The organism is Bacillus sp. 1NLA3E, assembly GCF_000242895.2.
Taxonomy (GTDB): domain Bacteria; phylum Bacillota; class Bacilli; order Bacillales; family Cytobacillaceae; genus Bacillus_BU.
This window is the reverse complement of record NC_021171.1, coordinates 461,371-519,041: the sequence shown is the minus strand read 5'-3', so window position 1 is coordinate 519,041 and position 57,671 is coordinate 461,371. Positions and strand designations below refer to the sequence as shown.

At 37.3% G+C, this 57,671-nt stretch carries 57 protein-coding genes and 1 riboswitch (2 of these 58 only partly in view); of the genes, 21 read left to right on the top strand and 36 right to left on the bottom strand.

From position 1 onward, the window contains the following. On the bottom strand, positions 1-416 hold the 5' end (the start) of the coding sequence (locus B1NLA3E_RS02665; RefSeq protein ID WP_015592324.1) for a DNA-3-methyladenine glycosylase family protein. It extends 451 nt beyond the left edge of the window; 416 of the gene's 867 nt are visible here — the first part of the coding sequence; the start codon lies at positions 414-416; the stop codon falls past the left edge of the window. A 115-nt stretch (positions 417-531) separates the two neighbouring features. Further along, positions 532-1,332 (bottom strand): delta-lactam-biosynthetic de-N-acetylase, encoded by an 801-nt coding sequence (gene pdaA / locus B1NLA3E_RS02660; protein WP_015592323.1) that lies wholly within the window; start codon positions 1,330-1,332, stop codon positions 532-534. 139 nt (positions 1,333-1,471) lie between these two features. Here pdaA and B1NLA3E_RS02655 point away from each other — a divergent pair, with 139 nt between their 5' ends. Then, on the top strand, positions 1,472-1,780 hold the full coding sequence (locus tag B1NLA3E_RS02655; RefSeq protein WP_041580241.1) for a hypothetical protein: 309 nt from the start codon (positions 1,472-1,474) through the stop codon (positions 1,778-1,780). 44 nt (positions 1,781-1,824) lie between these two features. Here B1NLA3E_RS02655 and B1NLA3E_RS02650 read toward each other — a convergent pair whose 3' ends face one another. The 5 genes from B1NLA3E_RS02650 to cax all read right to left on the bottom strand — a co-directional run bounded on the left by B1NLA3E_RS02650 (position 1,825) and on the right by cax (position 7,045). Beyond that, positions 1,825-3,378, bottom strand: coding sequence for a fumarate hydratase (locus tag B1NLA3E_RS02650; RefSeq protein WP_015592321.1), 1,554 nt, complete (start codon positions 3,376-3,378; stop codon positions 1,825-1,827). A 303-nt stretch (positions 3,379-3,681) separates the two neighbouring features. Then, on the bottom strand, positions 3,682-3,867 hold the full coding sequence (locus tag B1NLA3E_RS02645) for an SE1561 family protein (protein ID WP_015592320.1): 186 nt from the start codon (positions 3,865-3,867) through the stop codon (positions 3,682-3,684). Between the two features lie 124 nt (positions 3,868-3,991). After that, entirely contained in the window at positions 3,992-4,621 is a 630-nt protein-coding gene (locus B1NLA3E_RS02640) for a nucleotidyltransferase family protein (protein ID WP_015592319.1), read from the bottom strand. A 166-nt stretch (positions 4,622-4,787) separates the two neighbouring features. Further along, positions 4,788-5,609: a YfkD famly protein gene (locus B1NLA3E_RS02635; RefSeq protein WP_041580240.1), complete on the bottom strand. Its 822-nt coding sequence runs from the start codon at positions 5,607-5,609 to the stop codon at positions 4,788-4,790. Between the two features lie 377 nt (positions 5,610-5,986). Beyond that, complete coding sequence (gene cax, locus B1NLA3E_RS02630; protein WP_015592317.1) at positions 5,987-7,045, bottom strand: calcium/proton exchanger; 1,059 nt, start codon at positions 7,043-7,045, stop codon at positions 5,987-5,989. Between the two features lie 153 nt (positions 7,046-7,198). Between cax and B1NLA3E_RS02625 the strand changes: the two genes are divergently transcribed. The 3 genes from B1NLA3E_RS02625 to B1NLA3E_RS25150 all read left to right on the top strand — a co-directional run bounded on the left by B1NLA3E_RS02625 (position 7,199) and on the right by B1NLA3E_RS25150 (position 11,327). Beyond that, positions 7,199-8,374: an MFS transporter gene (locus tag B1NLA3E_RS02625; protein ID WP_015592316.1), complete on the top strand. Its 1,176-nt coding sequence runs from the start codon at positions 7,199-7,201 to the stop codon at positions 8,372-8,374. Positions 8,375-8,618: 244 nt separating this feature from the next. Then, the gene (locus B1NLA3E_RS02620) at positions 8,619-10,517 is read left to right on the top strand and encodes a heavy metal translocating P-type ATPase (protein WP_442852654.1); all 1,899 of its coding nucleotides are present in this window, start codon (positions 8,619-8,621) and stop codon (positions 10,515-10,517) included. 222 nt (positions 10,518-10,739) lie between these two features. Then, positions 10,740-11,327, top strand: a complete 588-nt coding sequence (locus B1NLA3E_RS25150) for a hypothetical protein (protein ID WP_187292146.1) — start codon at positions 10,740-10,742, stop codon at positions 11,325-11,327. A 330-nt stretch (positions 11,328-11,657) separates the two neighbouring features. Here the strand turns inward: B1NLA3E_RS25150 and B1NLA3E_RS02605 are convergent, their stop codons facing one another. Together B1NLA3E_RS02605 and B1NLA3E_RS02600 are read right to left on the bottom strand one after the other, a co-directional pair. Then, positions 11,658-12,479, bottom strand: coding sequence for a YihY/virulence factor BrkB family protein (locus B1NLA3E_RS02605; RefSeq protein WP_041580859.1), 822 nt, complete (start codon positions 12,477-12,479; stop codon positions 11,658-11,660). A 39-nt stretch (positions 12,480-12,518) separates the two neighbouring features. Then, positions 12,519-12,884 (bottom strand): YtxH domain-containing protein, encoded by a 366-nt coding sequence (locus tag B1NLA3E_RS02600; protein WP_015592311.1) that lies wholly within the window; start codon positions 12,882-12,884, stop codon positions 12,519-12,521. A gap of 163 nt (positions 12,885-13,047) precedes the next feature. Between B1NLA3E_RS02600 and B1NLA3E_RS02595 the strand changes: the two genes are divergently transcribed. Continuing rightward, positions 13,048-13,272: a DUF1128 domain-containing protein gene (locus B1NLA3E_RS02595; protein ID WP_015592310.1), complete on the top strand. Its 225-nt coding sequence runs from the start codon at positions 13,048-13,050 to the stop codon at positions 13,270-13,272. A 131-nt stretch (positions 13,273-13,403) separates the two neighbouring features. On the opposite strand, the gene map is transcribed toward B1NLA3E_RS02595, so the two are convergent. Then, the gene (map, locus tag B1NLA3E_RS02590) at positions 13,404-14,159 is read right to left on the bottom strand and encodes a type I methionyl aminopeptidase (protein WP_015592309.1); all 756 of its coding nucleotides are present in this window, start codon (positions 14,157-14,159) and stop codon (positions 13,404-13,406) included. Positions 14,160-14,387: 228 nt separating this feature from the next. Here map and B1NLA3E_RS02585 point away from each other — a divergent pair, with 228 nt between their 5' ends. Beyond that, on the top strand, positions 14,388-14,711 hold the full coding sequence (locus B1NLA3E_RS02585; protein ID WP_015592308.1) for a helix-turn-helix domain-containing protein: 324 nt from the start codon (positions 14,388-14,390) through the stop codon (positions 14,709-14,711). A gap of 123 nt (positions 14,712-14,834) precedes the next feature. Here B1NLA3E_RS02585 and B1NLA3E_RS23500 read toward each other — a convergent pair whose 3' ends face one another. Further along, positions 14,835-14,963: an anti-repressor SinI family protein gene (locus B1NLA3E_RS23500; RefSeq protein WP_015592307.1), complete on the bottom strand. Its 129-nt coding sequence runs from the start codon at positions 14,961-14,963 to the stop codon at positions 14,835-14,837. A gap of 20 nt (positions 14,964-14,983) precedes the next feature. Continuing rightward, positions 14,984-15,079, bottom strand: a riboswitch (cyclic di-GMP riboswitch). Positions 15,080-15,726: 647 nt separating this feature from the next. Here B1NLA3E_RS23500 and B1NLA3E_RS25145 point away from each other — a divergent pair. The 3 genes from B1NLA3E_RS25145 to B1NLA3E_RS02575 all read left to right on the top strand — a co-directional run bounded on the left by B1NLA3E_RS25145 (position 15,727) and on the right by B1NLA3E_RS02575 (position 19,520). Next, positions 15,727-15,891: a hypothetical protein gene (locus B1NLA3E_RS25145; RefSeq protein ID WP_187292145.1), complete on the top strand. Its 165-nt coding sequence runs from the start codon at positions 15,727-15,729 to the stop codon at positions 15,889-15,891. A gap of 209 nt (positions 15,892-16,100) precedes the next feature. Continuing rightward, the gene (locus B1NLA3E_RS02580) at positions 16,101-18,194 is read left to right on the top strand and encodes a DNA topoisomerase III (protein ID WP_015592305.1); all 2,094 of its coding nucleotides are present in this window, start codon (positions 16,101-16,103) and stop codon (positions 18,192-18,194) included. Between the two features lie 42 nt (positions 18,195-18,236). Continuing rightward, positions 18,237-19,520, top strand: a complete 1,284-nt coding sequence (locus B1NLA3E_RS02575) for an MDR family MFS transporter (RefSeq protein WP_015592304.1) — start codon at positions 18,237-18,239, stop codon at positions 19,518-19,520. 53 nt (positions 19,521-19,573) lie between these two features. Here the strand turns inward: B1NLA3E_RS02575 and B1NLA3E_RS02570 are convergent, their stop codons facing one another. After that, positions 19,574-20,728 (bottom strand): cation:proton antiporter, encoded by a 1,155-nt coding sequence (locus B1NLA3E_RS02570; RefSeq protein WP_015592303.1) that lies wholly within the window; start codon positions 20,726-20,728, stop codon positions 19,574-19,576. Positions 20,729-21,023: 295 nt separating this feature from the next. Here B1NLA3E_RS02570 and B1NLA3E_RS02565 point away from each other — a divergent pair, with 295 nt between their 5' ends. Together B1NLA3E_RS02565 and B1NLA3E_RS02560 are read left to right on the top strand one after the other, a co-directional pair. Beyond that, positions 21,024-22,256: an aminopeptidase gene (locus tag B1NLA3E_RS02565; RefSeq protein ID WP_015592302.1), complete on the top strand. Its 1,233-nt coding sequence runs from the start codon at positions 21,024-21,026 to the stop codon at positions 22,254-22,256. 177 nt (positions 22,257-22,433) lie between these two features. Continuing rightward, positions 22,434-22,706 carry an acylphosphatase gene (locus tag B1NLA3E_RS02560; RefSeq protein ID WP_015592301.1) on the top strand — a complete coding sequence of 91 codons (273 nt, stop codon included), beginning with the start codon at positions 22,434-22,436 and terminating at the stop codon, positions 22,704-22,706. Between the two features lie 35 nt (positions 22,707-22,741). Here the strand turns inward: B1NLA3E_RS02560 and queF are convergent, their stop codons facing one another. Continuing rightward, positions 22,742-23,239 (bottom strand): preQ(1) synthase, encoded by a 498-nt coding sequence (queF, locus tag B1NLA3E_RS02555; RefSeq protein WP_015592300.1) that lies wholly within the window; start codon positions 23,237-23,239, stop codon positions 22,742-22,744. A 161-nt stretch (positions 23,240-23,400) separates the two neighbouring features. On the opposite strand from queF, the gene mscL reads away from it, so the two are divergent. Together mscL and B1NLA3E_RS02545 are read left to right on the top strand one after the other, a co-directional pair. Next, a complete protein-coding gene (gene mscL / locus B1NLA3E_RS02550) occupies positions 23,401-23,790 on the top strand; it encodes a large conductance mechanosensitive channel protein MscL (RefSeq protein WP_015592299.1) in 390 nt (129 codons plus the stop codon). A gap of 89 nt (positions 23,791-23,879) precedes the next feature. Next, positions 23,880-24,515, top strand: coding sequence for a Bax inhibitor-1/YccA family protein (locus B1NLA3E_RS02545; protein WP_015592298.1), 636 nt, complete (start codon positions 23,880-23,882; stop codon positions 24,513-24,515). A 66-nt stretch (positions 24,516-24,581) separates the two neighbouring features. Here the strand turns inward: B1NLA3E_RS02545 and B1NLA3E_RS02540 are convergent, their stop codons facing one another. The 6 genes from B1NLA3E_RS02540 to B1NLA3E_RS02515 all read right to left on the bottom strand — a co-directional run bounded on the left by B1NLA3E_RS02540 (position 24,582) and on the right by B1NLA3E_RS02515 (position 29,769). Continuing rightward, positions 24,582-25,931: a polysaccharide biosynthesis protein gene (locus B1NLA3E_RS02540; protein ID WP_015592297.1), complete on the bottom strand. Its 1,350-nt coding sequence runs from the start codon at positions 25,929-25,931 to the stop codon at positions 24,582-24,584. A 170-nt stretch (positions 25,932-26,101) separates the two neighbouring features. After that, positions 26,102-26,734, bottom strand: a complete 633-nt coding sequence (locus tag B1NLA3E_RS02535) for a response regulator (RefSeq protein ID WP_015592296.1) — start codon at positions 26,732-26,734, stop codon at positions 26,102-26,104. Beyond that, the gene (locus B1NLA3E_RS02530) at positions 26,727-27,773 is read right to left on the bottom strand and encodes a sensor histidine kinase (protein WP_015592295.1); all 1,047 of its coding nucleotides are present in this window, start codon (positions 27,771-27,773) and stop codon (positions 26,727-26,729) included. The genes B1NLA3E_RS02535 and B1NLA3E_RS02530 overlap by 8 nt, the downstream gene beginning before the upstream one ends. After that, entirely contained in the window at positions 27,770-28,516 is a 747-nt protein-coding gene (gene liaF, locus B1NLA3E_RS02525; protein WP_041580237.1) for a cell wall-active antibiotics response protein LiaF, read from the bottom strand. The genes B1NLA3E_RS02530 and liaF overlap by 4 nt, the downstream gene beginning before the upstream one ends. A gap of 231 nt (positions 28,517-28,747) precedes the next feature. Continuing rightward, on the bottom strand, positions 28,748-29,392 hold the full coding sequence (locus B1NLA3E_RS02520; protein ID WP_015592293.1) for a PspA/IM30 family protein: 645 nt from the start codon (positions 29,390-29,392) through the stop codon (positions 28,748-28,750). Positions 29,393-29,409: 17 nt separating this feature from the next. After that, entirely contained in the window at positions 29,410-29,769 is a 360-nt protein-coding gene (locus B1NLA3E_RS02515) for a lmo0954 family membrane protein (RefSeq protein ID WP_015592292.1), read from the bottom strand. Between the two features lie 183 nt (positions 29,770-29,952). On the opposite strand from B1NLA3E_RS02515, the gene B1NLA3E_RS02510 reads away from it, so the two are divergent. Then, positions 29,953-30,321 carry a DUF1360 domain-containing protein gene (locus B1NLA3E_RS02510; protein ID WP_041580235.1) on the top strand — a complete coding sequence of 123 codons (369 nt, stop codon included), beginning with the start codon at positions 29,953-29,955 and terminating at the stop codon, positions 30,319-30,321. A gap of 97 nt (positions 30,322-30,418) precedes the next feature. On the opposite strand, the gene B1NLA3E_RS25140 is transcribed toward B1NLA3E_RS02510, so the two are convergent. From B1NLA3E_RS25140 to B1NLA3E_RS02465, 9 genes are all read right to left on the bottom strand, one after another. Beyond that, a complete protein-coding gene (locus B1NLA3E_RS25140; RefSeq protein WP_015592290.1) occupies positions 30,419-30,577 on the bottom strand; it encodes a hypothetical protein in 159 nt (52 codons plus the stop codon). Positions 30,578-30,912: 335 nt separating this feature from the next. Further along, positions 30,913-32,049, bottom strand: coding sequence for a trans-sulfuration enzyme family protein (locus B1NLA3E_RS02500; RefSeq protein ID WP_015592289.1), 1,137 nt, complete (start codon positions 32,047-32,049; stop codon positions 30,913-30,915). A 152-nt stretch (positions 32,050-32,201) separates the two neighbouring features. Then, positions 32,202-33,341: a DEAD/DEAH box helicase gene (locus B1NLA3E_RS02495; RefSeq protein WP_041580233.1), complete on the bottom strand. Its 1,140-nt coding sequence runs from the start codon at positions 33,339-33,341 to the stop codon at positions 32,202-32,204. 197 nt (positions 33,342-33,538) lie between these two features. After that, the gene (locus tag B1NLA3E_RS02490) at positions 33,539-34,723 is read right to left on the bottom strand and encodes a hypothetical protein (protein WP_041580232.1); all 1,185 of its coding nucleotides are present in this window, start codon (positions 34,721-34,723) and stop codon (positions 33,539-33,541) included. Between the two features lie 161 nt (positions 34,724-34,884). After that, positions 34,885-36,045, bottom strand: a complete 1,161-nt coding sequence (locus tag B1NLA3E_RS02485; RefSeq protein WP_015592286.1) for an HD-GYP domain-containing protein — start codon at positions 36,043-36,045, stop codon at positions 34,885-34,887. A gap of 233 nt (positions 36,046-36,278) precedes the next feature. Next, on the bottom strand, positions 36,279-37,298 hold the full coding sequence (locus B1NLA3E_RS02480) for a 4Fe-4S binding protein (RefSeq protein ID WP_015592285.1): 1,020 nt from the start codon (positions 37,296-37,298) through the stop codon (positions 36,279-36,281). A 133-nt stretch (positions 37,299-37,431) separates the two neighbouring features. Beyond that, positions 37,432-38,682, bottom strand: a complete 1,251-nt coding sequence (locus tag B1NLA3E_RS02475) for an ATP-binding protein (RefSeq protein WP_041580857.1) — start codon at positions 38,680-38,682, stop codon at positions 37,432-37,434. 189 nt (positions 38,683-38,871) lie between these two features. After that, positions 38,872-39,546, bottom strand: a complete 675-nt coding sequence (locus tag B1NLA3E_RS02470) for a response regulator (protein ID WP_015592283.1) — start codon at positions 39,544-39,546, stop codon at positions 38,872-38,874. Further along, positions 39,539-41,146, bottom strand: a complete 1,608-nt coding sequence (locus tag B1NLA3E_RS02465) for an ATP-binding protein (protein ID WP_015592282.1) — start codon at positions 41,144-41,146, stop codon at positions 39,539-39,541. Before B1NLA3E_RS02465 ends, B1NLA3E_RS02470 begins: the two co-directional genes overlap by 8 nt. Positions 41,147-41,250: 104 nt before the next feature. On the opposite strand from B1NLA3E_RS02465, the gene B1NLA3E_RS02460 reads away from it, so the two are divergent. From B1NLA3E_RS02460 to B1NLA3E_RS02450, 3 genes are all read left to right on the top strand, one after another. Continuing rightward, entirely contained in the window at positions 41,251-42,291 is a 1,041-nt protein-coding gene (locus tag B1NLA3E_RS02460; protein ID WP_015592281.1) for a TRAP transporter substrate-binding protein, read from the top strand. Positions 42,292-42,469: 178 nt separating this feature from the next. Further along, positions 42,470-43,738 carry a dicarboxylate/amino acid:cation symporter gene (locus tag B1NLA3E_RS02455; protein ID WP_015592280.1) on the top strand — a complete coding sequence of 423 codons (1,269 nt, stop codon included), beginning with the start codon at positions 42,470-42,472 and terminating at the stop codon, positions 43,736-43,738. 332 nt (positions 43,739-44,070) lie between these two features. Further along, the gene (locus B1NLA3E_RS02450) at positions 44,071-45,057 is read left to right on the top strand and encodes an AtpZ/AtpI family protein (protein WP_015592279.1); all 987 of its coding nucleotides are present in this window, start codon (positions 44,071-44,073) and stop codon (positions 45,055-45,057) included. A gap of 73 nt (positions 45,058-45,130) precedes the next feature. Here the strand turns inward: B1NLA3E_RS02450 and B1NLA3E_RS02445 are convergent, their stop codons facing one another. Beyond that, entirely contained in the window at positions 45,131-46,492 is a 1,362-nt protein-coding gene (locus B1NLA3E_RS02445; protein ID WP_015592278.1) for an IS4 family transposase, read from the bottom strand. Between the two features lie 408 nt (positions 46,493-46,900). Here B1NLA3E_RS02445 and B1NLA3E_RS02440 point away from each other — a divergent pair, with 408 nt between their 5' ends. The 4 genes from B1NLA3E_RS02440 to B1NLA3E_RS02425 all read left to right on the top strand — a co-directional run bounded on the left by B1NLA3E_RS02440 (position 46,901) and on the right by B1NLA3E_RS02425 (position 50,471). Further along, the gene (locus tag B1NLA3E_RS02440) at positions 46,901-48,166 is read left to right on the top strand and encodes an ammonium transporter (protein WP_015592277.1); all 1,266 of its coding nucleotides are present in this window, start codon (positions 46,901-46,903) and stop codon (positions 48,164-48,166) included. A 58-nt stretch (positions 48,167-48,224) separates the two neighbouring features. Continuing rightward, a complete protein-coding gene (locus B1NLA3E_RS02435; RefSeq protein WP_015592276.1) occupies positions 48,225-49,202 on the top strand; it encodes a DUF294 nucleotidyltransferase-like domain-containing protein in 978 nt (325 codons plus the stop codon). Between the two features lie 3 nt (positions 49,203-49,205). Further along, positions 49,206-49,922: an exonuclease domain-containing protein gene (locus B1NLA3E_RS02430; protein ID WP_015592275.1), complete on the top strand. Its 717-nt coding sequence runs from the start codon at positions 49,206-49,208 to the stop codon at positions 49,920-49,922. 291 nt (positions 49,923-50,213) lie between these two features. After that, positions 50,214-50,471, top strand: coding sequence for an alpha/beta-type small acid-soluble spore protein (locus B1NLA3E_RS02425; RefSeq protein ID WP_015592274.1), 258 nt, complete (start codon positions 50,214-50,216; stop codon positions 50,469-50,471). A 78-nt stretch (positions 50,472-50,549) separates the two neighbouring features. On the opposite strand, the gene B1NLA3E_RS02420 is transcribed toward B1NLA3E_RS02425, so the two are convergent. The 7 genes from B1NLA3E_RS02420 to B1NLA3E_RS02390 all read right to left on the bottom strand — a co-directional run. Beyond that, positions 50,550-52,382, bottom strand: a complete 1,833-nt coding sequence (locus B1NLA3E_RS02420) for an ABC transporter ATP-binding protein (RefSeq protein ID WP_015592273.1) — start codon at positions 52,380-52,382, stop codon at positions 50,550-50,552. After that, entirely contained in the window at positions 52,372-54,108 is a 1,737-nt protein-coding gene (locus tag B1NLA3E_RS02415) for an ABC transporter ATP-binding protein (RefSeq protein WP_015592272.1), read from the bottom strand. The genes B1NLA3E_RS02420 and B1NLA3E_RS02415 overlap by 11 nt, the downstream gene beginning before the upstream one ends. A gap of 249 nt (positions 54,109-54,357) precedes the next feature. After that, positions 54,358-54,570 carry a hypothetical protein gene (locus B1NLA3E_RS02410; protein WP_144061416.1) on the bottom strand — a complete coding sequence of 71 codons (213 nt, stop codon included), beginning with the start codon at positions 54,568-54,570 and terminating at the stop codon, positions 54,358-54,360. A gap of 269 nt (positions 54,571-54,839) precedes the next feature. Continuing rightward, positions 54,840-55,190 (bottom strand): YisL family protein, encoded by a 351-nt coding sequence (locus B1NLA3E_RS02405; RefSeq protein ID WP_015592271.1) that lies wholly within the window; start codon positions 55,188-55,190, stop codon positions 54,840-54,842. Positions 55,191-55,204: 14 nt separating this feature from the next. Then, positions 55,205-55,897, bottom strand: a complete 693-nt coding sequence (locus B1NLA3E_RS02400) for a response regulator transcription factor (protein WP_015592270.1) — start codon at positions 55,895-55,897, stop codon at positions 55,205-55,207. After that, positions 55,894-57,357: a sensor histidine kinase gene (locus tag B1NLA3E_RS02395; RefSeq protein ID WP_041580229.1), complete on the bottom strand. Its 1,464-nt coding sequence runs from the start codon at positions 57,355-57,357 to the stop codon at positions 55,894-55,896. Before B1NLA3E_RS02395 ends, B1NLA3E_RS02400 begins: the two co-directional genes overlap by 4 nt. A gap of 18 nt (positions 57,358-57,375) precedes the next feature. Then, positions 57,376-57,671 carry the 3' portion of an ABC transporter permease gene (locus B1NLA3E_RS02390; protein WP_083935039.1) on the bottom strand. 469 nt of this gene lie beyond the right edge of the window, so 296 of the gene's 765 nt are visible here — the last part of the coding sequence; the start codon falls outside the window, past its right edge — the gene reads right to left on this strand; its stop codon occupies positions 57,376-57,378.

The window sequence follows — 57,671 nt, the reverse complement described above, 5'->3', positions numbered from 1 at the left end:
GTATGAGCAAAAGCCATATTTAATTGCTGATGAATAATGCATTTAAGTAGGCAGCCGTAGGGGTCAAAATCTAGGACAAGTGGCGTTCCATAATGCTCGGAAAACAAGTCTTTTAATTGTGTTTTTTGAAAATGGCGATGGACATCCTCAAGTGGAGTGTCCCATTGGAAGATTTCATTAACCTTTTTAACAGCTTGCTCTTTATTGATTATTTCTTTTCCACTCATGATAAAAGAAGGAGCGTCGGTGGTTCCTGTTGCTTTAACTACCACAACCCCTTGCTGTTCTTCAATAAATATTGGAACCTTTACAGACCGATCGTTAAGCGAAACCACATTGAGCGGGTCAATTGAAAGTCGTTCCAATACTCGGTCAAAATTATAGGGGCCACTTATTGCTATTTTTTCGTGCCACAAAATTTATTCCGCCCTTTTCATTTTTTCCGTATTATATCATCTTTTCCAAAAGAAAACCCGGAACCATTTCCGGGGCAAAATTAGCTTTATTTTTATAAAAAGGAAAACACTACACTTAGTATAGCATAGGTGACTCCATTGCATTGTCCATCATCAAATCATCCAAGCTTTTAAACGTGTAGCCCTGTTTTTTCAAATCCTTAATCACTTTTTCTAATGCATCTGCATTATCTTTTGAGACAGTGTGTAACAAAATAATCCCGCCCGGGTGAACTTGGCGCATAATGTTATTGTAAGAATACCGCCAACCTTTTTGGTCGTTTGTATACCAATCAATAAAGGCAATTGACCAGAACACATGAGTGTAACCCTGTTTTTTAGCTAAAGCCAAAGTTCGTTCACTAAACGTCCCTCGAGGTGGTCGTAAATACACCATATTTTTTTGACCTGTTAACGTTTTAGTTTTTACACGGACCTTTTCCAATTCTTCTGTAAATCTCTCCTCGCTGACTTTCGATAAATCTGGATGATGCCATGAATGGTTTCCAACTATATGTCCTTCTTTTACCATCCGTTTGACAAGATCCGGGGCACTATTCAAGTAGTGTCCAGTGACAAAGAAGGTCGCTGGTGCCTTTTCTTTTTTTAATACATTCAAGATTTTTTCTGTATAGCCATTTTCGTATCCATTATCAAAGGTTAAATACAAAACCTTTTTTTGGGGGTCGCCTTTATAGGCTGCTCCATACCTGTCGAGAAGTCCTTCTAATTTTTCCCCTGCATCTACAGGCTGTCCGTTTGATGACTTTTTAAATCCCCAGTGAAGTGAGGATGTGTTGATTTTTGCATGTGCAGTTGCAGAAATTGAGATAACGAGGAAAAGCAAGATACTCAAACTTCGAACGATCCATTTCATTATTTATCCTCCAACATATTTTTCATTATTGTTTGTTAAAAGGATAAAAGAATTCAATGTTTAAATAGACATTCACAACCAATCGAAAGGTAAAATATGTAATAATTAGTTGAGGTCGAAAATCTTGGGGGCGCTTATAGTGAATGATTCATATTTAAGGGAGTTACGTAACATTAGGATTACACTGATTATATTAACGATAATTATCACTTTGAACTCTGGGAATCATACTGTGACTGTTGATCAAAACGATGGTTCCAATGTTCTGCCACAATTCAATTCTTCAACCATGGTTCCTTTAGAAAATGGGCACTTTGGAATTTTAACTGGTGACACCCAAATCGGTGATAGTGAAGTGTTAAAAATCTTTTATTATGATCAAGAGAAAAATGATGTAATTTTTAAAAAGGAAATACCTTTGAGCCAAATTACAGAACAAGGGTTTTAAATATGTAAAAGACCAGAATGCATGTGCATTCTGGTCTTAAGAAATTATTTAAAAACTTTTTCTTTGAATTGCGATAATTTTTCTAAAGAGGACCGGTCAATATCACGGTGAAGGCTGTTTCCATGAGAATCCATGGTCACGACAGCGGTAAATCCTTCAACTTTTAAATGCCACATTGCCTCTGGGAGACCAAATTGCATTAGATCTACACCCTCAACAGATTTGATGCAATCTGCATAATATTGTGCTGCTCCACCAATAGCGTTCAAATAAACCCCGCCATGTTCATTTAGAGCTGCAAGAGTTTTTGGACCCATTCCACCTTTTCCAATTACAGCCCGGATACCAAAGCGTTTCATGACATCACCTTGGTAAGGCTCTTCACGAATACTTGTTGTTGGTCCTGCTGCCTTTACGTGCCAAGTTCCTTCTTCATCTTTTAGCATAACTGGTCCACAGTGGTAAATGATTTGTCCATTTAAATCCACTGGAGCATCATCACGTTCAGATAGGTATTTATGGATTGCGTCACGGCCAGTGTACATTAAACCGTTTATTTTAACGACGTCGCCAACCTTTAAGGAACGAATTTGTTCTTCTGAGACTGGTGCTTGAAGCGTTACTATTTTGCTGTCTGATGCTGAAGCCGCTGCAGTTTCTTTTTCTGCTTCCGTTTCAGCAAACTCAATTTTTTCGCCTTCTTGATACAACCATTCGTTAATGACGCCCGTTTCAGAGTTTACTTTCACACCTAGACGACGGTATGCCCAACAGTTATAAGCGACTGATACAAAGAAACTTGCTGGAAGACGGTTATATGCTCCAATTTTACAACCCAATAGCGTTGTTTCTCCACCGAAGCCCATGGTACCAATTCCTAATTCATTGGCTTTATCCATCACATATTCTTCTAGCTTACGTAAATCTTCATTTGGATTCACATCTTCAACACTACGGAAAAGCTGTAATTTGGCAAGCTCGTAACCTGAAGTGCGGTCGCCGCCGATTCCAACTCCGATAAATCCAGCGCTACAGCCCTGTCCTTGTGCTTGGTATACTGAGTGAAGGATGCATTTACGAATTCCGTCTAAGTCACGGCCAGCACGTCCAAGACCTTCAATTTCAGCTGGAAGGCTGTACTGGATGTTTTTATTTTCACAACCGCCACCTTTTAAAATAAGGCGCGCATCTATGTAATCCTTTTCCCATTGTTCAAACTTAATGACTGGAGTTCCTTCGCCTAAATTATCTCCAGTATTATCCCCTGTTAATGAGTCAACAGAGTTTGAACGAAGCTTTCCGTCTTTTGTCGCTTGGGCAATTGCTGCTTTGATAGCTTTTGACATTTCGATTTGATTTGCACCAACTGGAGTTTTAATTTTAAAAGTTGGCATCCCTGTGTCTTGGCAAATTGGCGATACATTTGTATCAGCCATTTTGATGTTCTTTGTAATTGTTGCCAAACTCATTGCAGAAGTCGTTCCCGCATTTTCCCGTTCTTTTGCAGCTAAAACAGCGCGACGAACGTCCTTTGGCAGGTTTGTTGAAGTTTCAACGATTAGCTGGTACATACTTTCTTGAAATTTTTCGATATTCATTTGGCATCCCCTTCCCCATTGTTACCTATATTTTTGCTCAAGTTTGAATATTTTCATTATTTCTCACAACTTCTATTATACTCTGAGAGCGTTAGGTTGAAAAGTCATAGACAATATTGTTGAGAACAGTTAATTTTTTTCAATAAAAGGCTGTGGCACAATGTTGATTGGAGTGGAAGGCTCGAGACTCCTGCGGGAGCAGTGGGACAGGTGAGACCCCGCGGAAAGCGAAGCGCCTGGAACGGAAATAACATTCTAGTTTAACAAAGCCCAATAAAAAAAAGCCAGATGGGTATCTGGCTTTTAATCTTCTCGATTATTAAATTCGCGGCATTTTGATTCTAGATCATCAATAAAAGAAATGAGACGATCAATATCCTCTAAATCTGCATCCTCTGGATCAATGGCATCTAATACATCTAGGAACATATTTAAGCGGTGCTTTAAAAAGTCTACTTGAGTGTTTTTTTCATTGATTTTGCTACCCAAAGTATTCACTCCTTTCAGTTTCGATACCATCCTATCGAAAATTCAGGAATTTGGCAATGCATTTCTCTAATATCCTGAATCAATGGTCTCAGTATTCCCTTGAATGGGGGAAAATAAAATGAAATCAAAAAGGTCCCCTATATCTTTTCGCTATCAGGTACTCTTCAGGAGTATCGATATCAAATCCATATATTTGTTTGTCAAAATTAATGATCTTCAAATATTTGCGGTATTTTTTAATAATAGATTTCCCTCCTTTATCCCCTTCAAGAAAATTAAATTCAGGAAATAACGAAACATCAAACAAAATAGGATGCCCCTCCATGTTCTTATATTTTGGACGTATTATTGTGTATTGCGGTCTAACTCCTAATTCATGATATTTATTGACCATCTTCATGACCACCTCTTTTGTGACGAAAGGTTGATCTGCAAGAAAAATCATTATTGCTTCAACTTGATCGTTAACAAACTGAACACCCAATCGGAGTGAGGTTCCCATCCCTTCTCGAAAACATTCATTTTTCAAAATGATAACATTTGGGTAATTCACGAGGTATTTTTCGTACTCTCCCTCGTTTTCCCCGATGACTAAAATGATTGGTTCTAGCCCGCATTCTGAGGCTAAAGAGACCGCATGAATGAACAGTGGAACACCATTAAGCAGTAGAAATTGTTTTGATGTGTTCATTCGTTTTGAAAGTCCTGCAGCCAGTATTACAGCACCAATTTTCCGGGTATTTTTTCCATCCATAATAGCCACCCAATCCAAATAAAGTTTTTCTGTAATTTTGAATCATATCGTCATTTCTTCATCAAATACTTTAATTTCATTGTAGCCTACTGAATCCAATAAGGGACCTAGATGTTTTTCTTTTCCAGATAACAAAAAAAACGCCAAAGATTGGCGTTTTTCCGCATTAGCGTGGTCGTTCAGAAACAGCAAAGCCAAAAGATACATGATCTTGGATTGGAATCCATGCTCCAACACCTTGTGAAGTTACGTTTTTAATGATGATTACTTTCTTATTACCTTTTAAAGTTAGATAAACCTCACCATATGTAACTTTTCCCTTTTCATTTACTGCTGGTGCATAGGAATACAAATATCCTAGACGATTTGCTGGAATGTTATAAATTTGATCATTTTTTGTACCAAGTCCAATCACAGTTTCAAATGCCAATGGTAGGTTTGTTTTTTGCATCGCTTTTAACAGCATCATTTTTTTCACATCTTCTGAATTTGGGATTTTCGCTGTCAGTCCACCGCGAACAAGCTTTTGTGCCTCTTGAACGTAATGGATTTGATATAACGTATTTGTGCCACGATTATCAAAATAATTTGTGTTAATCCTTTGATATTCCCAATTGGGTGCAGTTTCAGTTGATTCATAATTTAATGGCCACTGCCCTAAGTAAATAATCGCTCGGTATCCTAGAGCAAACGGTGTGCTGTTAATCGATGATTCATTCAACATTCTTATTAGATCTGGGTTTTCAACTTTTACCCTTGAAGATTCGAGTAGTTTCTTGGTTAGTTCACTTGGTTGTAATTGAGGCATATCCTGGGTTGGATTTGGATATGTATTCTCCTTGGCAATGTTCTTCACTGAATTTGGAACATGATATTTTTCTACTTTTGGTTGTACCGTCTTCTTTTGCCCCTGCTCTGCAAAAGTAGAAGGTAAGAAAGAAAGCATAAAAAGAAAACAAAGCACACAAATAGATAATAATTTTCTCATAATGTCAAACTCACTCACTTCCTATCATTATTAATGATAGTTTTTTCGGAGTCCGCAAATATTATCCATCGATTCCGCCAATAACAAAAAAATAACATTTAATCATTTCAATTATATCTTATCTATTGGCTCTGTTAACCTAGGTTGTTGATTTCCGTTCCAGGTGCTTGCTTTCCGCGGGGCGGGTGGTGAGCCTCCTCGTCGTTACGCCTGCGGGGTCTCACCTGTCCCGCTGCTCCCGCAGGAGTCGAGCACCTTCAACTCCAATCAACACTGTGAAAAAATCAACATTGAGCTTTAACACAGCCCCTATCTATTAAGAACAAAAAGGGTTTGAAACAGCATCAATTTTGCCATTTCAAACCACTAAGCTTTCTTTATAACAAATAAAAACCTATCCCCATAATAACGTATGCTGCAAGTAACGTTGCTCCTTCAAACCAGTTTGTTTCCCCGTCATTGGAAATTATCACCATTAACATAACTGCTGAGACCATAGCAACTAACTCTGGTAACGTGAAAACTAGTGGCATAGCCGTTGGGAAAAAGAGGGAAGCCAGCACAAGCACGGGTGCAACAAACATGGCTACCTGTAAAGTGGAACCAACGGCAATTTCAACCGCAATATCCATTTTATTTTTAAACGCCATTAGCACCGCTGATGCATGTTCAGCTGCATTTCCAACAATAGCAACGATAATGATCCCGATAAATAATTCTGTCCAACCAAACGAATGGGCAACAGTCTCAAAAGTATGGACAAGGTTTTCCGATACATAGGCAACTGCAACAGTTGCCAGCGCCAAGATAGTCATGGCTTTCTTTTTGCTCCACTCTGGTTCTTCTTCTTCATGGCGTAATTCAGATTCACCAGGCTGATAAACCCCACGGTGAGTAACGAGCTTAAAAAATAAAGCGGACAAATATAGCAAGATTAAAATGACTGAGATACCAACACTCAGGGTTACAATTTTACTTTCACTCATTTCCATGGAAAACACTTCTGGAATAACGAACGCAACAAAGACGGCAAACATTAATAATCCTGAATTGTGTCTAGCATCAAAAACATTAAATTGTTGACGTTTAAACTTTATTCCGCCAATAAAAAAGGACAGACCTGCAACCAATAGTAAGTTTCCTAGTACCGAACCAGTTAATGAAGCAAGTACAACTCCTACTAGTCCAGCTTTTAAAGCAAAGATTGAGATGATCAATTCCACTGCATTCCCAAATGTAGCATTTAATAATCCGCCAATACGCGGTCCAGTTACTATCGCCAAGCTTTCTGTTGCTCTTCCCATAAAACTTGCTAAAGCGATAATCGTTAAACAATAAATAACAAACAACATAATACTTGACCAATGCATCAAAGTCCCAATAATTGAAAGGGGGACACCAATGAGAACGCCTAAAAAGAATATTTTGTTTACCATTTCTAATTCTCCTTTTTAAAACCACTAATTTCCTCTTGTTATTTTGAGATTACACTATTTCTTTTCATTGTGGAATAAAAAAGCGATTTTCCTTGCAAAGCTTTGACAATGCCGTTACCATCATAGGAAAAAATATGTTATGGAGAAATAATAATGGATGAAAAACAGCGATTGCGTTTTTGGGTACTGATAGGGATTGTCGCCATTTCGGGATATTCACAAGGAATGCTTCTTCCGCTTATTGCAATTATATTTGAAAAAGACGGATTATCATCAACTTTAAATGGATTCCACGCAACTGGGTTGTACATAGGAGTCCTTTTTATCTCTCCTTTTATGGAAAGCTCTTTAAGGAGATTCGGGTATAAACCAGTTATTTTAATTGGTGGTATATCTGTTGTGATTTCAATCGCGTTATTCCCTATTTGGAAGTCATTTTGGTTTTGGTTTATTCTTCGTTTAATCATTGGAATCGGAGACCATATGCTTCATTTTGGAACACAGACTTGGATTACATCGTTTTCACCAGCCCACAGACGAGGTCGGAATATATCATTATATGGATTGTTTTTTGGACTTGGATTTGCAGCTGGACCTCTGATGACCAGACTGGTTGAAGTCAATGAATCTTTGCCTTTTTTTCTCTCCTCCCTTTTCAGTCTTGTGGCTTGGAGCACTTTATTACTGTTAAAAAACGATTTTCCTGAAAAGACAGTTGAAACCAATTCCTTCTTCAGTTCCTTTAAAAGATTTGGTCAAGTATGTAAATATGCATGGGTGGCTTTTCTCCCCCCATTTGGATATGGGTTTATGGAAACTTCGCTTAATGGAAATTTCCCTGTATACGCCCTAAGGAATGGAATTGATATTAGTGCGGTTTCGATTATTTTACCCTCTTTTGCTTTTGGCAGTATTATTTTTCAATTACCGCTGGGAATATTGAGTGATAAATATGGTCGAAAAAATATATTATTAGCAGTCATGATTTCAGGGTTTGGTTGTTTTACCGTTGCAGGTCTACTCCATCATTCTGTTATTGGACTAACCATCAGCTTTTTTATTGCCGGAATGCTGGTTGGATCTACATTCTCACTTGGAATTAGTTTTATGGCAGATATTCTGCCAAAGGAGCTTTTGCCTGCTGGAAATTTAATGTGTGGCATTTTTTATAGCATTGGCAGTATCAGCGGTCCTTTTATCGGTGGAATGGCGATTCAATTTTTGCCACCAAGCAGTTTTTTCTATGTTATCAGCTTTATGTTATTACTCATTTTTATAGCAATCGCAGGATTCCAACCACAAAGATCCTGGCAAACAAACCGTTCTTAATTTATGGAACCAGCGTTTAGGCAAAATTCTTTTCAGCCCCTCCTGTTCGTGATACACTAATTATGAACATTATGTGAACGAATAAATTTGTGTGTTTGTCTGCTGTCATCTCTGGATGGCAGCTTTCGTCATTTTATAAGGATATTGATTGTGATTATTCTTCTCAATTATCAGAAAAGTGCAAACACTGAGTTAGGAAGTTATTAAACAGGAGGGGATTCCCATAAATACAGAAGTAAAAACGATTAGTAAAGTTGAACCTTCACAGAATATTACGTTTGTCGCTAAAATACTACCACATGCAGAATTAACTGCCGCAGTTATTTGCGGAGTGTTAATTGCCACAGGCTGGGTTTTAAAGCACTTTGATACATCTTCCGCTTCAATAGCAGCTTATCTTTTAGCGTTTATCATTGGTGGATTTGCCAAAGCAAAACAGGGAATTGAATCGACGATTGAAAATAAAGAATTAAATGTGGAAATGTTGATGGTTTTTGCAGCAATTGGTTCTGCCATTATTGGCTATTGGACCGAAGGCGCAATGCTTATCTTTATTTTCGCTTTAAGCGGTGCCTTAGAAACTTACACCATGAATAAAAGCCGTAAGGAAATTTCTTCGTTAATGAAGCTTCAACCTGAAGAAGCTTTACGGATAAAAAATGGTATCGAAGATAGAGTTCATGTCTCTGAGCTAGTAATCGGGGACTTAATATTAATAAAACCTGGTGAGCGCGTTCCTTCAGATGGAAAAATCGCCAAAGGTCAAACAACAATTGACGAGGCTACGATTACTGGAGAAGCAATGCCAGTAACTAAAGGTTTAAACAACGACGTGTTTGCTGGAACGGTCAATTTAACCGGATCGATAAATGTTACCGTCACAAAGTCTAATGAAGAAACCTTGTTTCATAAAATTATTGAATTGGTTCAATCAGCTCAAAGCGAAAAGTCCCCGTCACAACTCTTTATTGAACAGTTTGAAGGAAGGTACGTCAAGGTCGTTCTTGCCATTGTGGTCCTAATGATGTTCGTTCCCCATTTCTTATTGAACTGGACCTGGACGGAAACCTTTTATCGAGCCATGATTTTACTTGTTGTTGCATCCCCATGTGCCCTTGTTGCCTCAATTATGCCCGCTTCACTATCGGCAATATCCAATGGCGCAAAACATGGAATTTTATTTAAGGGGGGCGTCCATCTAGAAAACCTCGGACATTTAAAAGCCATCGCCTTAGATAAGACAGGGACTTTAACAAAGGGGAAGCCAGAAGTAACAAATTTTATTGTAAAAGGTGGACTACCAAGGGAAGATCTTCTCCACAAGGTAGGGTCAATCGAAAACCACTCTAACCATCCTTTAGCGCAAGCAATCGTAAAATACGTTAAAGACACGTTAAAGCTGGATTTATTGCATCCCGATTATGTAGAAGACGTTGCAGGATGGGGAATTAAAGCATCCGTTGAAAATGAAATATGGAGAATTGGGAAAGCAGACTTTGTCGGAAAAACCGAAGCAGAGTCGTTTGCCTCAGGTGCAGCCAAAACTTTAGCCAGTGAAGGAAAAACAATTGTTTTTATTCAGATTGATGATGAATTATCAGCGATGATTGCCCTTAAAGATGTTGTTAGAGATGAAACAAAGTTTGCGATTGACACCCTTAAATCAAAAGGGATTCACACGATCATGTTAACCGGGGACAGCGAAAAAACAGCTCAGGCAATTGCTACTGAGAGCCATGTTGATGATTATTTTGCAGAGTGCTTACCTGAAATAAAGGTTAACCATTTAAAGAAGTTGAAAAATCAATATGGCTCCGTTGCAATGGTTGGGGATGGTATTAACGATGCCCCTGCACTTGCAACAGCGACAGTCGGAATTGCAATGGGGGAAGGAACAGACGTTGCTTTAGAAACAGCCGATATCGTCCTAATGAAAAATGATTTACCTAAAATTGCTGAAGCCATTAACCTTTCGCAACGAATGAACAAAATTGTCAAACAGAATGTGGTGTTTTCAATCTCGATTATTATGCTTCTTATCGTTTCTAATTTCTTTCAGATACTTGATTTACCATTAGGGGTTATTGGCCATGAGGGGAGTACGATTTTAGTCATTTTGAATAGCTTGAGATTATTAAAATAAGATCTATCCAGCGAGTTTAATTAATAGACGGGAAGCATATGCAATGCTTCCCGTTCAGATTGTCGAGAAGGGTATTTTTCTCGGCAATTTATCATTTTATCAGAACATTAAATGCTGATTTTTAATATGAGATTGTCTATGCTAACGGACCTGTTGATTTCCGCTCCAGGGGGCAGATCAAATAAAGAATCACAACACTTCATCTCCACCCTAGCATAAATTTTGGGCATCATTGTGGCTCTTTCGTTCCCATTTTTCCACAACTCTTGGATTTTGGGCATCATTGTGGCTCTTTCGTTCCCATTTTTCCACGACTCTTGGATTTTGGGCATTATTGCGGCTCTTTCGTTCCCATATTTCCGCGACTCTTGGATTTTGGGCATCATTGTGGCTTTCTCGTTCCCATTTTTCTGCGGCTCTTGGATTTTGGGTATTATTGCGGCTCTTTCGTTCCCATTTTTCTGCGGTTCTTGGATTTTAGGCATTATTGCGGCTCTTTCGTTCCCATTTTTCTGCGACTTTTTGATTTTGGGTATTATTGCGGCTCTTTCGTTCCCATTTTTCTGCGACTTTTGGATGTTGGGTATTATTGAGGCTCTTGGATTCCCATTTTTTATTTATATTTATTATTTATTGGTTGTTTGGAAGGTCTGTATTGTTACCGCCCAGTTGATTGGAGTGGAAGACGCGAAGACTCCTGCGGGAGCAGCGGGACAGGTGAGACCCCACAGGCGCTTAAGCGCCGAGGAGGCTCAGCGCCCGCCCCGCGGAAAGCGAAGCGCCTGGAACGGAAATCAACAGACCAATTGAACGCTATAAATTAATATATAACAAATTAACGCGGTGAATTACTAAAGATCTTAGGCGGAATATTAGACTGTCGAGAGTTTCTCAACAGCCTGAGCGGGAAGCATATTAAATGCTTCCCGTTTTGTTTATTTCAAATTAGTGATATCCGTTTTGTCCATTGGCAGATCCTGAGGTTTTTTGCTTTGGACTACCTTTACCTTTTTGTTTTGTTCCACCGTCTTTTTTTGTATGCTTCGCCATGTAAAAAGCCTCCATTCCATAAATACTTTAAATTTCCCCTTCCTTATCATTTATCGGAATGAGAATTTCTATAAAGGAAACTTAAGGTATTTAACAGGTGCTCTTTCTTTCTGTAAAATAAGCATTGATTTCGCCTCCCAAAATAATAACGAAACCTGATAAATAAAACCAAATCATTAGAACAATGATGGCCCCAATACTTCCATAAGTTGCGGTATAATTACCAAAATTCCCAACGTAAAAGGAAAAGGAAAGAGACGTAATCGCCCACCCAAATGTGGAGAAAATGGCACCAGGTACAGCACTTAAGCAGGTAAGTTTATAATTAGGTGCAATCCAATACAACCCTGTAAAAATAATAAATAAAAAGAGCGGACTTATTAGCCAACGTATCGCATTCCAGCCTGCTAAAAACTGCTTTGAAAATCCAAATTTCGCAAATAAATATATTCCTAATTGCTTTCCAAAGACAGGGAGGAGTAAAGCCACAACAATAACCAAAATCATTCCTAACGTCAAAAGAATGGCAATTCCTCTAGCCACAATAAAAGAACGGCTTTCTTTTACATCATAGGCTTTATTAAATGCACTGACGATGGCATTAATCCCATTAGAAGCAGACCAAAGAGTGGCTATTATCCCAAAGGAGAGTAATTTTCCGTTTTTGTTCATCACTTCATTTATACTTGTTTCAATTAAGTCCATAGAATCACCTGGGGCAAAATCACGAATAAAACTCAACAGGTAATCCTGTGTAATGGATAAATACGGAAGTAAAGTCACTAAAAAGATCAATAAAGGGAATAACGATAGCAAGAAAAAGTAAGCTAATTGAGCCGCCATTCCAGGGATATCGTCCCTGCCAATCCGAACCCACAAAAACTTAATAAAGGATAAATTGATTCGTACCATGTCTCCACCTTTTTTTCTTCGGAAAATGGTCAATTTTCCTTATTCCTTATTTATGTCGATTGAATCCACTTCTGTATATGTATCTCCATTATCTAAAAATGCATCCCTTTTTTCCTCTACTCTGTCTACAAAGTTTGGAGTCACTTTGGACAATTCTTCTACCTTGTCTTTTATAAAAAAAATATCTTCACTTACTTGTTCAAAAGTTTGGCGCATTTGCTTAGAGGTGGTCTTAACCTTATCAACGATAACAGAAGGATTTTTCACCAAGTAGGTCACATTTTTTGAGGCTTTATGGTAATTGGTCATAACTGCATTGCGAGTTTGCTTGTCCAACATGCTTAGAGCACCTCCGGCCACAGCCCCAATCAAAACCCCTTTCCAAAAATTATTAGCTTCACTCATTTACTTTTCTCCACCTTTCTAAAATATATCTCATTCCTTTATTTTCTCGATATTTTCTTGAACTTGCAAGTCCGTTAATCATTACGGTTTGTTTTCGTTGACATTCATTTATGAACATGAAAAGATGGGTAGCATACCACCACCCGTGAAAGGATGACTATGTTTGAATTTATCACAGAAATCAGTTGAAAATGTGGAATATATGATTGAAAAGATGAAGGAAAAATTGAAAGTATTAAACTTCGGGGCAATCAAACCTTCCCATTTTGACGAAGAAATGTATGAAGAACTCAAAGAGATTTACGATCTCGTCATGAGGAAGGACTCCTTCAGCATTAGTGAAATGCAGGCGATTGTCGAAGAACTTGGTGCCCTTAGAAAACAGTAATACTTAAAAAACCGGGTAAATCGCCCTACTTAATTTCCTAATTATTCACTTATATTACATTTAGAGCCGGCAGATAGCCGGCTCATTTTCTTATCAAATTTCCACAATAATTAACTACTAACGACATCAAATTATAAATTGTCTTGATCCGTTAATATAACTGGGCCATCTTTTGTAATCGCAATCGTATGCTCATATTGGGCTGAATTTTTCCCGTCGATTGTTCTTGCTGTCCAACCATTATCATCCATTTTGGAATGATAACTGCCTACATTGATCATCGGTTCTATTGTGAAAACCATTCCTTCCTTAATTCGAGCACCCTTACCTGGAAGTCCAAAATGAGGAACATCCGGTTTCTCATGGATTACTGCCCCAATTCCATGGCCAATAAAGTTCCGAACCACAGAAAAGCCCTCTCCCTCAGCGTAAGTTTGAATGGCATGCCCAATATCACCAATCCTATTTCCTACTTGTGCCTGTTCAATTCCTTTATAGAGTGCTTCTTTCGTTACTAATAGCAGCTTATTGGTCTCCCCTGAAACCTTACCAACCCCATAAGACCAAGCCGAATCAGCTAATGAACCATTATAATTTACTACCATGTCTATTGTCACGAGATCCCCTTCTGATAAAGGGTTCTTGTTGGGAAATCCATGGCAAATTTCATCATTAACACTTGCACAAGTAGCAAATTGATACCCTTGATAACCCTTTTGTTCTGGAGTCGCACCCCGCTCCTTTAAAAATTTTTCCACAAACTCTTCAATTTCCCATGTAGAAATCCCAGGTTGAATCAGTTTCGCTATTTCTTTATGGCACGCTGCAAGAATTTCACCTGCTTTTTTCATACCGTCAATTTCACGCTGGGATTTTAAAATAATCATTTTTTAGTCCGCCTTTCTAAAACTTTCTTGTTTAATTTTTACATAATGGACACTTGTTTTATACACTATTGTAGTATACCATGCAGAAAAACGAATTCAATTTATCAGTCTTAAGCTGTTGTAAGTGCTTATTAATCTGACAAATAAAAAGATTTTGTTCTTGATATGGAACCTCCTCTTTTCCTTTGATATAATGGTATTACATTATAATAAGGTGTGTGAAGGTGCATGATCGGTGAACGCGTAAAAAAGCTTCGTCAGGAAAAAAAAATGTCCTTAACTGAGCTTGCTGACCAAGCTGGAGTTGCAAAATCTTATATAAGTTCTTTAGAGCGTAATTTACAATCCAATCCTTCTATACAATTCCTAGAAAAAATTGGGACTGTTTTAGGGGTTCCAATTGATTATTTTATATTAAACAATCCCGACTCTGAAAAGCTTGACCCAGGTTGGATCAGTTTAGTCAAAGACGCGATGGAGTCTGGTATAACAAAAGATCAATTTCGTGAGTACCTTGAATTTAATAAATGGAAGATTAATCAAGATAAGTAAAAAACCTGTTCATCTGAACAGGTTTTTTGTTTATCTGAAGAAAAAAATGAAAAACAGCAACTTTTCATCCAACTTTGACATCCTCTATTTCCGAATGACACTATGTAAGTGAAAAATGTGGTGTTACTTCGCCTTTTTTTCTTTTAAAAATTTCCTAATATCTTCCTTATCAATTCCCATTTCTAATGCTTCTAAAATTAATTGAATCCATTCAACATCCAATTCGCCATTTACTTTCAACTCTGTAGTCAATTTCTCCCCCCACTAACTTAATAGGAAGTCCAGCCATCCTAGTGCATTTATATCCTTTAGACCTTAGATCTGTGACTTTGCGTCCCTATTTTTCAATAGGTTTGCCTTTATCTGAATCCTTTTCTTATATTTTAACTGGTTTTAAACAATATTTGTGTATTATTTTGTAAATTTCGAATATTATTTTTATACAAATTATGACAAATTCATGATTATTAACGTCTTCAAATAAACTGTATAAAATAAAAATCAAGATATGTCGATATTTTTTTCTCGATTTTGTGAATTTTATGTGTCTTATTTCTGAAAATTCAGATAAAATATGCATATACAGATTTTATTAGGGGGTATTTCTTTGACGGTTTGGACTGTAATTAATTTTGCTATTCCAATTGCCTTTATGGTTGGCTTAGGATTTTACCTTGATCATGTTACAAAACCAGAAGTACCTACGGAAGAAAGTCAAGAGTAATTAGGGGAAACCATTAATAGATGAGTGGGCATGGATCAACAGGTTCATGCTTTATTTTTTCCAAAAAAATAATGCTCCTGGGGGGAGAGCATTATTTTTGAAACTTATATTTTATTCAAAAAATGGGGGTATGTGAACCATTGAACAATTTGATTATATAACATTATTGCTGTATTTTGTGTGAAGAATTCGTGAATAATTTCACAACTTTTTTTAGCTCCCTTCCCTTTTTTTCACATCTTTTTCCGGTCATTTGGGGAAACTACAAACGGAATGAAAGGAGTGGTAAAAATGGGACGTGGTAAAGACTTTGAACATAAGAAAAAGAGTCATCCAGGTAACTTTCCAGAAAATAGTGTAACCGAAAAACACTCTAAGGAAAGAATTGGCGATGAAGAATTAATCGTAGTTCAAGAAGCGTTTAAAAACCGTGTCGATGGAGAAGAAAATACATGATTATTGTTCAAGACTCCAAGCTGTCGTGTAAATGCGATAGCTTTTTTATTTTGGCTCTCTTCTAAAAGATTGCTGTTTTTTTCCTTAATTCCCTTAACGATTTTCTGTTGCAAGTCCCCTCCCTTTTACTATCATTACAAAATAAATGATTTTTCCGTTATAATATTTAGGGGAAATAAAGATCGTGTTCCTCTTTGAAAGGAGAAGTTATGAAAACACTCGTTTTAGCAGAAAAACCCAGCGTTGCTCGCGAACTTGCTCGAGTACTTGGCTGTAAACAAATTCATAAAAGTTACATAGAAGGAAATCAATATATTGTTACTTGGGCTCTAGGCCATTTAATTGAACTTAAAATGCCGGAGCATTATGATGCTAGCTACAAAACATGGCGCTTAGAGGATTTACCGATTATTCCAGATAAAATGGGAATTAAGGTAATGAAACAAACAAGCCATCAATTTAAAGCGATTGAAACACTAGCGAAGCGAAGCGATATTAAAGAATTTATCATCGCCACTGATGCAGGGCGTGAAGGAGAACTTGTCGCCAGGTGGATTCTTGCTAAAATCGGTTGGCGAAAACCGCTAAAGCGGCTATGGATCTCCTCACAAACAGATCGCGCCATTCGCGAAGGCTTCCAAAATTTAAAGCCTGGCAGCCAATTTGAAGATCTCTACCAATCAGCTGTTTGTCGTGCCGAGGCTGATTGGCTTATTGGTCTCAATGTTACAAGGGCTTTAACGACAAAATTTAACGATCCATTGTCAGCTGGTCGTGTTCAAACCCCTACATTGGCCATGGTCATTGAACAGGAAAACACGATTCAAAAATTTGTTCCTAAGCCTTATTGGACGATTGATTCTCAGGTCGGTCCTCTTAAAGCAGATTGGGAAAGCAACGGTGAAAAGCGCATCTTTGCTCTCGAGACAGCAGAGAAAATACAGACAAAGATTAATAATCAAAAGGCACTTATTAGTGCCATCGAACGAAAACAAAAATCAGAACAACAGCCGTTACCGTATGATTTAACCGAATTGCAGCAGGATGCAAACAAACGATTTGGCTTTTCGGCTAAGAAAACATTAACTGTTTTACAACGATTATACGAACAATATAAGCTCGTTACTTACCCTCGGACTGATTCCCGATACTTAACAAAGGATATGGAAGCGACGATGTTAGATAGACTTGAGGGTATTTCCTCAGGATACCGTGATGAGGTTCGACCTTTGCTTGCTACAAAAGGAAGAGTCCTTGCAAAAAAAGTCTTTAATAACGAAAAGGTAACCGATCACCACGCCATCATTCCAACTGAACAACGACTAAATTTATCTGACCTACCAACAGACGAACGAAAATTATATGATATCATCGTTCGCCGGTTCTTGGCTTTATTTTACCCGCCCTATCAGTATGAAACCATTCATGCTGTGTTCACAGTTAACGGAGAAACATTAAAGGCAAAGGAAACCATTGTGATTGAACCTGGTTTTAAAAAGATCACTGGTAAACACGATGATAGTCCAAAACTAAATCTTTCCCAACTGGTAAAAGGCCAAAGCCTATCTGTTAAAGCTTCAGTATCTGAACAAAAGTTAACAGAGCCACCTTTGCGTTTATCAGAAGCAGATATTTTAGCTAAAATGGAGAAATTTGGGTTAGGGACACCCGCAACTCGTGCTGAAATTATCGAGCGGATTATTGAAACAGAAGTTGTTGAACGTCAAAATGGTCGCTTATATCCAAGCCGTAAGGGAAAACAATTGTATGAGTTAGTCAATGAAGAGCTGAAATCGCCGGAATTAACTGCCCGTTGGGAAAAGGACCTTGAGCTTATTGCCCGCGGAAAAGGTGATGCTAAGCAATTTTTACAAAAAATTCGTCAACAAACTAAGGACCTTGTTTCAGAAATTAAAACAACGGATAGAACTTACCGTGCCCATAACTTAACTGGTTCAAAATGTCCAGAATGCGGATCATTTTTAAAAGAGAGAAGCACCAAGGAAGGAAAAATTCTTGTATGTTCCAATATGGAATGCTGCTATCGTAAACATAAGGACGCAAAGTTATCAAATCGACGTTGCCCTCAATGCCACAAAAAAATGGAGTTGCATGAAGGAAAAGCTGGTGTCTATTTTCAATGTCGACCTTGTAATGTTGTTGAAAAAGCAGAAGGACGTAAAAAAGCTGTTAACAAGCGAGAAGAAAGGCAACTTGTTCAAAAATACACAAAAACTGAATCATTTGGAAACAGCTTAGGTGATTTATTAAAAGCTGCCCTTGAAACAAACAAAGACAAATAGAAACCCATCATCTTTCCCTGTGATGGGAAAAGAGGAAATAACATGAAATTGAGAGATTGGGATCGGAATTTAAAAATTCGATTGTATGGTGAGGCATTGATGAACATCTCCTTTTGGATGTTCTTTCCTTTCCTAACCATCTACTTTTCAGAGGAATTTGGTAAAGATACAGCTGGACTTTTGCTGATCTTTTCGCAACTTTTCTCGGTTTTTGCAAATTTAATGGGAGGATATTGTGCTGATCTTTATGGTCGTAAGCGGATGATGGTATTTTCCGCCTTTGGACAAGGATTTTGTTTTATTCTGTTTGGAATAGCGAATTCACCTTGGCTTGACTCACCTGTTTTAAGTTTCATCTGCTATGCATTTGTAGGAATTTTTGGAGCCTTCTATTGGCCAGCAAGTCAGGCGATGGTGGCTGATGTAGTAGACGAGGAAAATCGTAGTAGCGTATTTGCCATTTTTTATACCTCAATCAATATTGCTGTTGTCATTGGTCCATTAATAGGCGCCATGTTCTATACCCATTACCGTTTCCAACTTATGCTGATCGCTGGAAGTGCTTGTATCCTGTTAGCCTTCATTTTAGCAAAATGGACTCGAGAGACAGCACCGTCCTTTTCACGTTTTGAGACAAACGAAAAGCAATACTGGTACTCTTTTTTAATCAACCAATTGAAAGATTATCGGATTATCGCGAAGGACAAAATCTTTTTATTATACATAATCGGGGGAATTCTCCTTGCCCAAACGTTTATGCAACTTGATTTGCTGATTCCTGTCTACACGAAGGAAAAAGTTGGCCTACAAACTGTTTTTTCACTTGGTGATTGGTCCTTATCGATTAAAGGAGCGCAGGCATTTGGAATTCTTTTATCGGAAAATGGTTTTTTGGTTGCCTTATTAACGGTGGTCGTGACCAAATGGATGACAAAATACCATGAAAGATATGCATTCATCCTGTCCTCCTTAATGTACGCTGTAAGTATTTTCTTATTAGGACATACCACATGGATTTGGGGATTAATATTAGCGATGGCCATTTTTACATTTGGGGAGTTAATTGTTGCTGGTATCCAGCAAACCTTCGTATCTAGGATTGCACCCGCACATATGAGGGGACAATATTTTGCTGCAGCAAGCCTTCGCTATACGATTGGCAAAACAATTGCTCCAATCTCGATACCATTAACGGTTTGGATTGGCTATGACTGGACGATTTTCATTTTAAGTCTATTAGCGGTGTTAAGCGCCATTATTTTTCAGTTGATGTTTTCATTGTACGAAAAGGAAAACTCCCACCAAATTGAAAAAGGATCTGCCTAAGTTTCATAGGTCTTAAAGAGAAGGGTCATCGAATATCTCGATGACCTTTCTTTTCATGCACTTTGCTCCCGTTTTTCCTTCGTATTTGGACTAAAAAACCATTTCATCATCGGCGGAGTTACGATCGTTGTAACCAGAATCACCACAACAATAACGGCAAACAAATCTGAACTCAAAAGCTTCGTCTCTAATCCAATCGAGGCAATAATTAATGCCACTTCGCCACGTGATACCATGGCGGCTCCAATTCCTAACGAACTGTTCCAAGAAAATCCAGAGACTCGAGCCCCAATCATTGCACCGGATAGTTTTGATAAAATAGCAATAAAGCTTAATATGATAATCAAACCTAAATGTTCGGAAATTCCACCAAACTGAGCAGAAATCCCTATCGATGTAAAAAATACAGGTACAAAAATGGAATAACCAATCGTCTCTACCTTTTCAAATACCTCGTGTTTATAGTTAGTTAAACTAATGGCTATTCCAGCAATATATGCACCAATGATGGCAGCGACACCCGTATATTCTGCCATGTAAGCAAACAAGAAACAGATGATTAAAGCCGATGAAATAACCGTTTCTGTCACTCGTAACGGTGCGAATTTTTTCAAGAACCAAGGAACCACTTTCCAGCCCACAAGAATAGCACCTGCAAAAAATAGCACCTGCTTTAATATTGTTATTCCTAAATTGACTTCTCCACCTGCCAAACTCATTAAAAATGCCAATGCCAAGATCACAACAACATCATCTATAACAGCTGCCCCTAAGATAGTGGCCCCTTCGCTTGTCTTCAGTTTATTCATCTCTTTAAGAGCTTGAACTGAAATACTTACACTCGTTGCCGACAGTAATAGTCCTAAAAACCATGATTCTATCGTTGTCAGATCCATCATCTTTCCTGTAAAATACCCCAACACAAGTGGAACAATAATTCCTCCCAGCCCAACAGAAGTGGAGGCCTTTCCCGTTCGTTTAAATTCATCAAGGTCCGTTTCTAATCCAGCGATAAACATCAGTAATATTACCCCGATTTGACTAAATTCTGCTAACGTTTCCGTCTCCGTTACCAGTCCTAAAACAGATGGTCCGAGCACAATTCCAATTAACAGCTTACCAAGAACAGAAGGCTGCCCTAGTCTAACACTGATGTCCCCCGCAATTTTTGAAGCAATTAATATCATGGACAATTTAAGTATTAACATCAAAATCTCACCTTTCCCTCCTTAGTATTGGTATAAAATAAAAAAAATGCACAAAAAAAGTCCGTCATCCAAAGGATATAGATATCCCTTGTTGACAGACTCCTCCAAAAAACAAATAATATTTTTTTCTCATTCCTAATACGATTATACCATATAAAAGGTTTCATTATTTATTAAAATATTCGAAAAATATCCAACTCCCTCTAGAAAGTATTGAAATTTCGGGCTTTTAGTTTCTTTTTCTTTCGGAAACCGATACAATAAACAAGAAGATTCTGGTAGAGGAGCGAAAAGGATGAGTAACTTTTTACAAAACCTGGAGAAATACGCTGAACTTGCAGTAAAAGTAGGCGTGAATATTCAAAAAGGGCAAACCCTTGTTGTGAACACCTCGATTGACTCAAAGGAACTTGTTCGTCTCATTGTAAAAAAAGCTTATGAAAATGGTGCCGAGAATGTTATTGTCAATTGGAACGACGATGTTGTCTCCCGATTAAAATATGATTTAGCTTCAGATGAAGCTTTTAATGAATATCCAAAATGGCGTGCAAAGGAAACTGAAGAACTTGCAGAAATTGGCGCTGCCTTTATGTCAATTGTTTCTTCTAGCCCCGATTTATTAAAGGGTGTAAATCCTGAACGGATTGCAAACTTTCAAAAGGCAACCGGAAAAGCATTAGCGCAATACCGAAAATACATACAATCAGATAAAGTGAGTTGGACCGTTATTGCTGCCGCATCTGATGCATGGGCAGAGAAGGTCTTTCCTGAGGCATCCACTGAAACAAAAGTCCAAAAACTGTGGGAAGCCATTTTTAAAGCTACTCGAGTTGATACGGACCAACCTGTTGAAGCTTGGACAAAGCATGATAGCGCACTCCATGAAAAAGTTGATTATTTAAATGAAAAACGCTATAAAAAGCTTCACTACAAAGCTCCTGGGACAGACCTCACCATTGAACTGAATGATAAACATTTATGGGTAGGTGCTGGTAGTGAGAATGAGCAAGGGATCGAGTTTATGGCAAATATGCCAACTGAGGAAGTGTTTACGGTTCCTTTAAAAACAGGTGTAAATGGGGTTGTTTCAAGTACAAAACCATTAAGCTACGGCGGTAATATTATTAATGATTTTTCTTTAACGTTTGAAAATGGCCGAATTGTGAGTGTAAAAGCGAAGGTTGGAGAAGAAATTCTAAAACATTTAATCGAGACAGACGAAGGCTCTCATTACTTAGGAGAAGTTGCCCTGGTCCCTTTTAACTCACCTATTTCTCAATCTAATATATTATTTTATAATACCCTATTCGATGAGAATGCCTCTAATCACTTAGCCATCGGTAGTGCTTATGCCTTTTGTATCGAAGGCGGTAAAAAGATGTCTTCGACTGAGTTGGCCGAGAACGGATTAAATGAAAGTATTACTCATGTCGATTTCATGATTGGTTCAGCCGAAATGAATATTGATGGAGTCACTGCAGATGGACAAATTGAACCCGTTTTCCGAAATGGAGACTGGGCATTTTAACCAATCTCACTATATTTTTTAAAAAGTTGAAAGACTGTGTGATTTCACATAGTCTTTCACTTAATTGTGTAATATAATTTTTTCGTTGCATCCGTTTACATTAAGATGTAAATTATATTGTCATAAACCATTCGCATCTAAGGAAGCGCTAACAAGGTTTAACCGGAGGGAAATTTATTGAAGCAAATCCATCTAACTGTGTATGGTAAGGTGCAAGGGGTAGGATTTCGTTATTTTTCACAGATGAAAGCCGTTCAGTACGATGTACGTGGCTGGGTAAAAAATAGTGAAGAAGGGGCTGTGGAGATATTAGCCGAGGGTACACAGGGTAATCTTGATCTTTTTATTGAGGATGTTCGCAGAGGAAATCCTTTTTCCAAAGTGAATGATGTCATCGTTCAAGATACAAACAAAACCGATAGCTATCAGTCTTTTAAGATCAAATATTAAAGGCAGCCTATTCAAATGGCTGCCTTCTTTATTTTTTACCGATTATCAATTTTTTCTGGATATAGATCATGATTCATTAATCGGTAATGGGCCATTTCCTCAAATTTGGTTAAGGGCTTTCCATAATTCACATAGGGATCGATCGAAATACCACCTCTTGGTGTGAATTTCCCCCATACTTCAATATATTTTGGATCCATTAACTCAATCAAATCATTCATAATAATGTTCATGCAATCCTCATGAAAGTCTCCATGATTTCGAAAACTAAATAAGTAAAGCTTCAAAGATTTACTTTCAACCATTTTTTGATCCGGGATATAGCTAATATAAATAGTCGCAAAGTCAGGCTGACCTGTCTTTGGGCAAAGACTCGTAAATTCTGGACAATTGAATTTCACAAAATAATCCCGATTCGAATGTTTATTATCAAATGACTCCAAAATCTGTGGAGAGTATTCAAATAAATAGTTTGTCCCTTGGTTCCCTAGCAATGTGATATCCTTTAACTCTTCATCTTTTCTACCTGCCATGAAAAAGCCTCCTTAATATCAGGTAATTTTCAAACCATACTATATGGAAAAAGAGAGACACTGTCAACGGACATTTTTAGAAATTCTATAGGGAGACAGTATTATATAGGGTAAAATGTTAATATACCAATTTCACACGCTAAATAAAAGGGGGATTTTATATGTGGCAAGAATTTAAGAAATTTGCTTTAAAAGGAAATGTCGTCGATTTAGCCATTGGGGTCATTATCGGAGGTGCTTTCGGAAAAATTGTCACTTCCTTAGTTAATGACATCATTATGCCTATTATAGGCCTCCTCAGCGGAGGTATTGATTTCACAGAGCTCATGATCTCTGTTGGGAAAGCAGATTTCAAATATGGATCTTTCCTTCAAACTGTTGTCGATTTTTTAATTATTGCTTTTACCATCTTTTTTACCATCCGATTATTAAATCGCTTTAAAAAGAAAGAAGAGGAGGCAAAACCTGATCTGTTAATCGACCAAAAGGAAGAGTTACTAAAGGAAATCCGCGATTTATTGAAGCAAGGAGTAATGGAAAAAGACCGTTAAAAAAATTCACAAGATATTTTTCAAAAAATGAAACTAACTTGTATTACTAGCGTATTATTAGAAGAAACCAAAACTTAGAGGTGAATTTAATGTATGCATCTACTCGAACTGAATTTTTGCCTTCAGTTTTAAGAGCATTCGCTCTATCACTTGCATTTGCTGTTCTCGGGATGGCAGCAGGCGTATTTGTCCCACCGGCACTATTTTTGCCACTTATGATTCTTGAATTAGCGATGTTACTTGGCGCTTTCTTCCTGCGTCGAAAAAAGGCCATTTCGTATACTTTCTTGTATTCCTTTACGTTTATTTCAGGAATTACCACTTATCCAATAATTGCTCATTACCTTGCATTAATTGGAGCAAACGCTGTTTTAATGGCACTAGGCACAACAACGGTTGTATTTTCGGGATTAGCTGTTTATGCTACAACAACTAAACGAGATTTATCCTTTTTGAGTGGAATACTATTAGCTGCTTTATTAGCGTTAATTGCAATCAGCATTTTTAATATCTTTTTGCCGTTAAGCTCGACAGGTATGTTAGCTTTCTCATTTATTGGGGTATTAGTTTTTAGCGGCTACGTGCTGTTTGATTTTAACAGAATGAAGCGATATGGAGTTAGCGCTGAGGAAGTACCTTTAATGGCTCTGAATCTTTATTTAGACTTTATCAATCTGTTCCTAAACATATTGCGGATCTTTGGAATACTAGGCAGTGATGACTAAAAAAATAATATTTAAGCCCACATTTCATTGAAATGCGGGCTTAATTTATGTCCCGAAAATTCAGTACTAAAATCGTCTGTCTCTCACCTCATAATGTCTTTTTATCGAGTTCTGTAAAGTGAAGGATATTCCGATTTTTTTACAAATAGTCAAATAATGCATCAGTGTTAATAGAAGAATGCCTCCATTCATTCCTATGATAATCCCCCCCATATGGAACTGATAAGTAGAACCTAAGAAATACATGAGGGAAAACGAGAAAATCGTCGACCAAACAGTATGAATGAAAGCATCTTTGACAAGGCCAAGTCCAATCAAATAAGCTTGCATTGGGATTACAAAGAAGTGAAACAAGAAATAAGGCCAAAGCATCTGCAAGTACCATGCTGCCGAATCCGAATGAAAAAATAAATTGGTAAGAGGTTTAGCAAAGATATAAAAAACTGTGACAGCAACCGTTCCATAAAGGAACGTTACCGACATGACCTGTTGTAATAACCTTTGCAGCTTCCCGAAGTCATGGTCTGCATATGCCTTCGATACAGTTGGAATTAGGACAATCAATAATGAATGCGCAATAAACGCCGGGAAAAAGCCGATTGTCATAGCAACTCCTGCTAACAAACCAAATTGTTCGGTTGCCCCTGTCGCTGTTAGCCCTGAGTGAACTAACGCTGCCTTGATCAGGAAAGGCTCAATTGCATTTGATAAAGCATTGAAAAGTCTTAACGCAGTGGTTGGAATCGATACGGCCATCAAGCTTTGACGAACCTTTCTACCACTTATTTGTTGATGTGATTGGTGTTTTAGCTGCCGAAACTGAATAATAAACATATGAAACAAATATAAAAATACCACCAATTCACTTCCAACTAATGTGCAAAGAGCAATTAATAGCGCTGTATTGATTTCAAATTCAAATAAATGAAAAACAGAGACGAGCAACACTAATTGAAGAATTTTTCGTAAAAAGTTGGAAATAGCGATTTTCCCCATTTGATGCATTCCCATAAAGAAACCCTTGGCAATCGATGAAAATGAGACGATTGGTATCAATATGATCACCAACCAGCGAATGCGGGGATCATACACATCAAACACACTAATAAATGGTAAGATTAACATGGCTGCAAGCAGGAGAACGCTAGTAGAAATGATGACCAATCTGATCGCATGCTGGAGCATACTTCGGTGGAATTTGGTTTCTTTCTCAGCAATAAATTTCGATATCGAAATGGGCAGCTCGTAGCTTGAAAGCAAGAAAATAAGAAAAATGGTCGGCAGAATGGTCATATAAAGGCCCATTCCTCTTTCCCCTAATTCCTTTGCTAAAGCCATATTAACCACGAACTCAACACATTCACTAATAAAAGACGCCAATATCAGAAGCAATGTACCTCGAAAAATCGTATTCATTTAATTCTCCTTAATGTTTGTCTTTCACTTTACTAAATTTATGTGACAAGCCAGGAGAATATTTACAAAAAAGTAAATCAGGTTTATTTTTCGATAATCTGTTCACCATTACATAAAAGAAAGCCTTAAGATACACCGTCGTAACAGCACATCTTAAGGCTTCCCTCTGATTATTTAATTAATGAATGTTTAAAAGCATATATTACAGCCTGAGTCCGGTCCTGTACTGCTAGTTTACTTAGAATATTACTGACATGAGTCTTAACGGTCTTAAGAGCAATAAAGAGCTCATCTGCTATTTCCTGGTTGGCTTTTCCTTCCGCCATTAGCAGCAAAATTTCCATTTCTCTGCTTGTTAGTTCTTCATGTGGTAAAAGTGTTTGCTTCTGACGCATTTTCATCATCATTTTTCCAGTCACTTCAGGTTCAAGAACCGATTGACCTTGATATGTAGCTCGAACGGCATTGGCAATTTCACTTGCTTTAGAAGTTTTCAACATATAGCTTGTTGCACCAGCTTCTAAGGCCGGATATACTTTTTCATCATCTAAAAAACTAGTAACGATAATGATTTTAGCATCTGGCCAACTTTCAATTATGTTTTTTGTTGCCTCGATGCCATCCATCTCTTGCATGACTAGGTCCATTAAAATGATATCAGGTCGCAGTGAAAGAGCTAGCTCGACGCCAGTTTTCCCGTTATCCGCCTCTCCCACTACCTCAATGTCAGGCTGAGCAGATAAATAGGAGCAAACGCCAATTCGTACCATCTCATGGTCGTCCACAAATACAACTTTAATCATCGCTTTCCTCCCCTTTTTTTAACAATGGTATTTTCACTTCAAGTCGAGTACCTTTGTTTTTCACACTGATAATTTTAATGGTACCTCCAATTTCAAGTGCTCGTTCATAAATATTTTGCATTCCATAGGAGCCAGCCTTCGTTTCCCCTTCATCAAATCCAACCCCATCATCAACAACACGTAATATGACTAAATCGTCCCTTTCAATCAATAGAACGTCTAATTTTGATGCCTTTGCATGTCGTAATGTATTAGATACGGACTCCTGAAGAATACGAAACAAATGATCTTCCACGCCTTTATCTAATTGAAAGTGTTCAATTTTCCAGTGGATGATCATTGATACCTTTTGGGCAAGCTCACTTAACAACTCCTCCATCCCTTCTTGAAGGGACTTGCCTTTCAAAGCAACGGGGCGTAAATGTAGAAGGAGTGCACGCATTTCTAATTGCGATTGATGGATCATTTCTTCGACCATTTTTAACTGTTTCGTTTCTCTATCATCACTAGTTGGTCTCGTCTCATTTATGGCTGACATCATCATTGAAGCAGCAAATAATTGTTGGCTAACTGAATCATGTAGTTCACGGGCTAAGCGGTTACGTTCCTGTGAAATAATTTCTTGGATTTGACTTTCCATACCTTCAACTTTCTCTGTCGTTAACCGTTGTGATAGCTTAACCTGTTCACTCATTTGTTTTTGAATTTTGCCGATCCGCCCACTGATAGATTCTAATTCAACAACTCCATGTAAATCCTTTGATTCCATTTGTCGACCCTCTTCTAGCTCATGAAGCATTTGATCTACTGTTTGAAGCTGTCTTCGCCATGCTAGACCGGAAATTGACCCAAATAAGACACCGATGGCGATACAGATACTAGGGACAGATATGATAAATGGAATATCCATTACCTGTCTATCCCAAAGCTCGCTCCAGTCAGACAAAGGAAAGGTGAAAAAATAGCCCATTGAGATAAGAAGAAACAGAAGGATTGATATAAATAATCCCATAAAAACTTGGCGTTGCACCATGCTCATATTCTTCTCACCTCAATATCGCCTACCATTAATGAAGTGAAAATCTTAATCTTTTGTTCTGGTTTATCATAACCTGGAGTTTGAACATGGATAATTTGATTAAACACCTTTGAACCATGATAATTAAGAATATTAACTGATCCCACTACGACGGAATGATGGACACTGACTTCCAAATCATAGGGAACTAAAATTTGAATATTACCAATAATGTTCCGAATAAAAATGACAGTTTCCCCTTTAGGTAAGACCGTATAACTTAAATCAATGACCGTATCGCCAACCCCAGTTTGAATGTTGATATCATTCCAGTCATACGTACGTTCTGGTGTTTTTTGGTCACCGAACATGACATTTTTAAATAGAGGTTGTTGATGGACGAGATTCTCCTTGGAAAAAGGATCAACTTCCATTGGTTCCTTTATAATTGGAAATTGCATTTTCGGATTTTTTTTTGACTGCACGAATTGAATGACCAAATATATAAAAATAGCTAATAATAATAGTCGAAAGGTAATCATCCCAAAGACACTAACTGCTAAAAAAACAATTCCACACCAAAATAAAAACTTGCCACGCTTTCGATTCTGCTCTATTCGTTTTCTACCGTAGTACACCATCCCAGCCGCTAAGAGGAGTGAGAAGATTAGGCCTTTGTTGAAAAACAAAACCTCCAGCAATAGCAGCAAAATGCTAAATAAGACAAGCCAACTGAAATAATCATCCTTTATTTTGTTAAGCAAGGGCCAAACCTCCTCTCGGCGATATACTAAAGCGCCTTTGCCAGCCCCGACAAGCATAAGACGAGTCGACCGGAAGGTTGTTCTTTAACCTTCTGGACGGATTGGCTTATGACCTCGAGGGGCTAGGCGCTGAAGCTGGACAAGGCGAAATGCTAAAGCGCCATGGTATTTTTATAGGACCAAAGGACGTAGAAAACTTCCTACGCCCTTTTAGAATAACAGTTTTAGTTATTAGATAGAAAGCTTTTCCTCACTTTTCGTTTCTTTTTCTAATTGTGCAATTCTTGCATCAATGGTATTACGATAATATGCACTATTTACTTGTTGCTCTAAGCGGTCAAGATAAGATTCGATTTCTTCAAAACGTGAAAACGATTGATTGGAATAAGTATTATTTTCAAGAACTTTGTTGATCCTATTGTGGGCGCGGGTAACATTCTCACGCCCCATTAATTCCAACCGGCGAATATTCATGTCTTTCAATTTATGTTTCATTTCTTCGTATTTTTGTTCTAACTCTCCAACTTGGTTCAGAACAGTTTGTAGTGATTCCTTCAATCTTAGAGCACGCTCTTCATATTGAACCTTCTCATTTAATGCAAATTGGTATAGGTCCTTTTCCCCAGCTTGGGAGGCAATTTCTGCTTGGCGACTACGCTTTTCTGCAAACTCTTTGGCTATTTGATATTCACGTGAAAATTGATCCCTTAAAGAATATTGACGTTCTACAAGCTTCCGAACCTTTTCGGTTTCTAATTCACATTCGCGTAAATACTGATTTAACAAGGCGATTGGATTTTTTTGATCCTTTTGATCTAATACCTCATTTAGGTCTGCTAATACTGTGTTTTTAATTCTTGTAAATAAGTTGCTCATTTAGGTTCTCTCCCTTATTAATAATTTTTATTAATTTGTGCCCATTGTTTTTCAAAGTTAGTAAATGGGTCACTTTTTTCAAATTCCTCAACTACTACTGATTTGCCTTTGTTCCAGTTTTTATAAACCAGGTATAAAATATAAGCTGCAGCGATCGCTAGTATCGCAGGAGCATTAGATGCCGTTGCCATTAAGACAACTAAACCAATCAATCCCCAGCAAATCTTCGCAAATAGCTTGTGAGCTTTCAAAAACTTTTTGAATACAAAATATAAAATGAACAAGCTTATTGCCAACCCTACCACTGAACCGAGGTTTGAAAGTAACACCATTGCAGCAATACCACCTGCTATTAATAATCCAATTTTCTTCATCATTTTTGTTTTCCTCCTTTCATGTTTCCATCTTACCTAGAAATCATCTTTCTCATAACGAGCCTAAGCTTGATTTTCCTATCAGACTTTAGACTTAGTTCTAGTAAGACCTCTAACAATAAGAGTACATAAACGCGATTTTTTGAGGTGATAATAAGCAAAAAGTGGTTATTAAGGGGTCTATTTATGAAGGATATTACTTGGATGTCATACATTATGCTCATACTGGCGAGCTATCGATTAACACATTTAATTGTTTTTGATAAAATTACCGAGTTTATTCGCAAGCCTTTCATGAAAAAAATTGAGGTTGAAACGGATCATGGAAAAGAAATGAAAGAGGTTCCTAAATCAATGTTTGGTTATTTATTAAATTGCTATTGGTGCGCTGGGGTCTGGAGTGCGGTTTTATTAGGTGGCTTTTATTTATTAGTGCCTAAGTATGCAATATTCTTGATTTTTATCTTATCGATTTCCGGGGCACAGGCAATTATTGAAACCTTTGTCGGGGTTAATATTAAAAAGGTAGATTATTATTCGAAGAAAGAGGACTAAATACAGTTTGGTTTGTTGTTCACTAACCAAATTACACAAAACCTTAAAACTAAAAAAAGGCATGGGCTCATTTATTCCTCAGAGCCCTCTACCTATCTTATTTGTTTTCTTCAGCCATATTTGAGTCCTTTATATCTGGTTGTCTTCCTCTATCTTCACCTGTTGAAAACTCAACCAGCTCTTCACTTGTACGGTTGCCAAGTTTTTTATTGTTATTGCGGTTCGCATTTGCATTTCCTAGCTTTGTTCTGCCCATACCTTCACAGCTCCTTTGTTAGTTCGTCAAAGGTAGTATGAGAAGTTTTATAAGCTCTTATTCCTTTTTCAACTTTGACAATGATTTATTTTTCCAAAAGGCTGTGTTAAACTAGAATGTTGATTTCCGTTCCAGGCACTCGCTTTCCGCGGGGCGGGCGGTGAGCCTCCTCGGCGCTTAAGCGCCTGTGGGGTCTCACCTGTCCCGCTGCTCCCGCAGGAGTCTTCGTGCCTTCCACTCCAATCAACATTGTGCAAAAAATCAACATTGGCTTTAACACAGCCTTCCAAAAAAAGGTTATCCTCAATAATGAAAGGATAACCTTCTACCATTGTTTATTGTTGTTTTGCCTGAAGAATGGCCTGTTCAAACACACTTATAATGTCTTCTGCATGTTCAATTCCAACCGAAATACGTACTACTTCAAAGGTAATACCCAGTGCTTCTCGTGCTTCTGGTGGCAAGGCCCGGTGAGAAGTAATAACTGGATGAGAAACAGATGTTTCAACTCCTGCAAGTGTTGGCGCAATTTTAACCCAAGAAAGATTCTTAAAGAATTCATTCACATTGAGATCTTTAGAAAGCTTAATCGTTACAATTGCTCCATATCCATTCTCACCGTGCTCGAATGGATAGTGTACTTTTTCAACAAGCGGATTCGTTCGTAAGGCTTCTGCTAACGCTTTCGCATTACTAGACTGTCGTGCCATTCTTAATGCAAGAGTTTTTAATCCACGAGTCGTTAACCAAGCTTCAAATGGACTAACATTTGCACCAAGATTGACTACCTTAGCTTTCGCCTTATCAACTAGATCTTTCCTACCTACTACAACCCCTGAGGTTACATCACTATGGCCACCAATATACTTGGTAGCACTGTGAATAACGATATCAACCCCTTTTGTATAAGGTTGGCAATGGTAAGGCGTTGCAAAGGTATTATCTACTAAAGTGATCAGACCATGCTTCTTCGCGATTTGGACAAATTCGTCTAAATCTTGAACCCGCAATAAAGGATTTGTGATCGACTCTGTGTAAAGTAATTTTGTATTAGGTTGAACAGCTGCCTCAATACTAGAAGCATCTGAGAAGGATACAAACGAAACTTCGATACCAAACTGGGACAACTCCCCTTGTAAAAGGTGAAAGCTCCCGCCATACAAATCCTCGGCTGCAACAATATGGTCTCCACTTTTCACAACGGCTAATACTCCCGCTAAAATAGCTGAAAGACCAGACGAAGTCGCTACACCTACAGGCGCTCCTTCCAATGCTGCAACTGCTTCTGCTAATTCATCTGTATTAGGGTTTGCAACCCGAGAATACAAATAATTTCCTTCACCATGGTAAAATCCTTCTAATTCATCAAGATCTTCAAAAGTAAAAGCTGTCGTTTGATAAATAGGTGTTACTTTACTTTTGATCGGCTTTTTATTCTTCTTTACACTATGTAGAACTTCTGTTTCAAACATGGCCAACCCTTTCACCTTCTTTTAAGAATAGAAAAACTTTTCTAAAAATATATCAATGAATATAACAATAAGAATCCGTTTCGTCAATCTCCTATAGGAAAAATCGACTATCGAAACGGATTCTTACATATTGTTATATACAAAAAATCACACTATTTTTCGTTTACAATTTCTCCCTTATAAAAAACCTTCTTCTGACCAACAATACCAAGTTCGCGGTAGAATTTTTTCAACTCACGTTCTTCCCGCTCAGTAACAATTGCAACCACTGTTCCACTTGCCCCAAATCTTCCTGTACGACCAGAACGGTGAATGTATTGATTTATTTCCTTAGGAAAATCAACATGAATAACATGAGTAATTCCTTGAATATCCAAACCGCGTGCCGCTACATCCGTAGCAATCAACAACGAGGATTCGCCATCGCGAAATTTCTTAAGTGACGATTGACGCTCTAATTTTTTCAAATCACTATGAAGTATACCGGCCGATATACCCTTATATCCTAATTTGGATACGACAATCGAGGCAGTGGCAATATCATTCATAAAGGCTAGACCTTTTATCCCCGTTAGACGGGCCACTTTTTGTAGGATGTCTATTTTTTCACGTTGCTCACAAATAAAGTAGATGTGATCCACTTTTTCAGCCTTAATCGTTTCGTCACGGCTAATTTTAATCAATTCTGGGTTATTAGTAAGAACTCTAGCGATTTCCTCAGTTATTGCAGGTAAAGTCGCTGAAAAAACAAGAACCTGACGATCGGCCAATGGTGAATTTACAATATGCCGAACCGTATTAAGGTGTTCGGGAATGAGCAATTGATCGCCTTCATCTAGTACGACGGTTTTTACCTCGTGCATCTTTAATTTCTTTTGTTTAATCAACTCCACCACGCGGCCAGGAGTACCCACGACTACTTGCGGGGATTTTTTCAGCTTTTCCAATTGTCTTTTTAGGTTCACACCCCCGATAAAGGATGCACTTCTAATCCCGCTGCCTTCAGCCCACTTTTGAACCTCACCAAAGATTTGCATAACAAGTTCCTGTGATGAAGCCAAAATGACAGCTTGGACTCCCCGACGTTCCGGGTCGATCTTTTGCAAAACAGGCAACAAGTAGCTCAGCGTTTTACCTGTTCCGGTCGGCGACTCAGCAATGACATCTTTCCCCTCAAGAATAAAGGGAATAGAATTTATTTGCACCGAGGTAAGATTTTCAAAGCCGGATTTTTCCCAAGCAGCTTGAAGGAATGGTTTTAAGGTTGGTTTTAAAGTTTGTATATTGAACATAATATCTCCTTTAGTTAGATCCATTTTTTTATAATTTGGCGCTGTTAAACTAGCATGATGATTTTCACTCCATTCAACATTTAGCTTAATTAAGCCTAAAATATAAATGAACTTTGTTCTATTTTATTATAACTTTGACCTTGTCGCAAAATTGGTCTGAAAAAAACATGAGGACAGCAAGTTTGCTGCCCTCATAATCATTTATACCTAAGCTTATAACTTTTCCTCCAGGAGTAGAAGAGTAATCCTATTCCTAACAATAACTGGAGCATGACCATGACTGCGTCCCAAAACTGAATGCTCGTATACGACATTCCAAACCCTGGGACTGATTTCCTAATTAAATATATAATCTGTGGAATATAGTAAACAAGAAATAAGGTGAGGGTAATCGCCATCCCTAATAAATAGAAGATACCATAGGTGATCACGACTGGTTTTTCCCCTTCAAAGATTTCTTTATTATAATCCTTTTTATTTAAGGTAAACACACCTTTGAAAAATTTTTGAACATTCTCGATAAGGTTATAACAGCCAGACCAATTTTCAAAAACAAAATATAAATCTGTCTTCATATAAATACAGCATTGGTAAATCAATCTGATTATCACATCATACACAATGATTCCCACAATACCTAGAGCAATCCCTGATAGAGACGGTAAAAATAACGAAGTGATTAGTGCCATAAAAAGCATCAAGATATCGAAGGAGATTCCAGCTAAATAAAGCTTATTCCGTTTTTTAACAGGCAAACTCCAAACAATTGACATGTCTGTTTCAAGGACAACTAAAAATAATCGATGGCCTATTTCTATTTTAGAAGAGAGACCTTCAGCCCGCATTGCAAGGACATGGCCAAATTCATGGAATAAAACCATAATAAATGATAAACCCATGTATAAAAGAATATTAAATACCATCACATCAAAAACAAATAAATCTTTATAATGAGGAAATAGCTGTGGATTAATAATGAGGATTCCAACATTGATAAAAAAGAGAAGGATGTAGCCTAAAATAGAATATTGATTAAAGAAAAACTTCCCGAAACGCTCAGGGATCCACATAAATCCCGAAACTTCTTTTGTATTCTTAACATAACCAAGGGGTTGACCGTCTACTTCCTCAATTAATTCCATATCTATGAGTTGCTGAGCAAATTCAAGTAAATTAACCTCTTCCTGGGGATAAACTGCTTTTAGTTCTGTTTCGATTTCGAATAAACCAATACCCTGTTCAATCATCTTTATTGCGTGAATACAAATCGCTGGCATTTCGAAGAACTCGCACGTAACCTTGTCCTCAATGATAAAATTTTTCCGGTCTTCACGGATATGAATCGGATGCAACTTCAAACAAGTCTCGTATGTTAGATTCAATCAGAACACCCTTTACAAAAAATGAGGGATGCAAGCTTAACAAATAGCATAACAGCATCCCCCCTCCCTTAAGATTTACATTCCGCCTAAAAAACACCACCAGCAAGTGGTTTTTATTTTAACAAGTTTGCGAATTTTCATAATTTCACCTCCTTTCTAATTTATTTTTTCCCCCACTGATATTTTTGATGAAAATCAACCCACTGTGAATATACTTTCTCAAACGTTTCTACTAGATTGGGGTCAAATTGTGTACCTTTTCCTTCGATAATTATTTGATAGGCTTTCGGTAGGGGCATCGCCTCACGGTAGGATCTTGATGAGGTCATGGCATCAAAAGCATCTGCAATCGATGTTATTCTTGCCAGAAGCGGAATACATTCTTCCGCTAATTGATCTGGATAGCCTTTTCCATCCCAACGTTCATGATGGGAACGAATCACTTTAATCCCATTTTTCAATCCTTCTACCCCTGCCATTGCTTCAGCACCAACAGAAGGATGTGTTTTAATCACTTCATATTCTTCATCAGTTAATTCTTGTGGTTTCATTAATATTTGATCAGGAACGTGTATTTTCCCAACGTCATGCAATAAACAGGCATAATTAAATTCTTTTAACTCACTTGATGAAAATCCACCCATTTCTTTTGCCAACGCTAATGCATAGTAGGCAACTCGTTCACTGTGACCTCTTGTATAAGGGTCCTTCAATTCAAGAGTCGCTATGACTCCTTTTACTATACCTTGTAGTTGCTTATCAAAGGAGTCTTCAATTGCTCGAACATGCCCTGTAAAGCGGTTTAAAAATATATAAGCAACAATTGCAAAAACAATAACAAAAATTATTGGGGCAAAGGCGTTCGTTGTACTTAATATTAAGCCTATAATAATGTACTTTGTTATTGTCCCTAAAGAAGTAAGCCAAAAATATTTCCTATTAACAAATATAGGTGAAAACAGAATAAAGAAAACTTCAACAACATTTCCACTTGCATAATGAAGAGAAGAACCTAAATAAGTAACAAGATCATCGGCAAGAGTTATGATAATATAACTTATAAAATACGCATATTTAACTAGACTTTGTTTCCCATGTTTCACCAGGTACAATGCCAATGGTAGTAGAGCAAACATTAATACATAAATACCAAAGCCTAATTTGCTTACATTCCCTTTATCTGTGTGGAAGACATATTTTGGGAAAATATAGTAATAACAAAGATCATAGCCTATCGAAATAAAATAAAACAAACTTAAAAACCACTTAACTGTTCGTTTTTCCTCATTTACTAAAGTTGTCTCAGTACCTTTAATATGCATTTAATCTACCTCTCGAGTTGTCTGCCATTTTAAAAGTAATTTCAGTCCATTTTATATAGTTTCGTCAATTGTCGACATTTTCCTCCATTATAAACGAAAACAAATACGAGTAAAATAGAAACTCATGTCCAAAAAAGACCATTTTTTAAAAAATTAATAGAAACGTCGATTTTCCTTTACTTAAAGTTCAAAAAGCGCCGAACAAAATTTGTCCGGCGCTTTCAAGGCAGTCATTAATGACCTATATAATCCATACTAGGAATTAATTGTCTAAAATCTTCGAAAGAAATAGATGTATTCCAATTTCCAGTTAACTTCGCTGTTATAACGATGATGGCAAAAACAATAAAGAACACCACTGGGACGACCCACTTATTAACCTTCTTTTTACCGACATGCATATTTAACGTATCCTTAACCGGACATGCCTCAACACATAGCATACATGATGAGCACTCTGGCGTTAACACGGCTTTCTTTTCTGATACCTTTATTCTCTGCGGGCATACACGCGTGCATGCATTACAATTGATACAGGAATCTTCATTCCGCTTAATTTTTGTTATTCCAACCAAAGAACCTAAGCCAATAAGAGCTCCATAAGGGCATAAAAATCTACACCAGAAATTCTTAACGAACAACGAGATCAAAAAGACCACTATGATGAATTTTAGGGCAAACCCACCTATATTAAGAAAAAATAATAGCATTTTCACATCTGATATTTGATTATAAGGGCTTAATAAGAATTCTTTTGCATCTAAAACAGGCATATCGAAAATGATTAATTTGAGAAAAAATGCGAGCAATAAGTATTTTAATGGGTACAAAATCCATGTCGCCCATTTGGGGAGATCATAGTTTTTTTTGAATATCTTTTTACCTAACATTCCTGTCATTTCGCTTATTGTTCCAACCGGACAAATCCAGCTACAAAATGCTTTTCGAAAAAGAATACCTGAACCAATAAAAAAGGTGAATAATAACAAACCCGCTGGATGAATGTGGTCAAACTCCCCGGTTGTAACCCATACCTTTAAAGCAACCAATGCACTTATCGGCAAAAACCCTTCCACAGCTGATGGTCTCTCAACATATGAGCCTACCCCTTGTGAGGAAAAATATATATAGAATTGATAAAATCGGACTCCAACATACATTAGGAAAAACAAAAACATTATTTGGATTCCATGTCTTGTAAATTCAATTGGTCTTCTTTTTAATTGTCTAGCGTACCACTTTTTTGTTTTCACGTTGTCCCTCCTCTTTCTCCTCTATTAAATATAAGGAAAAAGAGAAAAAAGACTTGTGATATTATTCACGCATTGTATCGAATTCTTTAAGATGTCAAAAAGAATTCAATAATATTTATTATCTCGGTTTTTTTTAAGCTAATTTTTTTATATGTTTAATTGGCAATGTGACTTCTACTTTAGTCCCCTCACCGATTTGGCTATAAAATTGAATTTCACCTTGATGGTCATCGATAATTTTTTTGGTAACGAGTAAACCCAATCCTGTTCCATCTTGCTTCGTTGTATAGAATGGTTCTCCAAGCTTCTTAACTTTTTCAGCATCAATACCGCACCCCTGATCCTGAACAACTATTTTTACCTTATCTTTTTCTTTTGATGAGCAACTTACCTCTACTACTCCACCAGATGGCATGGACTCAATCGCATTTTTGATTATATTAATAAATACCTGCTTCATTTGTTTTTCATCACATTCAATCTTCGGCAGATCCTCACATTGATTAACAATGATTTTAGTCCCATAACTCTCAGCATGTTGGTTGGAAACAGATGTAACATAATCTGTGATTTCTTTTATATCATTCTGTTTTAAATTTGGTGATTTCGGCTTCCCTAAAATCATTAAATCATCAACAATTGTATCAATTCGATCTATTTCTTGAATCATGATCGGATAAAAAGTATTTTCGCTTTTATCCCTCTCCTGCTGTAACTGTGTGAATCCCTTTAATGCTGATAACGGATTCCGAATTTCATGACCAACAGAGGTTGCCATTTGGCCAAGAAAGGCCAATTTTTCTTTTTTATGAAGGTCCTCGAAAACGTTTGTTAAGGTGCTAATATACGAAAGAAAGCGAGATAGAATTATGTATGAAACTAAAGCAAGTGTGGTAAGAACAATTGTTGGAAGTATTAGTATTGCTTGTTTAAGTGCAATAGCGAGAATAATATACTTTCCAATTACCCCAATAGAAACGAACCAAAAAAATTTCTTATTTATAAAAATAGGGGAGAACAAAATCAATAAAATTTCGACCAGGTTTCCGCTTTCAAATGACTTAGGGTGGTTTGCAAAAAACACCAATAAATTATTTACCGTGTCAAAAAAAAGGTAACCAACAGTATAAATATATTTAACAGCATATGTATGTCCCTTTTTAATTAGATATATCGATAATGGTAACAGTGTTGCAATAAAAAAATAAATCCAATATCCAAGTCCATGTTCCGGAATACCGACACTTTTATCAACAGATCTTGGAAATATATAATAGTAATAAATATCAAAAGATATAAATACAATATAAAACAACCACAAAAATAGTTTTACTGCCTTCACTTCTTCATTAATCATCTTTTTCCCGTGAACATAATCATGCATAAAATTTAACCCCTCTTGACGATTTCTACCAAATTTATACTCTATTCCTATTTTAAGCCAAATTTCCAATTTGCCAAGTGAATTAAACGAAAAAATCGGCACAATCACCTATATTTCGACAAAATTATAAAATTCAAACACCCGAGGATGGGTTTTCCACACAAATCCATGACAAATCCAATGCTCTGTCTAATTATTCAATAATATATAACGATTTATCGGTCGACCAACCCCGCCGTACTGAATATCTATTTTCACCTTTCTACATTTTTCAAGATACTCTAAATAGCGTCGCGCTGTCACTCTAGCAATTCCGAGACCTTCGGCAACTTCCTCGGCTGAAATGGGAGTTGAATGACCAGACAAGTAGGCACTCACCTTCGTTAAAGTAAATGCATTTAAACCTTTTGGAAGATCTGCTCGTGCTGTTAATTCCCCTTGAAATAGAACTTCATCCAGCTCCTCCTGTGAAATGGTTTGCTTCTCATTTAGTTGCATCCTGAAAGAACGGTAATTCTCCAATGCCTTCTTAATACGTTCGAACTTGAAGGGCTTCATAATGTAATCAAATGCTCCTTGTTGAAGGAATGACCGAACAGTATCCATATCACTAGCAGCTGTAATCGCAATTAAGTCCACCTTATAACCTTTTGAACGGATTTGCTTTAAAGTTTTAAGCCCGTCCTGATTTGGCATATATACATCAATCAAAACTAAATCTGGTTTTAACTGCTGAATCAGATTAATTCCTTCAAGACCATTTGAAGCAGCACCTATGATTTTAAACCCGTTAACCATATTCACAAATTGCCGATTCACTTCTTGTACCATGGGATCATCTTCGATTAAGAGGACTTTAAACAAACCTTTCACCCCCATTTAATGATGGATCATTTTCAAACGTAATTTGAAAGGACGTTCCCGCACCCGCTTCGGAATCAACATGAATTTTCCCTTTTCCTTTTTCAACGATTTGTTTGACTAAAAATAAACCTAATCCTCTTCCAAGTTTACCTTTCGAGGAATATCCATTATCAAAAATAAATGGAAGATCGTTTTCATTTATTCCACATCCGTTATCTTCAACAAGCATATGAAGGATTTTATCGGTTTGACGGATACTTACATAGATTTCATTACTTTCATTCTGCATGGTTATAAAAGAATCGTAAGCATTTTCTATTAGGTTTCCAATCATTAGGACAAAGTCATGGTGATCCAGCAATTTTGGAAATTCACGTAAATAGCTATTGCGATCAATAATTACTTGTATTCCTAGTTCTCTTCCACGGCTTACCTTACTTAACAATAAACCAGATAAACTGTCATCGTGAATATTTTTGCTTAAGAACCTCGTTAATTCCTCTTGCTCTTCTGTAACCTGGAAAACATATTCTAGTGCTTTATCTTTATTCCCTAATTGCATTAACCCCGCAATCGTATGTAGCTTATTTATATGTTCGTGATTTTGGACACGTAAAGCGTTTACAAATGCTTTTACTCCAGTTAGTTCTTCGGCAAGGTTTTTGACTTGAGTTCGATCTTGGAATATAGCTATCGCCCCTACTATCTTGTTATCTACCTTAATAGGCACTCGATTGCTTACAATCATCAAATTATTAATATATAAATCTTTATTATAGATGGATTTCTCAAATTGGAGGATTTCTGGAAGATAGGTATCTGGCAAAACCTCGGTTATCTTTTTGCCAATAACCTCTCCTACGATCCCTAGAATCTCCTTCGCACGGTTATTAAAAATCGTAATTCGCTCATTCCTATCAATGGCAATTATCCCTTCATGCATCGCGTTAAAGGTTTCGGTACGTTCTACAACAATTTGGGCAATCTCATGAGGCTCAAGCTGAAACATATCCCTTTTAATTTGCCTGGCTAAAGCCCATGCCCCCCAGCCCCCAAAAAATAGAGCGATTCCCCCAGTTAATAAAATCTCCTTCTTCACATGAAGCAAGGTTTCAATTAAACCCGGAAGCTTAAAGCCTGCCATAATTACACCAATTTGCTCATGATTTTCATTTATGATCGGAACGAACGCTCGGATCACGGTTCCTATTTCTCCTGTTGCTTCGGAAATGTATGAATGCTCGGCAAAAGCGGCCCCTTCATCCTCCCCCGCTGAAACCTTTCCTATCATTTCTTTGACTGGATGAGTGTACCTTACTCTCTTCATATCCATCACAACTATATAGTCTGCGTTATTAATCATACGAATTTTCTCTACTGTTTTTTGAAGCTGGCTTTTGCTCTGATCATTACCAGAAAGATTATTTATTATCTCTGGAAGCTCTGCTACCGTTCGAGCCGTCAGCATGGCATGCTCGTGAATCCTGTTTTCCTCTTGGTGAAGAAATTCGCTAATCAGAACGACTCCAAGGAATAGTAGCGAGAAACCTAAGATAAAAACGATTAAACTGGTGATTTTCCACTGAATTGAAATCCGCATATCCAAAGTCCCCTAAAAACAAGTTAACTTTATTTTACCATGAAAAATTTATACATTATTTTAAAAAATGTTATTATTAAAAAAAAAGCTAATGGTGGAAGACTATGAAAACATTTGTTACAACGAGCATTCTTACTATTATTATATTAATAGTTTTAATCGGTGCCGATAATTGGAAAAAGCCAGGAACATATTCTTTTGATGATGAACAGAAAGGACTAAATGAGCAGATCATTATTCGGTTCAGTCATGTTGTCGCCGAGAATACTCCAAAGGGGTTGGCTGCCCAAAAATTTGCTGAATTAGTTGAAGAAAAAACAAATGGCAAAGTAAAAGTGGAGATTTATCCAAATGGAATTTTATATTCAGACGGAGAGGAAATTGATGCCCTTAAGCGGGGGGATGTTCAAATGATCGCCCCTTCCTATTCAATCATGACTGGGTTGGTGCCTGAATGGAAGGTCCTAGATTTACCTTTTCTGTTTGAGAATGACGAACACGTTACAAATGTATTTACTGGGAAAGTCGGAAAAGACCTTATTGGGATGTTGGACGAAAAACACATGAGAGGAATGACCTTTTGGAGCAATGGGTTCAAACAAATGACAAGCAATACAAAGCCCTTACTCAATCCCATCGATTTTAAAGGCCAAAGCTTTCGTGTGATGCCTGATGAGGTTCTCGAGAAACAATTCTATTTATTGGATGCCAAACCAGTCGCTCAGCCCTTTAACAATGTCTTTCGGTCATTAGAAATTCATGATGTTGACGGACAAGAAAACACAATATCGAATATCTATTCAAAAGGTTTATATAAGGTTCAGTCATACCTTACGCTCAGTAACCATGGGTATTTGGGATATGCCGTCATTATGAATACTGATTTTTGGGAAACATTATCGCCTGAAGTTCAGAAACAAATTAATAGTGCAATGTCCGAAGCTACTAGTTGGATCTTAAAGGAATCACAACAAATGAATGAGACGCAACTAAAGGAGATTGAGCAAAACTCTTCCATTGAAATTCACACCTTAACCAGCGATCAAGAAAAAGCTTGGAAAAAACAGTTTCTTCCCCTTTATAAAGATATCGAAAAAGAAGTAGGTAAAAATCTTCTTAATAAGATTAAACAAGAACGTCCTTAATTTCAGAAAACAGGCTGCTACAGCCTGTTTTTTTATCCCTTACATTCCATGACCAAAATGAACAATAAGAACAATATCACCAAAAGACTTTATTTTCGAAATAGGCTGTTAATATAGAAAATATTATACAGCTTGTAAGCGCTGACAAATGATGCGTTTATTTAGGGGGAAATAGAAAATGAAGATCAACTTTCGAAATTTGACCGTTCGAGTTATTCTTGGGATTATTGTTGGAATCTTAATTGGTTTCTTTTTCCCGGAATTCGGAGAAAAACTGAAGATTTTAGCTGATTTATTTATAAAAATGATTAAAATGGTTATTGCCCCAATTGTATTCTTTACAGTTGTTATTGGAATAGGCAATATGGGCGATCTCAAAAAAGTTGGGCGTATTGGGGGAAAAGCCCTCCTTTATTTTGAAATAGTTTCTACCATTGCGTTGGCAATCGGTGCCCTTATTGTCAATTTAATTAAACCGGGAAAAGGATTTAACACCGATGCTGTTGAAGGTGGGGACATTAGTCAATTTACACAACAAGCAAAAGAAACCAGTCATGGAGCAATCGAATTTATCACTGGAATTATTCCTGATAATATCATTTCTGCAATGGCCAGTGGTGAATTGCTTCCTATCCTATTCTTCGCAGTTCTTTTCGGTCTATCATTGGCTGCTATGGGGGACAAAGGCAAACCAGTTGTTGCCTTATTTGAAAAACTAACCGATGTATTCTTCGGAGTTGTTAATATGATAATGAAAGTGTCACCAATTGCTGCCTCTGGTGCCATGGCCTACACCATTGGGAAGTTCGGATTAGGATCCCTAGTGTCTTTAGGAAAGCTGATGGGTTCTGTTTATATGACAATGTTTATATTCATTTTCGGTGTTCTAGGTCTCATTGCTAAGTACTATCAGTTCAGCATTTTTAAGTTTATTTCTTTTATAAAAGAAGAAATATTACTGGTTCTCGGAACTTCATCTTCGGAGTCTGCCCTACCTAGTATGATGGAACGCCTTGAAAATTTCGGATGCTCTAAGTCTGTTGTAGGCTTGGTTGTTCCAACTGGCTACTCATTTAATTTAGACGGTACAGCTATTTATCTGTCGATGGCCGCTATTTTTATCGCTCAAGCATATGGGGTTGATTTAACCATTATGCAGGAGGTTACACTTCTTGGAGTTTTAATGCTCACCTCCAAAGGGGCTGCTGGTGTAACCGGGTCTGGATTTATTACATTAGCCGCCACCCTTGCTGCATTCCCAATGATACCAGTTGAAGGAATTGCTCTGTTACTAGGAGTCGATCGATTTATGTCCGAAGCACGAGCCATCACAAACTTAATTGGTAATGGCGTTGCTACGGTTGTTGTTTCTAAAATGGAGAATGAATTCCATCCCCCACTTGAAGCAAAACTTGAAGCAAAACTTGAATCTCGCAAGATTATATAGGAATGACCAAAAGCGAACGGGTGAGGTTGACCCCTTCGCTTTTTCTTTCTTGGTGACTATGACCATCCTTGTGAACAATCCAACCCTCTTAATTTACATAATATTATTTTCAATGATGGTTATATGAAAATGCTGAAAATTTCGATAAAAATCCACAAATTATTTCAGACTTAGTTTACTAAGATAATATAATTAATTTAGATAAGATGAAATTTTTCCAATTTTCGCAACTGCCACTTCCTTAGATATAGCATATATAGAAAGGGAGTTCATTGAAAGGAATGAATTAACATGAGGAATCTAACAATTTTAGATCGGCAGCGTGATGCGGGATGAGCAAAACATTCATTAAGACACTTGGACAAATCACTGAGCAAATCGATTTGGTCATTGAAGAAAAATGGATTTATGCCTACTATTCCCGTTCTGGGAAAGAGAAAACAGCGTATATTCTTAAAAACGAAAGTAAAACAACAGAAGAATATTTATATAGCTTTTTAGAAAACAATCATGTCTCGGAAGATCTTAAATCAGACATAAAAAAATACTTAAACTCTAAAAGTAGTAAGAAAGAAGATAATTTGCAGAAGTTTTCAATATTCCTTATAAAGGCCTTATCCTATAACGTTGTGATTGGTATCATTATGGGACTGTCTATATTTGGTGGATATAAATTAGGTGCGATTGCAGATACTAGGTTTGATATCTATCCCCTTTTTACAATCATCGGGGTTTTATTAGGGTTAGTCCTCGGGGGATTAGTTAGCTACGTTATGATAATGAAATACTTACATCAATCAGAGGATGGTGAGCAGAAGGTGTCTCCTGGTTTTTTCAGCGAAAAAAAACAAAAATCACAAGCAACAGAAGTAGTGACGAATGATCCCTTTGTTCAGGTATCATTAGATGAGGTACGGAATGCAATCCGTAACTTTTCTGAGCATCTGCCTAAAGGAACATTCCGCACCATCCTTGTTAATGATGATTTTACTATTGATTTCTCTCAGCTTGTTCCATATTTACCCGGGATCCCTTCGCAAAAATTTTACATGTCAAAAGAAACCTATGATGTTTTCGATGAAAGTGAAAAGGAGATTCCAGAAATTATGGATAAGGTACAGAAAGCTGTTGACCATTATTTTAAGGATCACAAGCAATACCCCACCTTAAGTTATGACCCCCTTCACCGTGTAAACTTCTTCGAACTTATTCAGGGAAAATATTTAGATTTCAATCCTGAACTGGAATTTTACATCACTGATTATGATGGTATTATTTCTCACATTAAACCAAACAAATCAAATAATCATATAGATTAAATATTATTGAAGTATTGGAAAATTATTGCTAGTAGGATGAAAAAAACAATCCTATATCCAAAATATCACTTACTCAACTTTCGCAGACTGAAATAGGCAGGTATGCCTTGATATAGTTAGGTAAGCCCGCGATCCATTGTTGTAGTTGACTTTTAATTAACTTTTGAATTTTTTTGTTACTCTCTTTAAGGGTATCTTCAAGAAGCTCGATTAATTGCTGAAGCGCAATTGCCCAATCGAGGTCACTGATTTCATCACAAAGTTCATAAAACATACCGCCTAATGTTCTTTGGTCTGTACTACATCTGTTTTGCCAGGCCAGAACAATATATCGTGCAAAAACTATCGTTGTATGACTAATTAAGGAATCATAGGAACGACCTTGAAACTCCTTTTGGAGTTTTAATAGGGATTTCGTTGTTTTGAAAAACACTTCAATGTCCCATCTAATTCCATAAATTCTGATGATTTCTTGGTCACTTAGCGTACAGTCTGTACTCAGAATCGCTAACCATTCGCTCTTTTTATTACGGTTTTGAACGAATACCATTTTAACTACAACTCCATTGGCTTGGGTAGTATGAATGGAGCGAAGAATCCCTTTTTTTCCTTGAATAGGTGCTGCCAAACGATAGAGTTCCTTTAAGCTGACACGCTTATCATCTACAAGGTAACGTTGTTTTAAATTCTTAACCATGCCAATTACATCAAGCCCCTGCTCTTTGATGTTCTTAATAAGTGGTTGATGGGTAAACCAAGTATCCATCAACACATATGAGGCATCAATCCCAGCGTTCAATGCACGTTGAATCATATAAGGAATTTGTTCTGGAGCAGTTTGTAAGGCTTCAAGACGGCGTTTGTAGCCGGTGCTTCTCTTGTCGATTTTACTTGATATTCCGTTAATTTGACTTGTTTTAGAGCTCAATAAAGAAAAGTCCACAGGAATGAACGTTGCACCATCTGACCAACCAAGGGTAAGCATACGGAAGCCTTTATAAAAGCGCATTTTTTGAGAGGCATGATCAAAACAACGAGCTAGTAATTCGACGGATTTACTACGATTTCGATCATAAGAAGAATCATCTAATACTAAGACCTTCGGTCTTTCATGATTCGAGAGTTTCGTTACTTTTCCAATTGTGTGAACGCTAAGAAACAGTAAAAATCTACGCCACGCAAAGGTGGACTGATTCAAGAAACGATAGACGGAGTCCTTAGCAGGAAAATCGGCAGATTTTCTACTTTCAAGCGTCCGATACCAATTCTTATTTTCAAAGATCAAACAAAAAATTAATTGAAAAAGATAACCACAAGAAAAGCCCAGAGACTTTGTAATACCAGCTTTTCTTAGATGCTTTAGTACTTGTAATTCTTTAAATGTGGATGTTAGTTCATTTGGTAGTTGCTTATTTTGACCATTATTCGATATCATATAGGAGGCACCTCTTTTGTATGGTATTGTGATTCTCGACAAATCAACTATACCAAACGAAGAGGTGCTTTTTCATGCCTATATTTAAGGGCAAGTACTTTATTTCAACAACTCCGAGCTTTACAAACATTTAAGCTTAGCACATTTTTCTAGGTGCGAAAGTTGAGTCACTTATATTTAACGTTACCCAATTTTTTTATGGGTAACGTTTTTTGTTTTATATGAAAACAAATATGTTATTTACGTTAGGTTTTCTAACATCAATTTATAGAAACTTCTGTAAATCACTTGACATCAGATTATTTTGCGTTAAAATTAACATAAAGATACGAATGTTACATTTCCTAACATAAACTTGTAAGGAATAATAACAATATAAAAGTGCAAATTAAAGGGAGGAAGAAAAAAATGGATGCAACATTTTTAATGAACAGCGTGTGGGTCATGTTAGGTGCAGTTTTAGTTATTTTCATGTTAGGTGGATTTATTCTACTGGAAGCCGGATCGACCCGAATGAAGAATGCCGGTCACATTGCTGGTAAAACTATTTTCACATTTGGTATCGCTTCGTTGGTGTACTGGGCAGTAGGATATGGTTTTACTTTTGGTAAAAATGCCAACTTTTTCGTTGGACTTTCTGATTTCTTTTATTCAGGATCTCAAACAGAAGGAGCAAGTCTCTCCACGCCAGTTTTCTTTCTATTCCAATTAGCATTTGCTGGTATTTCCCTTACAATTGCATTTGGAGGTTTTGCAGAAAGAGCGAAATTATCCGTTTATTTATTCTTTGCACTCCTATTTTCAGCACTAGTATACCCGGTTATCGCTCATTGGATTTGGGGCGGTGGTTGGTTAGCCGAAGACGGCAATCAAGACTTCGCTGGTTCAACTGTTGTTCACTTAACGGGTGCAATGGCAGCATTAGCAGGAACAATCTTGTTAAAACCAAGAATTGGCAAGTATAATAAAGATGGTTCACCTAATAATATCTACGGACATAACCAAGTATATACCGCGTTAGCTGTACTTATTTTATGGGTTGGTTGGTTTGGATTTAATGCAGGTAGTACTTTAGGAGTTGATAGTGCATTCTTTGGATTTGTTGCTTTAAATACAAATCTTGCTGCTGGTGCCGGAGCCGTTTCAGCATTAATTATCTCCTGGATTGTGCTTGGTAAATCTGATGTTCCTACTATGTTAAATGGTGCATTAGCAGGCCTAGTAGCGATTACTGCTTCTTGTGCATTCGTTGATACTTGGGCAGCTGTAGTAATTGGTTTAATTGCTGGTGTACTAGTATTCTATAGTGCGAGATTCTTTGAAAAGAGAAAAATTGATGACCCAATTTTCGCCCTATCTGTTCATGGTACTGCAGGGGTCTGGGGCACATTATCTACCGGCTTCTTCGCTACAAAAGAACTTGCAACAGTAGGTAAACCTGGCTTATTCTATGGTGGAGGATTCCATCAACTTGGCGTTCAAGTAATGGGGGTAGCTTCCTCCGCAGCTTATGCATTCATCGTAGCATTCATTATTTTATCGATTGCCAAAAAGGTTCTTAAAGGGCTTCGTGTTTCGGAGGAAGAAGAAATTATGGGTCTTGATATTAGCGAACATGGCAGCTACGGATATCCTGAAGTTTTCTTAGCAAATGAAAAAAGTGTAAGTTCATAATCCTGAAAGCCTCTTTTATAGAGGCTTTCACTTTTTCAGGCGTGAAGGATGTGTTGAAATGACAACGGAGTTTAAATCTTATGAATCAATAAAAAGCTGGAAGGATGAGCATATTTCAAAGTTTCGATCTGATACCAATACCTTAAATTCATTTCATGACAATGTTATGCAAAAGGTATACACACTGTCGAAAACACGCTTAAATATGGGGAATCCTCCGTGTCAGTTTTCATGGTTTATAACAGGAAGTGGTGGAAGATTTGAACAAGGACTAATTAGCGATCAAGACCATGGTTTGGTATATGAATTATCGGGCAACAAATCAAAGGAATACTTTAAAACGTTAGGTGAAGAGCTTTCCTACGGTTTAAATATAGTTGGTTACCCTTATTGCGAAGGAAATGTAATGAGTTCAAACCCGTTGTGGTGCAAATCGATGGATGATTGGAAAGATCAACTTTTTAAATGGATGGAAGAAGGAAGTTGGCAAACGATCCGAAACCTGCAAATATTTTTCGACTCAAGATCTCTGATTGGTGACACCAGCTTAATACCCTTTTTAAAGAACTTCATTTTTGAGTACCAAAAGGCAAATCCACTGCTGACGAAACGTTTAATGGAGAATGTAATGCATGTAAAACATGCTGTTGGCCCTCTCGGACAGATCATTGTTGAAGAAAAAGGACAGCATGTAGGGGCAATTGATTTAAAATACTCAGCTTTCCTTCCTTATGTTAATGCGATTCGCCTTTTGGCGATAAAAGAAGGGATTACACAAACTTCAACACTACTTCGGCTTGATCAGTTAATGGAAAAAAATGATTATAACGACGTCTTAGTCGTTTATAAATCCAACTTCCTCCGACTATTAGAGTTTCGATTATCATTATTCAATATGGAGGATTCCTACGATGATGTCCATTATCTTAATATTCAAAAGCTGCGACGTGAGGAGAAAAAAGAAATCAAACGTATATTGAAAGATGGGAAAAAACTACATCAATTCGTCAATGGGATCATTGAAAAAGGGTGTTAAACAATGGCATTTGAACCATTTTATCATTTAATGAGAGGTTTACAAGGAAGAGTATTAGGCGGCGCCCAAGGGCAAAATGCCCAACAAATAGCCTTTCTGCGCCAACTCCAAAGAGAAATCAATTCAGAAGACAAACTTAAGATTCCTTTAGAGGAATTAAATGTCGTTGTTTTTGATATAGAAACAACAGGCTTCTACCCTGATCAAGGGGATGCCATTATTTCATTAGGAGCCATTCGAGTTTGTGGGAATAAGATTCAAGAAGGTGACGAATATTATTCCCTTGTTCATTACGAAAAGGCTCTTTCATCCAAAATCATTGACTTAACTGGAATTACCCATCATCAACTAATAGAGGCTCCTCCACTATCAGAAGTACTGATTAACTTTTTTAAATTTGTAGATGACAACACACTAGTAGCACATCATGCAAGTCACGAGAAAAACTTTTTACAACATGCTAGCTGGAAGTTATATCGTACCCATTTTAAACATCGTATTGTTGATACTTCTTTTTTATATCGAGTAGCTGAGCCCAACGAAAAATTGATAAGACTAGAAGACTTCTGTGTTCATAATGGAATTCCGATTGAAGATCGCCATCATGCTTTAGGTGATGCAAAATTGACAGCCAAACTTTGGTGTCTTTATCTAAATAAGCTGCAAGAAGCTGGATATAAAACATTAAAAGAAATTTATGAACATGTCGCAAGACTTTAAAAATCCCGAATCAAAAATGATCGGGATTTTTTTAGGCTCTGTTAATCTAGAATGTTGATTTCCGTTCCAGGCGCTTCGCTTTCCGCGGGGCGGGCGGTGAGCCTTCTCGGCGCTTAAGCGCCTGCGGGGTCTCACCTGTCCCGCTGCTCCCGCAGGAGTCTCGTACCTTCCACTCCAATCAACATTGTGCAAAAAATCAACATTGAGCTTTAACACAGCCATTTTATTATAGGAACAAGAAAAACAATATTCTATTTTTGGACAAACTAATTGTAAAAGGAGGGATTAATTATGGCAAGACGAAATAAAATTCTCGTTCCAGAAGCAAGAGATGCCCTTGATAAACTAAAGGCAAAGTTAAATAATCAAGCGAATCCCGATAATGTTAAGTATGAGGTAGCCAGAGAAACAGGAATTCCGCTTAAACACGGTTATAATGGCGATTTAACAACAAGACAAGCTGGAAAAATCGGTGGGGAGATTGGCGGTAATATGGTTCGCGAGCTAGTCAAAATGGCCCAACAATCATTAAACGATAAGAGGGAGTAACATTCACTCGTTCATTTGGGACTGACGATGGATGATAGATGCATTAAATCAAAAAAGAGATGCTGAAACCTATAAAGGTTACTGCACCTCTTTTTTCAATTGACTACCATACAGCTCATAATAGAATCCTTTTTCCGCTAACAAGGAATGATGGGTCCCTTTTTCAATTAGAATACCTTGATCCAAAACAAGGATTTGATCTGCTTGTTGAACCGTATTCATACGGTGGGCGATGACAAAGCTTGTTCTACCTTTCATCAGCCTTTGTAAAGCCTCTTGTATTTTTATTTCAGTAATCGTATCGATATTACTTGTCGCTTCATCTAAAATTAAAATAGCTGGATCGGTAAGAATGGCTCTGGCAATCGACAAGAGCTGTTTCTGGCCTTGGCTAATACCACTGCCATCTTGTTTCAACACTGTATCATATTGTTTCGGAAACTTCATGATAAAAGAATGCGCATTAGCAAGTATCGCTGCTTGTTCAACTTCATCATCTGTAGCATTAAGTTTTCCGTAGCGAATATTCTCTCTAATCGATGCTTCAAACAAAAAAGAATCCTGAAGTACAAAACCTAAATGAATACGTAGACTTTCACGTTTAATATTTTTTATATCTTGCCCATCAATGAAGATACCGCCGCTGTCCGTTTCATAAAAACGGGCTATTAAATTAATGATTGTCGATTTCCCAGCTCCAGTCGGTCCAACTAAGGCGATTGTTTCGCCTATGTGCGCATGAAAACTCACATCTTTAATCGTATCACTTTCTTTTTCATAAGAAAAAGTGACATTTTTAAATTCCACATCACCTTTAATGCTTGATAAGATACATGCATTTTCCTCGTCACCAGCTTCTAATTTCTCATCCAATATTTCAAAAACCCTCTCTGCTCCAGCAACTGCAGACAGAAGAGTATTGAACTGATTGGCTAAGTCATTTAAGGGACGAGTAAATTGTCGCGCGTACTCTGTAAAAACAACAATTACCCCTATCGTAATCGCACCTTTAAGCGCAAGGATGCCACCAACACCAGCGATAATAGCAAAACTCAAATTATTTAAAACATGCATCACTTTTGGAATAAAACCTGAAATGGTCTGTGCCCAAAAACCTGATCCCTTTAGCTGTTCATTTTTTATCATAAATTCCGCAATGACTTTTTTCTCTTGAGAAAAAGTTTTGACAATCCTTTGACCAGATATGGTTTCCTCAATAAAGCCATTGATTTCTCCTAAGTTTCGCTGTTGTTCTTTAAACGACTTCCCCGTACGATTAGTAATCCATTTCATTCCCGCAAACATCAACGGAACAATTAATAGCGTGATCACTGTTAATAAGGGGCTGAGCCAGAGCATGACTGAAATTGTCCCTACAAGCATAAGGATACTGGTTGAGATCTGAATCACCGAGCTATTTAGGGTAGAACTAACATTTTCGATATCATTTGTTACCCTACTCATAATTTCCCCATGTTGGCGTTTATCAAAATAATAAATCGGTAGCCGATGTAACTGCTTAAATAAATCAGATCTTAGTGTATAAACCGTTTTTTGGGCTATCCCAATCATCCAGTAGTTTTGCAGAAAGCTTGTTATCGCATAAAACACATAGACAAAGACCAGCCCAATTAACAGTGGTAAAAGACCCTTTGTATTGTGAGTTACAATATAATGATCGATCGTTTTCCCTACCAAAACCGGACCTAAAAGTCCCAATCCCGTTGAAATCACGATCATGATCATGACTGCAATAAACAGCCCTTTTTTCCGTGACAAATACTCCCAAAGACGTTTTATTGTCGCAAACCAGTTTGACGGCTTCGCCTTCATTTTTGTTTTTGCAATTTGTGCAGTATCTCCCTGCATATCCCGTTTATATTGGAAAGGTTTTTTTAGTTCACTGAACATGTGTCACTTTCTCCTCTCCAAATTGAGATTGATAAATTTGTCGATACAAAGATGAATCTTTTAGTAATACCTCGTGGCGACCTTTTGCAATCAGTTTTCCACCTTCTAAAAGAAGGATCAAATCCGCACCCATAGCTGTACTAATTTTTTGCGTAATTATGAAAGTCGTGCATGTGTATTGTTTGATTGCCTCAAGCAATTTTGCCTCTGTTTTCAAATCTAAAGCACTGGTACTGTCATCAAATAGAAGAATCTTTGGTTTTCTGATCAAAGCTCTAGCAATCGCCAGCCGCTGTTTTTGCCCGCCAGATAGATTTACACCCTTTTGACCGATTACAGCATCATATTGTTTCGGCAATTTAAGTATCGTCTCATGTATTTGGGCATCTTTTGCAGCAATGACCATCTCTTCTTCCGAGGCACCCTCTTTTCCCCAAGCAAGATTGTCTTTGATCGTTCCCGAAAACAACAGGGTCTCTTGCGGAACAAATCCGATTTGCTTGCGTAGCATTCCTGGATTTATCGACTGGATATCATGGTCATCAATATAAATGGCACCTCCATTCACCTCATATAATCGAGGAATGAGTTGAAACAAGGAGGTTTTCCCTGATCCAGTTGCCCCTAAAAGAGCAATCATAGAACCTGGGTTTGCCGTAAAAGAAATATTTTCAAGAACCTGTTCAGTTGTTCCAGGATAGCGAAATGACACAGCATCAAATTGTACTTTTCCTTCGGAGAGCAGTTGTGTCCCATTATCCTCCTCCGAAAAGATTTCACTTCTAATTTCTGCATTAAGCACCTCCAAAATCCGTTGTCCGGAGGCTTTTGCCCTAGAAAAGACTAGGATGATCATCGAAAATATTGATAGTGATGAAGCAATCCTTGTTCCGTAATTGACGACTGCAACTACCTCGCCGACCTTAGTCTCGCCAGCGCCTACCTGAATACTCCCAAACCATAGCACACCAAGAATGCAAATATTCATGACCATCAGCAAAAATGGCATCGTGAACTCAATTAACCTTAAAGCAGAAACTGTTCGTTTCATCAATTCATCATTCGCTTGTTCGAAACGCTTTGTTTCGTGGGTTCCTCTTAACAATACTTTAATCAATCTCATACCCACTAAGTTTTCCCGCATTACACTATTGACGCGATCAAGCTTTCCTTGCGAGGACCGAAAAAGCTTTCCAGCTTTATTCAATGCCCATCTTAAAAATAAGATTAAGACCGGAACAACCGTAATTAAAATGAGGGCAAGTCTATAGTTCACAATAAAGGCCATCATGATGCCACCAAACACAAATAATGGTGCACGCAACATAATCCGTAAACTCATGAACACGGTATTTTGAATCTGGGTAACATCATTCGTCATTCTCGTTATTAAAGAAGATGTAGGGAAACGTTGGAAATCCTCAAAATTTAGTGATTGTACCCTTTCAAATAAACTTTTTCGAATATCATGACCAAAACTTTGACCAGCGTGGGCAGCATAAAAGGAGTTAAGAATCCCAGATGCAAATGAAAGCAGCGAGATACCAATCATAATAGCACCCCAACGCACTACAACAGATAAATCCTTTTGTAATACCCCTTGATCGATAATTTTGGACATAAACAATGGCATAAGCAACTCAACAACGAGTTCGAATAGCATAAAAAAAAGAGCTACTACTATGGAAACTTTATATGGTTTAAGGAAGGATAAGAGCTTTTTCAATGGAATTACCTCCAGGGATGTTCGTAAGGGTGGATCCTGACGCTGATTCTCTAACAGATATATTATTTCGCAAAGCTAAGCAGTATGTTAACTTCCATGATATAACTTTTATTTGGATTTTTGAAACGAATTGATTTGTAAAACCTCATTGAAAAATAAAAAAGTTGACTTCAAGAGGGATAACTTCTTGAAAATCAACTTTATGTTGAATAATTCCAAAACATTAGGAACAATGGTTATTCCATACTCTTATCCAGTTTTACTACTCAATAAGTTGTGAGTGTATGTTCCATAATCAGTTGGAACGTCGCCAATTAAACCTGGACATTCCGAATGAAATTTATTGGAAGCCAATATTTCTCTTGTTTCAAGCAAGCCCGTAGAAATAAAATTAGTAAATCCTGGTGGAACAGAAATGACGATTCCTTCAGACAACATTCTCCTAAAAAAAATCAAAATCATTCGTTACACTCACAGATAATGCGTTACTACTCTTTAATAAATCAAACTGTTCAATTGAAAAGAACGGTGTGGCGATTGAGGGAGAGATATTCAACAGATTTACGCGTAATGGCAAACTACGAATCAAGGTAACAGATTCGAATCAATCCATTTATGTTGAAATCTCAAGCTTAGAAAAAACCAAGCATCCGTTTAAGCAGCTAAAAGAAAAATATTAAAAAAATCCACAGGTATCAATTAAAATAAATTGTACCTGTGGATTTTTTCGATTATATTATTCTAATCCCCATTGGTAACATAAATCCTAATACGAATAGCATCACAAGAACTACCGCAAATAAAACCCACAATATATTTGCTGACTTGTCTTTTGCTCTCCAAGCAATGATCATTTCAAAGACTCCAATCATCAAAATCCCAACAACAGCCTTCAATATATACAAAATCGTAATATTGTAGACAGACATAAATAGCATTAGACCAGTAGCAATAATCAATATATATGAAGTTCGTAATACCATTTGCCAAATTTTAATATTCTTCCCTTTGCTTTGTTGGAGAATGGTAATGAAAAATAAGATACAAGTTAAAACAATTGTTGTTAAATGTGCATGTGTCATCGTACTATTTCCTCCTAAGATTCCTTAAATCGGTAGCCTGCGCCCCAAACGGTTTCAATATAATCCGGATTTGACGGATCGTGCTCTATTTTTTCACGGATCTTGCGAATATGAACGGTAACGGTAGATACATCCCCCGAACTGTCATAACCCCAAATTCTTTCAAATAAATGATCCTTACTAAAAACTTGATTGGGATGGATAGCTAAAAATGTTAATACATCAAATTCCTTTGTCGTGAAAACTACTTCTTGATTATTTACAAACACTCGTCGTGATAAACTATCTATGATTAAACCACGAATATAAATTTCATGGGATTCTGGTTTTTGCCTCATTAGCAACCGTTCATATCTGGACAAATGAGCCTTCACTCTTGCAACCATCTCATTTGGGCTAAATGGCTTCACTAAATAATCATCTGCGCCCAGTCCTAGCCCACGAACTTTATCAATCTCTTCTTTTTTAGCAGTCACTAAGATAATCGGAATATCCTTTACACTTCTAACTCGTTTGCATATTTCAAAACCATCGATATTCGGTAGCATGACATCAAGTAAAATTAAGTCATAATCACCTGTCAGGGCAGTCTGTAATCCAAGATCTCCCGTTAGTACTATTTCGGTTTGAAAGCCGTTAATCTCCAAATAATCCCGTTCCAGCTCAGCAATGCTTACTTCATCTTCAATGATTAGGATCCTTTTCATGATGTCACCTCCTGCTTGTTTGGTAATGAAATGATTATTTTCGTGCCTACATTTGGCTTACTTTCAGCTCGAATATGACCATGATGCTCTTCGATAATCATTTGCGCAATTGAAAGACCTAAGCCGCTGCCTCCGGTTAGTTTGCTTCTAGACTCCTCGGCTCGATAAAATTGATTAAAGATAAACGGAATCGACTCTTCCGGGATCCCTGGACCATTATCAACCACCACCATCTCCACTTGATGATGGTTTCCATGCAACGAAAATTTTAGTTCTTTCTCTTCTTTATCCATATATTTCACGCTATTCTCAACAATATTCCCGAGAACCCGTTTTAATTTTTCCAAATCGGCCAGCACACAGTAATAGCCCGCTTCGTTATATTCAAAAGATACCTTTACATTCTTTTTCTCGAGATCAAAGCTTAATTCCTCAAGATAGTCTGCCAAGTAATTCTTCAAGTCGATTTCTTCAAAATCGAACGGAACCTTCCCTAAATCAAGTTTCGAATAAAGGAACAGCTCATCGATTAAATGATCCAAATCCACAGACTTTGAATAAATGGTTTGAATATAACGATCATGTTTTTCCGGGGTATCAGCCACTCCATCGCGAATGCCCTCAACATATCCTTTTATTGACGTAATCGGAGTTTTCAAATCGTGGGAAATATGAGCGATTAATTCCTTGCGGTTTTCCTCGTACAGCTTTTGAATTGCCGAGGATTCATTTAGTTTTATCCGCATTTCCTCAAAAGACTGGGTTAACTGACCGATTTCATCATTTTTTGAAGTGAAAATGGAATGTTCTAAATTCCCCTCTTTAATCGACTGAGCCGCTTTTTTAAGACGATCAATTGGCTTGATAATACTTTTAGAAACAAAATAAGTTAATAGTCCATTTGTTGCCACAAGAATAAGAATACAAAGAGCAAGTAGAATCGGGAAAAAGGTTCTAACAAAATGATTCCATGGACTAGCATCCTTCATGATCAGAACGGAAATCTCTCCACCATCTTTATCGTAAAAATCGTGCTGTTTTATCGCAAAAGTTCGATCTCCGACCTTCTCCAAGTTTCGCGAGATATTCGTCGTTCCAAAGTCAGGTAAATCCTTTAATTTTATTCGATCTAGACCTTCAGAAGCAAACAAGATGTCAGTATTTTTACGGACGATAAGACCTGCTTTAATATCTTTTAGCCGATTTGCCACCGATGATAAATAGTCCTCGGTCATTAATTCCTCCGGATCCAGCACCGATTTCTCTTTTATTTCAAAATACATAAGCGAATCTAGTTGTAGTTGTTTATCGCTGCTATGACTTTCTGGTAATAAATGAGTGATTTCCTTTATATCTCCGAGAAAGAGAATCGTAACAATTCCGGATGCAAATAAAAACAGAATAATCGGTACGATGATCATCGCAATATTGGACAATACCAATCGAAGCTTAATCGACATCGACATAACACCCTTCACTTATGCTTCTTTTCTATTAAAAATATAATAGCCTGTTGCTAAAAACAATGAGCTTGATGAGCAGATATATAAGACAGTTTGGCACGCCCAACGGAAGGAAACATCCCCCAACCACTGCATATACCAATCCAAATACGAAGAAGGCAGCATATAGAGCACACCTGGGAATACATACGGGATAAAAGTCATGACCAGATATAATAAAATCAAACTTGTAACAGCTACCACACTTGTATTGACAACCAAAGCAAACAACACTGAAAAGGCAGTTAACGCTAATAAAGGAACCCATGAAA

Bases quoted from the DNA above. Each gene is read 5' to 3' on its own strand.
- pdaA (WP_015592323.1), bottom strand. From the start codon at position 1,332: ATGAAATGGATCGTTCGAAGTTTGAGTATCTTGCTTTTCCTCGTTATC.
- B1NLA3E_RS02650 (WP_015592321.1), bottom strand. From the start codon at position 3,378: ATGAATATCGAAAAATTTCAAGAAAGTATGTACCAGCTAATCGTTGAA.
- B1NLA3E_RS02640 (WP_015592319.1), bottom strand. From the start codon at position 4,621: ATGGATGGAAAAAATACCCGGAAAATTGGTGCTGTAATACTGGCTGCA.
- B1NLA3E_RS02635 (WP_041580240.1), bottom strand. From the start codon at position 5,609: ATGAGAAAATTATTATCTATTTGTGTGCTTTGTTTTCTTTTTATGCTT.
- cax (WP_015592317.1), bottom strand. From the start codon at position 7,045: ATGGTAAACAAAATATTCTTTTTAGGCGTTCTCATTGGTGTCCCCCTT.
- B1NLA3E_RS02625 (WP_015592316.1), top strand. From the start codon at position 7,199: ATGGATGAAAAACAGCGATTGCGTTTTTGGGTACTGATAGGGATTGTC.
- B1NLA3E_RS02605 (WP_041580859.1), bottom strand. From the start codon at position 12,479: ATGGTACGAATCAATTTATCCTTTATTAAGTTTTTGTGGGTTCGGATT.
- B1NLA3E_RS02600 (WP_015592311.1), bottom strand. From the start codon at position 12,884: ATGAGTGAAGCTAATAATTTTTGGAAAGGGGTTTTGATTGGGGCTGTG.
- map (WP_015592309.1), bottom strand. From the start codon at position 14,159: ATGATTATTTTAAAATCCCAGCGTGAAATTGACGGTATGAAAAAAGCA.
- B1NLA3E_RS02585 (WP_015592308.1), top strand. From the start codon at position 14,388: ATGATCGGTGAACGCGTAAAAAAGCTTCGTCAGGAAAAAAAAATGTCC.
- B1NLA3E_RS25145 (WP_187292145.1), top strand. From the start codon at position 15,727: ATGGGACGTGGTAAAGACTTTGAACATAAGAAAAAGAGTCATCCAGGT.
- B1NLA3E_RS02580 (WP_015592305.1), top strand. From the start codon at position 16,101: ATGAAAACACTCGTTTTAGCAGAAAAACCCAGCGTTGCTCGCGAACTT.
- B1NLA3E_RS02575 (WP_015592304.1), top strand. From the start codon at position 18,237: ATGAAATTGAGAGATTGGGATCGGAATTTAAAAATTCGATTGTATGGT.
- B1NLA3E_RS02570 (WP_015592303.1), bottom strand. From the start codon at position 20,728: ATGTTAATACTTAAATTGTCCATGATATTAATTGCTTCAAAAATTGCG.
- B1NLA3E_RS02565 (WP_015592302.1), top strand. From the start codon at position 21,024: ATGAGTAACTTTTTACAAAACCTGGAGAAATACGCTGAACTTGCAGTA.
- queF (WP_015592300.1), bottom strand. From the start codon at position 23,239: ATGGCAGGTAGAAAAGATGAAGAGTTAAAGGATATCACATTGCTAGGG.
- mscL (WP_015592299.1), top strand. From the start codon at position 23,401: ATGTGGCAAGAATTTAAGAAATTTGCTTTAAAAGGAAATGTCGTCGAT.
- B1NLA3E_RS02545 (WP_015592298.1), top strand. From the start codon at position 23,880: ATGTATGCATCTACTCGAACTGAATTTTTGCCTTCAGTTTTAAGAGCA.
- B1NLA3E_RS02540 (WP_015592297.1), bottom strand. From the start codon at position 25,931: ATGAATACGATTTTTCGAGGTACATTGCTTCTGATATTGGCGTCTTTT.
- B1NLA3E_RS02535 (WP_015592296.1), bottom strand. From the start codon at position 26,734: ATGATTAAAGTTGTATTTGTGGACGACCATGAGATGGTACGAATTGGC.
- B1NLA3E_RS02530 (WP_015592295.1), bottom strand. From the start codon at position 27,773: ATGAGCATGGTGCAACGCCAAGTTTTTATGGGATTATTTATATCAATC.
- B1NLA3E_RS02520 (WP_015592293.1), bottom strand. From the start codon at position 29,392: ATGAGCAACTTATTTACAAGAATTAAAAACACAGTATTAGCAGACCTA.
- B1NLA3E_RS02515 (WP_015592292.1), bottom strand. From the start codon at position 29,769: ATGATGAAGAAAATTGGATTATTAATAGCAGGTGGTATTGCTGCAATG.
- B1NLA3E_RS02510 (WP_041580235.1), top strand. From the start codon at position 29,953: ATGAAGGATATTACTTGGATGTCATACATTATGCTCATACTGGCGAGC.
- B1NLA3E_RS25140 (WP_015592290.1), bottom strand. From the start codon at position 30,577: ATGGGCAGAACAAAGCTAGGAAATGCAAATGCGAACCGCAATAACAAT.
- B1NLA3E_RS02500 (WP_015592289.1), bottom strand. From the start codon at position 32,049: ATGTTTGAAACAGAAGTTCTACATAGTGTAAAGAAGAATAAAAAGCCG.
- B1NLA3E_RS02495 (WP_041580233.1), bottom strand. From the start codon at position 33,341: ATGTTCAATATACAAACTTTAAAACCAACCTTAAAACCATTCCTTCAA.
- B1NLA3E_RS02485 (WP_015592286.1), bottom strand. From the start codon at position 36,045: ATGCATATTAAAGGTACTGAGACAACTTTAGTAAATGAGGAAAAACGA.
- B1NLA3E_RS02475 (WP_041580857.1), bottom strand. From the start codon at position 38,682: ATGCATGATTATGTTCACGGGAAAAAGATGATTAATGAAGAAGTGAAG.
- B1NLA3E_RS02465 (WP_015592282.1), bottom strand. From the start codon at position 41,146: ATGCGGATTTCAATTCAGTGGAAAATCACCAGTTTAATCGTTTTTATC.
- B1NLA3E_RS02460 (WP_015592281.1), top strand. From the start codon at position 41,251: ATGAAAACATTTGTTACAACGAGCATTCTTACTATTATTATATTAATA.
- B1NLA3E_RS02455 (WP_015592280.1), top strand. From the start codon at position 42,470: ATGAAGATCAACTTTCGAAATTTGACCGTTCGAGTTATTCTTGGGATT.
- B1NLA3E_RS02450 (WP_015592279.1), top strand. From the start codon at position 44,071: ATGAGCAAAACATTCATTAAGACACTTGGACAAATCACTGAGCAAATC.
- B1NLA3E_RS02445 (WP_015592278.1), bottom strand. From the start codon at position 46,492: ATGATATCGAATAATGGTCAAAATAAGCAACTACCAAATGAACTAACA.
- B1NLA3E_RS02440 (WP_015592277.1), top strand. From the start codon at position 46,901: ATGGATGCAACATTTTTAATGAACAGCGTGTGGGTCATGTTAGGTGCA.
- B1NLA3E_RS02435 (WP_015592276.1), top strand. From the start codon at position 48,225: ATGACAACGGAGTTTAAATCTTATGAATCAATAAAAAGCTGGAAGGAT.
- B1NLA3E_RS02430 (WP_015592275.1), top strand. From the start codon at position 49,206: ATGGCATTTGAACCATTTTATCATTTAATGAGAGGTTTACAAGGAAGA.
- B1NLA3E_RS02425 (WP_015592274.1), top strand. From the start codon at position 50,214: ATGGCAAGACGAAATAAAATTCTCGTTCCAGAAGCAAGAGATGCCCTT.
- B1NLA3E_RS02420 (WP_015592273.1), bottom strand. From the start codon at position 52,382: ATGTTCAGTGAACTAAAAAAACCTTTCCAATATAAACGGGATATGCAG.
- B1NLA3E_RS02410 (WP_144061416.1), bottom strand. From the start codon at position 54,570: ATGATTTTGATTTTTTTTAGGAGAATGTTGTCTGAAGGAATCGTCATT.
- B1NLA3E_RS02405 (WP_015592271.1), bottom strand. From the start codon at position 55,190: ATGACACATGCACATTTAACAACAATTGTTTTAACTTGTATCTTATTT.
- B1NLA3E_RS02400 (WP_015592270.1), bottom strand. From the start codon at position 55,897: ATGAAAAGGATCCTAATCATTGAAGATGAAGTAAGCATTGCTGAGCTG.
- B1NLA3E_RS02395 (WP_041580229.1), bottom strand. From the start codon at position 57,357: ATGTCGATTAAGCTTCGATTGGTATTGTCCAATATTGCGATGATCATC.